This is a genomic window from Schleiferilactobacillus harbinensis DSM 16991 (assembly GCF_000425885.1).
In the GTDB taxonomy this organism is placed as follows: Bacteria; Bacillota; Bacilli; order Lactobacillales; family Lactobacillaceae; genus Schleiferilactobacillus; species Schleiferilactobacillus harbinensis.
Map to the genome: position 1 here is coordinate 1 of NZ_AUEH01000017.1, position 57,671 is coordinate 57,671.

Here is a 57,671-nt window from a genome sequence, read left to right on the forward strand (position 1 = left end):
CGCTCCCGCCGCTGAGCGTGCAGATAAGCTGCCGTATCAGCAAAGTAAATCAACGCTACCTTATGCCCGGGAATTCGCTGTAGAACGGAGCCACGAGTGATCTCACGCGAAATAGTACTACGAGAGCGGTTGAGTTCGCGGGCAATCCGTGCTTGGGAGAATCCCTGATTGAGCAGAGTTTCAATGCGAACGCGATCAAAATTTGATAGTTGTTGGTAAGCCTTAGAGATGGTACGCTTGATGTTAGTCATGATGTGCCTTTCTTATGTGCTTGGTTGCTTATAAGAATAGGTCATCATGGCCTTTTTGGTCTATTTAATTATGTGTTGCACTTAGATTGTAAACGCGGGAAAACCATCAGGGCCGCAAAGATCTGAATGTTCTGTTTGGTCAAATGCTGATATGCCCACCCAAGGCCGGCTTCCAGCAAAATCAGTCCGACCACGACGACAATCGTGGCATAGAGGATAGTCTGCTGTTCCGTAATGCGATAGACAACCATCCAGGCCAGCAGCGAAATGCCAGTGATAATCTCCAGCACATTTTCTAAAGACTGCTGCAGCTGGGCAAAAAACGCCCGCACGCCGCCGGAATAGCGGAAGGAGGACTCGCTCTTGTTCATCGTGCTGAAGTATTCCTTAGATTCCAGTGTCGCAAAGTCCACCTGCTCCCAGGCTTCATGGATCCGTATCTTTAATACTTCGTTGGCCCGGGCAGCACTGACCAGCATGGTCTGACGGATAAATAGGGCAGCTAACCCGACCACGATCACTAACAGATAGGTCACCACGGCGGTGCGGATCGCCGTATTAAAGCGGCGGGCCACCATCGCGTTCAACAGCTGCGTGTTGCCAATGATCAGCACGTATGGATTCATGGCGTTGAGCAAACTCGTGGCGAGCATCAAGTAGACGAGCTTCTTGTCCAGACTATTCATCAGGTGCAGCGTGCTGCCCAATTCGCGAACTGCTGCGTTAATTTTCTTCATTTTGATCACCCGCCGCGTACAGCGTCTTTTGAGCTTCCCACAATTGCCGATAATACGTACAGCTGGCCAGCAGCTCGGCATGGGAACCCAGACCGATGATCCGGCCATCCTTCATCACCATGATTTGACTTTGCACCGTCAAGGAACCCAGCCGGTGCGAAATGAAAATGACCATCTTGTCCTTGAGCTTCGCACTGGCCAAGGCGTAGAACTGCTTTTCAGCCAGCGGGTCCAGGGCTGCCGTGGGCTCATCCAGAATATTCAAGTCGGCGTCTTTGTACAATACCCGGGCAAAGAGCAGCTCTTCCTTCTGCCCGCCTGACAAAGAAATACCATCGGGATCTAGTTCATTGCCAATCATCGTGCGCACACCATGGGATAAATGCTGAACAAAATCGAGCATACCCACTTCCTGCAGCATGCGATCCACCCGGTCGCAATCAATTTTTTCAGGTACCACCAAGGCAATATTCTCAGCAATCGTAAAATGCAGCAGGATATCATCCTGAAATTCCACCGCGATCCGGTCCCGCAGCGATGCGGTCGACCAGGCGGTGCGCGGTTGGCCGTTAATGGTGATGGTCCCGGCAGTCGGCGGATACAGACCGCAGATCAGTTTGATCAGCGTCGTCTTGCCGGCACCATTCTCTCCCACAATGGCGAGGGACTGGCCAGCAGCCAGCGCCAACGATACATGATGCAGCAGAGTGGCCGAGCCCACCGCAAAGGAGACATCCTGCAAGCGCACGGACTGGATCTGGTCAATTGCCGGCAAGTTCGGAGTTGGTTCAAGGGGCTGGGCATACCCCAAGAAAGCCCGGAAACTCGCCGCGTACGACAGATTACGGCCCACTTCAGACAATGCCTGACGAATGGTCGTGAACCGGGCATTCAGCACCTGCATGGCAGTGATGAAGACGATGATGTTTTCAATACTGACCGTCTGGGATTGGATCAGAAACAACAGCGTGCCGAGAATACCCAGAGCATTCACCGCGACCTGCAAGCCGCCGACCAGCGTGGTGACCCGGGTATAGCGCTGCTGCCAGGCAACAATGCCGTCAGCCAATACTGTGAAGTGCTGGTGCAGCAGCGGAAATAGGTTGAACAGCCGAATATCTTTCCCACTGCTGCGTTTCATTAACATCCGGGTGAAATAGCTCTGGTAACTGGCGATCTGGTTTTCTTCCTGTTTATGCTTGGCAAACCAGGCATTAGCGATCCGCTGCAACGCGTATTCCACCAAGTTGATTGCCGCCACAATCAGGATCAGCCAGGGGTTAAAGTAGCCTAACACCAAAGCGACAATGATCACCTGAATACTTGTACGGACGGCCTGCAGGGTATTGTCCACAACGGCCCCGATTCCATCGTTGCCGCCGTTATAAATTGCTTCATAGGCTTGATCGATAACAGCTTTGCCTTGGACCGAATCAATATCCGCTTGGCGCCAATTAAAGATCAAACCCGAGAATACCGGAATATAGTCGAAGCGAAAATCAAACGTGAACTGGGTCAACCCGTCTTGCAGATGGGTATCGAGGATATTGAGCCCGTAGCCGACCAGCGCAATCGCCAGAATAACCAGTACCGTACTCAGCCCTGGCAGGATAGGCTGTTGAATCAAATGCACCACGAGGGCCGGGAAAGACACCACGAACCCGGCGTAGGCCGCTCCGACAATACAATCGATTAGAAATAATAGTATTTTAGCCGCCCGCCGCTGTTTGCCAAACAGCCGCATAATATAAGTCCAATCCCCATAACTGTGCATTGCCAACATCCCCACTCACTGGCCTTTGATTCAGCCGTGCCATTAGAACTTCCAAATTAATATATAATTTAACTGCATTATACCCCCCATTTTTCATCAGCAATGATTTTCACTCATTATTTGGGCCAAAAAAAACGCACCGCCATCAGCCAATTGCCTAACAGCAGTGCGTGGTCCGGACCTCACTCGCGACTATTTCACCAAGCGCGACCAGATAACGACTTTATCTTCCTTCAATGATGCCGGCACATCGATGATCCGCTGGTTGCTGGACCCGCGGAACTGCAGTGTTAAATCTTTCTCCGCTTCCAAGAAGCGGCCGTCCACCAGAATGTCCAGCATACTGAGCAATTTCAGTTTGTCATCAGATTCCTGCTGCAACTCATCCCACGTATACCCGGTCCAAGACCAAATATCCTTAGTGTGGCCGAACCGGGCCCGAATCGCCCGGCACAGCTTCAAGCAGACCTGGGTATTCAGGAACGGTTCGCCGCCCAGCAGGGTCAAGCCCTGCACGTAGGAATGGGACAAATCGTCGAGGATCTTGTCCTGAACGGCATCCGTATAGGGCTGACCGTAATGGAAGTTTTGCGCGACGGCATTGTAGCAGCCGGGACAGGCAAACTTGCAGCCGGATACATACAAGCTGCATCGGACACCTTCCCCGTCCACCATCACGAAGGGCTTGTAACTGGCGTAATAGCCCAAGGATAAGTCCTTGGCCAGCCATTCCTGCGGTTTGGGATTCTTCGGCAACCGCGCGATCCTGCGTTTGCTCTCTTGTGCCATGTGCTTTTGAATTTCTGTGCGATCCATCAAACACCCGGCTTTCTAATAACGCGCATTGGCGATTTGATCGTTGCTGAAGCTCATGTGCTTCACCCGGTGGATGATTTCTTCCTGCCGGCCGTGAACCATTGGCCGCTTGTTGGGATTGCCCAAGTAGCCGCAAAGCCGCTTGACCACATCGCAGGTTTCCGGATCATGGTTGCCGCATTCCGGGCATTCGTAACCCTTGGCGGTCGCCTTGAATTCACCCTTGAAACCGCACTTGAAGCATTGGTCAATGGGCGTGTTGGTCCCCAAATAACCGATCTTGTCATAGGCATAATCCCACACGGCTTCCAGCGCCTTGGGGTTCTGCTTCAAATTCGGGTATTCGCAGTAGTGGATGAAGCCGCCGGCACTGTACTGGGGATAGTCCTTTTCAAAATCCAGCTTCTCAAACGGCGTAACTTTCTTCCGCACATCGTAATGGAAGGAGTTGGTATAGTATTCCTTATCCGTGATGTCCTTGACGATGCCGAACTTCTTTCGGTCGTCCCGGCAGAACGTATCAGTCAGGGATTCACTGGGCGTGCCGTAAACGGAGAAGTGATAGCCGTATTCTTTTTCCCAAGCTTTGCAGTGGTCGGCCATGGACTTGACAATGCTGACCGAAAAGGCCTTGGCCTCAGGATCGTGTTCCCAATTGGGACCATAGAACACCGTGCCGACTTCATACAAGCCGATGTAGCCCAAAGAAACAGTAGCCCGGCTGTTGCGGAACAGGGAGTCGACAGTATCCGTGGACGCTAAGCGGTGCCCAAACGCGCCGTACTTGTACAGGATCGGGGCACTCTCCGGGGTCGCTTCTTTCGTCCGCTGGACCTTGTAGACCAAGCCTTGTTTGCAGATGTTCATCCGTTCTTCGAAGATCTCCCAAAACTTCTTTTGATTGCCCTTGGATTCCATGGCGATGCGGGGCAGGTTTACGGTGAGCACCCCCAGGTTCATCCGGCCGGCATTCACTTCTTCACCGGTCTTGGGATCTGTCCAGCCTTGCAGGAAGGAGCGGCAGCCCATGGGTGCCTTGAAGGAACCGGTCAGTTTCTTGATCATGTCGTAGGACAACACATCCGGGTACATCCGCTTGGTGGCACACTCAATGGCCAGCTGCTTGATGTCGTAGTTGGGATCGTCGGGGTGCAGATTCAAGCCCTTCTTTAGGGTGAAGACCAGCTTCGGGAAAATGGCCGTGCGTTTTTCTTTGCCCAGACCCAAGATCCGGATCTTCAAAATATCCTTCTGGATCTCCCGTTCGATCCAACTGGTGCCCAGGCCAAACCCAACCGTCACAAACGGCGTCTGGCCCTGGGTTGAATACAGGGTGTTGACCTGATATTCCAAGGTTTGCAAGGCATCATAGATGTCCTTGCGGGTCCGTTCCTTAGCGAAGGCCTCTACCTTGGCCGGATCGTCGGTGAGCTCGCGGGCTTCTTTCAAATGCTTCTGGTAGTTCTTCTCCGCAAACGGCGCCAGCACTTCGTCGGTCCGGTCGCTGGAACAGCCGCCGTATTGGGATGAAGCGACATTGGCGATGATCTGGGTCATTTGGGTGACCGCCACTCCGATACTGTGCGCCGGTTCCACTTCGGCGTTGCCGATGGCGAAGCCGTGGGTCAGCATATATTTGAAATCAATCAAACAGCAGTTGGTTTCAGCCATGTAGGGCGTGTAATCCAAATCGTGCCAGTGGATGTCACCGCGGACGTGGGCATTGGCCACCGCCTTGGGCAGCATCTTCAGACCGATCGCCTTGGCGACGGCCCCAGCGGTCAGATCCCGCTGGGTCGAAAAAACCCGGCTGTCCTTGTTGGCGTTCTCGTTAACGACGGTCTTGTCTTTGCTTAACAGCCGGTCGATCTGGAAATTGACGTCCCGCCGCTGCTTGCGCTTCAGGTCTTGTTGCAGGCGGTACTGGGTGTAGCTTTCTGCCCAATCGTACTTGCCGTCATTGATCAAGGATTGCTCCACGATGTTTTGAATCTCAGAGATTTCGACGTCAGCCGTATAGCGGTCCTGAATTTTTGCCGTCACATCATTGGTGATGTCATCGATGGCATTCGTATCCGCTGGGGACAACTTCCCCACGCTTTGGGCGGCCTTCGTAATCACCGTTTGAATTTTACTCGCGTCAAAATTGACGATGCGGCCGTCGCGCTTCTTAATTTTGGTCGTAACCGTGTGTACCTCTAACATCGTGGCTCACTCCTTCTTGCAATCCACCACATGTCTGGCCGACCGTACCAGCGATCCGTTCCCAGCCACATCATGTAGTGGTTATGAATTATGATACCACGATATATAGGGGGAATGCACTGAAAACACAAATGAAAATTACGTACTGAACAGGCTGAAAGCGGTCCAGTATAATCAGTGCAAGGTCTCGCGGGGCTTGATAAATTCTTCGGTATTCTTCTAGTTAAAACGAATTGTATACATCCAGATTGTGCAGTGCTGAATTGCTGCCAACACCATTGCATGTGGGTCGCTGCAAGCATATTGCTTGTTGCGCCGCGGATTTCCGGCTAAACTGACCCCAAAAAGGAGTGACCATTAATGAAAGCATTCGGTTTTACCCAAGGCGGCGGACCCACTGCCTTGCAGGAATTCGATATTGCCGCTCCGCACCCGGCCAATGATCAGGTTTTGATTGACGTTGCCGCCATCGGCCTAAATAATCGGGAGCGCCTTTCCCGGGAACAGGGCAGCTTAGGCGGTCCGACGATTCCCGGCCGGGACGCAGCCGGCATTGTGACCGCCGTCGGCAGCAATCATGCAACCTTTCAAATCGGCGACCGGGTCGTGGCCCATGTCCAGCAAAGCTATGCCGCCCAAGTCACCGCATCGGTACGCAGCACGGCCAAACTGCCCGCACAGCTCAGTTTCACCACCGCGGCTGCACTAGTGACGCCCGGAGTCACGGCCTTACCGCATTGTCTATACCTTTGGCCGCATTCGAGCCGGTGAAACAGTGATTGTCAAAGGGGCTTCCGGCGGCGTGGGGTCTCTAGTCGTCCAGCTGGCTAACCAGGTCGGGGCGACCGTCATCGGCGTAGCCAGTGCTCGGAATCAACTGCTGGTGGAAAAATTGGGCGTGGATCGCTTTGTCGCTTACGATCAAGCGGACATCAGCACCGCCCTTGCCGCCACCGCCGACATTGTCGTCAATGTGGCGATGAATGGCGCCGGCGGCGACCAGGACGTGGCCATGGTCAAACCCGGCGGCCGCATCATTTCAGTCAGCCATCGCTCCCCGCGGTTGCCCGCCGGCATGACCTTCCAGCATACTTATCCCGGGGATGACACCGACAGTGCGGCCCTGCCCCAGCTGGTCCAAGAAGCCGCGGCAGGTCAGCTGACGGTGCCGATTGATCACGTGTTTCCTTTCACTCTGGCGGGATTTGTGGCCGCCCATGAAGCATTAGACAGCCAGCACACCGGCCGGATCGTCGTCGCCAAAGAACTGCCCACGTTATAATAAGTTAAAAAGGGGGAATTGCTGTGGATCAAGTTTTTATTTTTATCTTGATGCTGGCTGCCGTGGTTGTGGCCAACGTCTTAGCGAAACACCTGCCCAAGATCCCGCTGCCCTTCTGGCTCATCGGCTTGGGCATGGGATTAGCCATTTTCCCTTTCTTCCGCAACTTTACTCTGGACCCTTCGGTGTTCTCCTTTGCCATCATCGCGCCGCTGCTGTTTAACGAAGGGCAGAATGCCTCCCGATTATGGATTGGCCGCACGCTGGGTAATATTTTCTCCCTGGCGGTGGGCCTGGTGCTGATCACCGTCTTGGTGCTCGGCTTCGGTCTGAGTACAGTCACCTTCATTCCCTTGGCGTTAGCCTTCGCGCTGATTGCCATCGTTACCCCCACCGACGCATCGGCAGTCAATGCCATCAGTCAGACCAACCCGTTGAGTGAGGGGCAGCTGCTGATTTTGGAAAACGAGTCGCTGTTCAATGACGCCGCCGGCATCGTGGCCTTTGACCTGGCTCTGGCGGCGTTTATCTCCGGTCAATTTTCGCCCCTGCAAGCCACCGGCCAATTCCTGTACGTGGCCATTGGCGGCATTCTCTTCGGGGCAATCGTCGGCACCTTGATCGTCAGCCTGCGCACCCAGCTGATCAAGTGGGGCGATGACGATCCGATCATCATGACCACCTTGCAATTACTCACCCCGCTGCTGATCTATTTCTTTGCCGAGGAATTGGGCTTCTCCGGTATCCTGGCCGTGGTCGCCGCCGGCATCGCCCATGGGGTGGAACGGGACCAGCTGCGCTTGACCAGCGCTCGGATGCAGATCGTCTCCACCAACGTCTGGGAAATGGTCAGCGGGATCCTGTCCGGCTTGGTTTTTGTTTTATTGGGCGTGACCTTGCCCACCGTGATCAGCGACGCCTGGTACGGAAATACCTTCCTGCTGTTGAACATCATTGGCCTGGGCATCTACCTGAGCAAACTGGTCCTGCGGATTCTGTGGAGCCGCTATCTCGTCCATGTGCCCCGCACCAAGCACCGCTGGCGCGATGCTTTGATCATCGGCTTTGGCGGCGCCAACGGGACCATCACGCTGTCCTTGGCCTTTTCCATGCCTCGCGGCGTCACCCTGCGCAATGAATTGATCTTCATGGCCGCCGTGGTGATCATCATCAGTCTGGTCGTCCCGCCGCTTGTCTTCCCCCTGCTCGTGAAAAAACAGCCCGTCGCCAACAAACAGCATGTGTGGGTTCGGCGGATGCTGGCCGAGGGTATCAAGGCCATGCGGGAAGAGACGGAACGCCCCGCTGAAGCCCAGATCGTGCTGGACAGTCTCGCCCAGGAACGGATCCTGGATGACGCGCCGAATCGCCGGGTCCAGCAGACAATTTTCCAGGACACCATTGATACGGAGAAAAAAACCATTGAGGCCCTGCGCCAGGCCAAGACGATTACGGACGATGAAGCTCATTACTACAACAACTTCATCGACTTGAACGACTTCACCGCCGACCAGCGGATCTGGAAGAATCTGCTCCTGCGCACCCGTTTCACGTTGCACATGGGCCATATTTATCGCGATCTGCGCTCGGTGCAGGATGCCTTTTTGACCAGCCCCATCAACCTGGAACCGATCTTCTGGAAGAAGCAGTTTACCGCCCACAATGAAGACATTCTGCCGATTGAAAAAGCCGGCTATGACGCCGTGATGAAACGATTGGGGACCCTGGAAGACAAAGACAACCGCGCGGAAGTAAACACCATCCGCCGCTTCTACCGGGACCGTCACCGCCGGGTTCAAGTCGACGCCGTGGACGGCGACATCATTTATCAAATGTTTTTGAAAGCATTCCACGCCGAGTACGAGTTGATCCAAGACGCGTTGGCGAAGAATGAAATCACTTCCGAACTGGCCGAACGCTTGCAGCAGCGGATCACCTTCGACGAAATTACTTACCTGCAAAACCGCAGCGCCTTCCAAATTTAAGTTGCAGCACCATGGTCAAGGTGGTACAACTGTTTTATGGATATCAAACAATCAGCAGCCACCAGCACAGAAGAATTTAAGCGCCGGATCTTCTTTGCCCTGTCTGAACCAGGACGCTACACGATCGTGCGCATGCTTTACCGCGTCGGCCACGAAATGGGCTGCGGCGAACTGAATCAGCATATCGAGATCGATAAGTCGACCATGTCCTACCACCTGCGCACCCTGCGGGAGATCGGCCTGGTCACGACCCGCACCCAGGGTCGGGAGAAGTTCGTCCAGCTCAATACGGACCGAATCGATGCGGTATTACCGGGCTTACTGGCGAGTCTATAACAGCGAAACGTGCCGCCTGCGGGCAGTGCACGTTTTTCTTTTGGTTGATTGTTTGAAACATTTCTAACTATAAAACAGTTAGGCGGCTTTGCTGATGCGACTGAAAAGACTTTCACTCCTCTTTTTCTTGATTACGTTTATTATCGGGACGGATACGTTCCTGGTTTCGCCCTTATTGCCGACGCTGACCCAGTATTACGGGATTCCTGAGCACCTGTCCGGTTTTATTGTCAGTGCCTACGCGCTGGGCTATACCCTTTCGGAAATTGTTGTCGGCCCCATTTCAGACCGGCATGACCGGCGTCGCATTCTGCTCATCGGCTTGCTGATCTTCGCCGGCGCCACCGCTCTGGGCGGCTTGGCCAATACATACCCCATGATGCTGGCCGTCCGTTTCTTAGCCGGTCTGGCCGCCGCCTGCGCCGGTCCGCAAATCTGGGCCGCCATCCCGCTGCTATTCCCCAAGGATCAGGTCGTCAAAATGATGGGCTATGTCTCTGCTGGGTTAGCTGTGGCGCAAATTGTCGGTGTGCCGCTGGGCAGCTTTTTGGCTGCTGTCTCTTGGCGGTTCCCGTTCTTCTTTGTCGGCACAATTGCCCTGCTGTTGACCCTGCTCAGCGCCCGCTATCTGCCCAGCTTGAGCAGTGCGGATGACCATGAGTCAACCGCGGTGTACCGCCAAGTCTGGCACAATCGGCCGGTGGTCAAGCTGCTCTTTGCCTATTTCCTGTTCCAGATGGCCAATTTCTGCGGCTTCGCGTTCATTGGCACCTGGTTTGCCAAAAGCTACGGCTTATCCGTTTCCCTGATCGGCAGTTTGATGCTGGTCATCGGGATCGGCCAATTCATCGGCAGCCTGTTAAGCAGCCGCTTCGTGCGCTGGCTGACGCTGCCCCGGGCATTCGCCCTGGAATTTCTGCTCTTCATCATTGGCTACATCATCTTGCCAGTGGCGCCCGCGGCCTGGGTGGCGGCATTGATTCTGGCGTTCATCTACTTGATCGGCGGGGCCATATTCCCGCTGTTCATGTCCACCTTGCAGGCCCAAGCCGGTGAAACCCGGGGCACGATCGCGGCCTTGGCGAATGCCGCGATGTACTTGGGCGAGGCCATCAGCGGCGGGATCGGCGGCTTTCTTATTGCCAACTTTACCGGTTTCTACGGCGTCGCCTGGTTCACCGCCGCCGGGGTCATCGTGGCCGCCCTGCTTTATGCGGCTCAAGGCTACTTTCGGCCAGCGCATGATATCAATCATTAATTGTGATGCTTTTCTCTACCAATCAGATTGAAAATGCGGTATGCTCTCCCTAAACAATACCCGCATAAATAAATTGAATACTTGGGTATGGAAAACGAGGAAACAATTTTGATCGAACCAAAACAACATCGTCTGCCCTGGCGCCAGCGTCTCTCTTTCCGCCGGGATTTGGGTAATCGATTAAACGTGCTGCGCGCTGGCGTGATGGGCGCCAATGACGGTATTATTTCCACCGCCGGCATCGTCATGGGGGTCGCTGGGGCGAATATGTCCGCCACCGCCTTGATGCTGGCCGGCGTTTCCGCCATGATCTCCGGCGCTCTCTCCATGGGCGGCGGCGAGTACATGTCCGTTTCTGCCCAGCGGGACCTCCAGGATTCGATTTGCCAGAAGGAACAGGACCAGTTGAAAAACGACAAAGACGCCAGTTTCCAAGGCATGTATCAGCATTATTTGGCTAAGGGATACGCCGCTGAAAACGCGGCGGCCATGGCCCACAGCATCGTGAATAACGAAGACATTGCTACCATTCTGGCTGAGAAATTCCAGATCAAACTGAATAAACTGCTCAATCCTTGGCTGGCCGCCGGGGCGGACTTCTTTGCCTTTATCCTGGGTGCCCTGCTGCCGCTATTATGTATCACGCTGATCCCCAATCCTTACAAAGTCAGCGTGACGATGGCCGCTGTGGTGGTCTGCCTCTTTGGGACAGGCTACACCAGCGCCCGCTTGAGCCGGGTGCCGGCGCGGAAGGGTGCCTTGCGGAACATGATCGTGGGATTGTTGACGATGGTGATCGGATTTGCGATTGGGTCGTTGATTGGGTAAACACTGCACTGCAAGACTGCGTGTACGTCAAAAATGGTCAAGCGGATGATGGGATTCTTTCATCTGCTTGACCATTTATATACGGCCTACTGTTTCTGGCGCTTTTTATTAGCAATAAATCCTGCTGCAATAGCGATGACAATACAAACAATCAGTACATACCGCATAGTCTCACACCCTTTTTATCAGTATACCTGAGTGTCTTGATCATTACTATACAGGCTGATAATAGTCCGGCCGAATAGACCGTGCTTGGCACCCTAACACCCTGCCAGCGTTTTCTGTTCCCGGGTCTGGGGGGTGGACTGTTTTTCTACCCGATCAATATGCTAAAGTAAGGAAAATAAGAAAAAGAAAGCAGGTGACTCCGTGGCGAATGTTTATATCCACCCCACTGCACCCGAAATTCAGCAGTTAGTAACCAGTCTTGGTGGGCCCGCCCAATCCGCCATGGATCTGATGGCCGCGGCGCTGGACTGGTTTGACACCGAGCAGATTCAGTACAGCCGGCTCAATGCGCCCTTTGCGCCACTCCAGCGCAGCGATCTCGATGTCGTGCACTGGCATAGTGGCACCTGCGGCGACTTCAGCAATCTGCTGGTCAGCCTGTTGGTGGCGGCCGGGCACCCGGCGGCCTATGCGACGGTGCAAAAGGACTGTTACGGCGATTGGCAGGATCACATTTGTGCAGCCACCCAGATGGCCGGCCGGTGGGTATTGATCGACCCCACTGATCCATACCGGAAATTTCACGGCCTCGATTGCCCGCATCAAACTTATAAATTGCTAACGCCAGCAGAAATGACGGCCAAGTTCCGTCAGGACGAAACCACCTGGACAGCTCAAGCCGCTGAGTGGGATGATCCGTGCATGGCGGGCGTGCTTTATGCCCCGTGGCTGCACAACCAAACAGTCATGGAAACCGAAGACAGCGTGGGGTCCATTTTTCTTCTGCTGTCTTTGCCCGCTGTGCATCACTGGCGGCTGGACGCCTACTATCAATGCTATACGGCGGTCCGCGGGTTCTCGCTGATCCGCCGGGTGATCACCCCGGCGAGCAGTGTGTATCAGTTTTCTGAACACAGTCCCGCCCATATCTGGGATGAAAAACAATGGTCGCTGCCTACTCCGGTCCGAAACTTGCCGAAGAAACTCGTCTTTGCCAGTGAACAGCTGGATGAAGTATTGATTGAAAACAAAAAAGATTTAGAAAGCGTTGTCCACCGTGCCGCTCAATAATTCGCCGGTGATTCATATGTGCTGTCACTAATGCGTCCGCGTTAGGAGCGCGCTATACTTGCCTTGGAACCGGGATCGAGGTGAATCCTTGTGAAGCGGAGACAGGAACAAGTGAAGCGCGCAACCTCTACCGAAGTTACGCCGGCACCAAAGCATGATGAGCTGGAAAAGGTCATCACGGCGATGTTCGTCAATGCAATCGACAACAATTGGGTCTAAGGTTCACTACGCGCGTCAGCCGTGAACAGAGCGTCAAGACATATTCGTAGTGACTCTGCGGGAGTCACGATCGTGATCATCTGCGTCTGGTCGGCGCGCGTGCAAAAAAGGCACAAGTTCTCTTGTTGAGAGGACTTGTGCCTTTTTCTCGGGAGTTACCTGTCGACCGGGAGATAGCCGGGAGATAGTGGCAGATAGCTCCGCTATTCTGCCGCATGGTCCAAAAACTCCTGCATCTGCCGCTGTTCCGCCGTGGTGGGTAAGGCCGTACCCTTGGTAAACGCCGCCAGGCGATCTGCGGCAATACCGCTGGCGGCTGCCAAATCGGCCGCTGATAATTGCCGAGCCTCTGCCAGCCGTTGGAACTGGGCATAGACAATCAGCGCATCCAGGTCATCATCCGTAATGATTGCACTGTCATAGTGCTTGTATTCCAAAAAATCACGCAAAGAATCCTTGGATAACAGCGCGCCTAACCCCGTGGCGAAGGCTCGCACCTGCCGCATCAGCCAATCTTTATCTTCAGTATTCATTTTTCTTTAAACTCCTTTGCATGCTGGTGGAAGAAATCATAATACGCCCGCACCTCAGGCAGTTCCGTCCACTTTTTTCTCCGCCACCGGCGTCGTATCCATGTCATAGATCTTCGCCTCCGGGAGCGCCAGCAGGAACGGCGAGTGGGTGGCGATGATGAACTGGCAGCCGAAGAACCGAGCTGAATCGGTGATGAATTTGACCAGCTCCAGCTGTTTCTCCGGGGACAGCGAATTCTCCGGTTCATCCAGCAAGTACAGCGCGTTCTCCTTGATCCGATCGGTGAAATAGGCCATGGCGCTCTCGCCGTTGGACCCCTCCTTCAAGTTGCGCATCAGGTGGTCGCGGATGTAGCGCGACTGGGTCTTGCTGCGGGTCTCCAGGATGGACTTCAATTGGTCGTAATCTTCGGGGCCGTTGAACTGGAAGCGGGCGTGTTTAGTCGCTAAATACTCATCCTCCAGGCGGTTCCGCTGGCGGTCGATCCCCTGATTGGCCTGGCGAATCGTGAGCATGTAATCAAACACATCATCACTGGTAATGATTGCACTCTTCTTCGGTACCGTGCCCACTGTGGTGGCGTCGGTTCGATCCAAATAATTTTCAAAGAAATTGGTCCGGTTGTAAGGAGCTTCCCGGTGCAGTCCCAGTTTTTCCGCAATAATATTCAGCACGGTCGTCTTCCCCGACCCATTGCCGCCATTCAGAATGGTGATCGGGGCACAATTGATTTGGGTCAAGCCCTTATCCGGCAAGACCTGGAAGGGATAATACGTGTTATAGGTTTTCTTTTTCAAATCAATAAAGAACCGCCACTCCGCGTCTTCATCGGGAAAGAAAAATTGGGCTAAGTAAATCATCGCCGCCACCGCCTTTCGCATTGGTCTCATTGTATCATTTCTGTTGATAAAAGCAGAAAGTACCGGTACACAGGTTTCTACCAATTGGGTATTTTCGTGGGCAATTGCGTGTGGTACAATTCTAACTGTGAATCGAATCACATGGCCTTTGAGAGGAGTATTGCTATTTTGAAAATTATCGTGATCGGTGCCACCCACGCAGGCACCTTCGCTACCCAACAAATTCTCACCGAACATCCCGACTACGCCGTGACCGTCTATGAACGCAACGACAATCTGTCTTTCCTTTCCTGCGGGATCGCCCTGTGGGTCGGCAACAATGTGTCTGACCCGAACAAAATGTTTTACTCCAGTCCAGACGCCTTGGCCCAGCTGGGCGCGACCATGCGCATGGAACATAACATCACCGCCATTGACCCCGACGCTAAAACGATTGCCGCCACGAACCTGGTGACCGGCGAGCAAGTAACCGACCACTACGACAAGTTGGTCTTTACTCCCGGTTCTGCCCCGGTGATTCCGCCGATTCCCGGCATTCAAAGCGAGCGCGTCTTCCTCTGCAAGAACTGGACGGACGCCAAGAAACTCCATGACAACGCCCAGTCGATCAATTCGGTCGTCGTCATCGGCGCCGGATATATCGGGGCGGAGCTGGCGGAGCAGTATGCTTTGAGCGGGAAAAAGGTCACCCTGGTAGATGCCTTCGATCGGGTCCTGGCGAAGAATTTCGACCGGGACATCACCAATCGGATCGAAGCCTTGTACACGAAACACGGCACAGCATTAGCCCTGGGGCAAAAGGTCACCAGTTTCACCACTGCTGCCGACCAGATCACGGTCACCACCGATCAGGCCGCCTACACCGCCGATATTGCCGTGCTGGCTGTCGGCTTCCGGCCCCGCACTGAACTGCTGCAAAACCAGGTCGACATGTTGGCCAACGGCGCGGTGATCACTGATGCCTACATGCAATCCAGCCGACCGGAAATCTTCGCGGCGGGCGACTCCGCCGCCGTGCACTACAACCCCACTGGGCAGGACGACTACATTCCGTTGGCGACGAATGCGGTGCGTCAAGGAATCCTCATCGGCAAGAACATTGCTGCACCCACTGAACGATACTTAGGGACTCAGGCGTCCAGTGCCGTGGCCCTCTTCGATATGACGCTCGCCGCCTCCGGCCTGACCGCCGCGGGTGCGGCTGCCCGAGGAATCACTGTGGACAGCGTCACGATCGAGCAGAACTATCGGCCTGAATTCATGCTGACGACCACCCCGGTGGCGGCTTCTTTGACTTGGGACCCGACCACCCACCAAGTCCTGGGCGGCGCCTTCTACAGTGCCCACGACGTCTCCATGTCGGCCAACATGATTTCCATGGCGATTCAAACCAAGATGACCATTGAGACCCTGGCCATGGTCGACACCTTCTTCCAGCCCAACTTTGATCAACCGATCAACTGGGTCAACGCTGTGGCCATGGCGGCGGTGGAAAAAGCCAAACAAGCCGAACCGGCGATTTAGCCTCCAAAAAACGAAAGTCCAACAATTGCGGACTTTCGTTTTTCTCTGGCATCGTTTGCTGTTCTTAATCGAAAAAACGCCAATATTTGCATTTGTCACGCGAAATTGATCAGCGTAAATGCAAATATTGGCGTTTTTGCGTTTAGTACCTGGGTATTTAATACTCAAAAAGGCAAAATGCCGATTTTAGACATTTTAACCCCGCACTTCTTAATCAGCCAACGGACCTTCTCCCAAATAAGCACTCAGCATCCAAATAATCTTATCCATGTCCGCCTTGTACCCATTCAACATATCCTGAGTCGGGAAGTCCTTCTCATCATCAGTAATCTCGATGCCTTTCTGGAACTGATCCCGCAAGTATTCGATCTGCTTGCGCAGGCGATCCATGAGGTCCGACAGGCTGTACTGATTCCAGCCGATCTTTTCATCCGGCAACCCGGTGTGGTCAATAAATTCGTGGGTCGTCGCATAGGGTGTCCCGCCCAAGGCAATCAGCCGTTCGGCAATCTCATCCAGCATGGTCGCCATCTGGTCCTTGTACTCGTCCATCAGCGGGTGCAGGCGGAAGAAATTCCGGCCGCGCATGTACCAGTGGATCTGCTGAATGTTCGTCTGCAGCTGCATCAAATCGGCCACCAACTGGTTCAGTTGGGCTTGGGTCTTGGGGAATTGTGTCTTGCTCATCAATCGCGCCTCCATAACTTATATTGATTACCAAGTACATCTCCAGCATAGCAAATCCAACTGGTTCAGGGAAAACAATATGCCCCGCTTTTTTAGCTACATTGTTTGACAAGGTACCGCCAGCTTTGTATACTTTGCTTTACAAGGTACTGGAAAGGCGGCGACGTGATGGCTGGTGAACGTATTCCCTCCCAAATGCTCAAAGGGATTCTCGAAGGCGCGATCCTATTGATCATCAGACAAGGCGAAATTTACGGCTACGCCCTCCACGAGAAATTAAGTACGCTGGGATTCGGTGACATACCTGAAGGGACCATTTATCCTTTGCTGCTGAAAATGCAGCGCAATAAACAAATCATTGGCGTCCGGCATCCTTCCACCACGGGACCGGATCGCAAATACTATCACCTGTCAGCCACCGGCGAGCGAGACGCAGCACTATTTGCCCAGCAATGGATGCAGCTTGCTGCTGCGATGGACCAACTGACCCAAGGAGGCGCACTATAATGAAGACAAAGATCGAAAAAGAGAACGACGCCCGTATGACCCGGCTTAAAGGCCTGAACCATCTTTACATCGAAGAGCTGGTTGGGTATCTGCGCAACCAGCCGCAAAAAGATTATCTGGCGTTAGAAGAGACGATTGCGGACGTGATTGATAATGCGGCTGACGCTCAGACCCATGGCCGCTCGGCACGTCAGTATTTCGGTGCGGACGCCCAGGCTGCCGCCAAGGCAATTGCAGAAACCATTCCAGCGGCCAGTCTTAGTGAAAAGCTGGTATTCTTTATTCCTTTGTTCAGTATGTTGATGAGCTACACGATTTATCCGGCGATATTACAACCGACCATCCAGTTTGATTGGGGCAGTCTGGTGGGAAGCTGGATGTTTATTATCATGGCTTTCTTGCCGTGGATCGTCTCATTTGACCAGCATCGAATCATCTTGTTTCTCCTGTTGTTCCTATCTTTACCGCTTGCTTCAGTAGGCTACGCCTTGGTTACGCACCAACCACCTTCCCATTTAGCTATTTTGTTGTCCACTTGGCCGGTGGCTGCCGCTCTGCTTGTGCTCATGCCGCTGTTATTCCTCTTGATGGCGTGGTTAATGCGTCCGCTTCGAATTGTGCCGCTTTCGTGGTGTGTCTTGAGCAGCGCCGCATCCATTTTTGGCTTTCTGCTGCACTACTGTCCCGTTTTTCGTGAACCCATCCTGTATTGGGGCATTAACAGCATTCTGATTATCGCAGTGCTGGCACTGTTTATCTGGCAGCTCAACCGCACCCCGTTGTACCGCCAGCAGATTTCGCAATTACAACCGCCGCAATAACCAATAAGCGTTGTATCGGCCAATTACTCGGCGGATGCAACGCTTATTTTGAATTCTTTTATTTGATGCTCTTTCGCGAATGATTCGCCGCCCAATTAGAACCAACGCCGTGGATAATCCAATAAAGTGCCAAGGCAATAATGGCGATACCATCGACACGATCATAGATCAATCCTGAAAGCATCATCCGACTGTACAAATCAGCCAGCCAAAGCAGAATCAGCACAGACATCATGATGTGGTCCACTAATGGCCACTGCCCATCATGACGCCACGCCGTCAGCCAGGTCCAAAGCAGTACAATCACGGTGAGCGGGACCATCATCGTAGCGAACCACGGCATGACTGTCTGCACCCACCCGTGTAAGAGCACCCCTAATATGATCAGCAACTCGATGAATGGCAGCACTACCTCTGCATTGGTTACTTTGCGTCCGACCATCATCAAAATCCCCGCCTTTCTGGCCAGCCTAATGAATTCGCTTTCCAACGGTGCAGTATACCAAAACTCTGATGCACTCCCCTTATACTTTGCTTAGCTAAGCTAAAATTCTTGTATCTTCCTCCCCCGATGCCGACAATAAACTCGAAGTCAACGAAAGAAGTGATCATCGATGGCAACATTTGCCGCATTTTCAAATACTGATATTCTGCAGGATCTGCGCAGTCGAGTCAGTGCTGGCGCCGTCGTCACGGATCCGGCCGAGCTGAAGAAGTATTCTTACAGTGAGAACATGACCGGTGAGGGCGCGGGATTAGCCTTGGCCATTGTCGAAGCCCAAAATACAGCGGATATCCAAGGCGCTTTGGCGACGGCGCGCAAGTACCATATTCCGATCGTACCGCAATCTGCCCATACCAGTACCGTCATCGGGGCGGATGGGATTCCCGGCAGTATTATCCTTTCTACAATCACGATGAACCACATTCTGGAAATTAGTAAGGCCGATTCTCTGGCTGTGGTCGAACCCGGCGTGATCAACGGCGACCTGGATCAGGCAGCGCGCAAACAAGGGATGTTCTACGCCCCGACCCTGGGTCAAAACTGATTTCAAGTATCGGCGGCAACGTTTCGACCAACGCTGGCGGTATGAGCACCGTACGCTATGGCGCCACTAAGGACAATATTCTTGGTCTCAAAGTTGTTTTGGCCGACGGGCGGGAAATCAAAGTCGGCGGGCGAACCTTAAAGCAGGCTTTTGGCTATGATCTCACGCAACTCTTTATCGGCTCTGAGGGTACGCTGGGGATTGTCGTGGAAATTACGGTGAAACTGTTGCCCATTCCGCTGGGAACGCCGCTGATGGGTATGGCGTTCTTCCCGACGATGACCCAACTGGCCGAAGCTGTCGCGGCGATTCGGATTTCCGGCATCGGTCCCACGATGTTAGAAGCCCTAGACGGCAACACGGTCGCGGCGCTGGATACGTATCGGCACACCCATTACGCCGACAACAACGAATCCATGCTGATTTTCCGCATCGACAGCAGTACGGCTGAAACCGAAGCACTGCTGGAGAAGATGCTGACGACGCACCAGGGCACGCACATCAGTGTAACGACGGATCCGCAGGCTCAGGCTGATCTGCAGCAAATGCGGCGGGATATGCTGCCGGCCGTTTTTGCCGGGCAGAACCACATCATGGAAGATATGGCCCTGCCGTTGTCGCAACTGGCGCCGATGATGGATTACATTGCTGAATTAGGTGCCCAGCTCGGGCTGAAGATCTATACCGCCGGCCACGCTGGTGACGGCAACGTACACCCCACGCTGGTTTGGCCAGCGGATGAAAAAGACGTGCCGCCAAAAATCGTCGAGGCACTGCAAGCCATGTTCCACAAGACGCTTGCGCTAGGCGGGACGATTTCCGGCGAACACGCCGTCGGAATGATCAAGAATCAATGGAACAATGCTGAATTGGGACCAGATGTGGACTATTTACAACATCAGATCAAGGCACTGTTCGACCCGATGAATATTTTGAATCCAAAACGCAAGATCAATTGAACTGCAGACCCCCAAGCACCGGCTGTTTCACGTGAAACGGCTGGTGCTTTTTTGTCCGTGACATTTGTCATGTGCAAGTCATGACAGTCCTTACTACTGGCCCCGCCGGTTTTCTTATATTCTAAGTACATCAAGAAGAGCAAAACAAACGGAGGTTATCGATCATGAAAAAGTACATTAACAACGAAGCGGCTGACAAGCAGCCAGCGAATCCGTGGCACAACTCGAATTTCCGGATGCTGCACGCAGCTGTCTGGGGTATTTTCATCCCAGTTCTGTTTATCCTCAAGTACACCCTGCATTTATTCTAAGGAGGTCTGTCATGCCAAACCCTATTATTAGCCTGAACCACGTGGCCTTTGCCTACAATAAACAACCTGTCCTGCGGGACATTAACTTGACCATTCAACCCGGTGAGATCATTGGCCTGGTCGGCCCCAACGGCGCGGGTAAAACCACCCTGCTGAACCTGATCCAGGGCATCCTGCCCTACGCCGCCGGGATCACCGTGTTCGGCGGGCAGCCGGGCAACCCGACCGCCAAAGCGGCCACCGGCTCCATGCTGCAGGGCAACCTGAAGCTGCCCCGGGTGCATGTTGCCGAGCTGATCAGTTTGATTGGCGACCAATACACCCACCCGCTGCCCACCAGCGAGGTCCTGGCCCTGACGAACCTCACCGCCCAAGCTAACCAAAACGTCGCTACCCTCTCTGGCGGTCAACTGCGCCGGGTGACCTTCGCCTGTGCCATTGTCCACCAGCCGCAGCTGCTCTTCCTGGATGAACCCACTGTGGGCATGGACGCCCAGGCCCGCCAGGAATTCTGGGACCTGATCAGCCGCATGCGGGCGCGGCACGTCACGATCATCATCACCAGCCATTATTTAGAAGAGATCCAGCACGTGGCCGACCGCATCGCCATCCTGCGTCAGGGCCGCTTCGCTTATGTCGGCCGCTGGGACCAGCTTCAAGCGGCCCACAACGGCGGCCAGATCAGCTTCACCACACCGCTGCCCCCGGCCACCTTTTCCCACCTGCCTGGTGTCACCCAGGTGGCCGCGACGGCCGATCACCTCACCTTGCCCAGTCAAGACACCGATCTCACGGTGCAGGCCCTGGTGCCTTTCTTCCCCGATCTGCACCACTTCACGGCCACCCGCCAATCTCTGGAAACCATCTACCTCGATTTAGTGAAAGAAGACGACAAAAATGAAGAAGTTTCTCAACCAACTGCAGTTTGATGCCAAGCGGCTGTTCCTGCGCAACCCGCAATACACGTTCTTTGCCATCGCCATGCCCATCGGTTTCTATATTCTCTTCACCAAAGTGATGAGTTTTGGTACCGCCAGTGAGATGACGGCCTTTGCCCGCAGCTACATGGGCAGCATGATCGTCTACAGTGTCGTCATCGGTGCCTTGTTCAGTTTGGCGGCGCTGATGCAGCATGATCGGCAGGTGGGCCTGGTGCAGACTCTGCAGCTAACTCCCAGCGGAACAACCTATTACTACGCCTCGCTAATCACCCTGATGGGCCTGCTCAACGCCCTGTCGGCGCTAGCGATTATGCTCGTGGCGGTCTTCGTGAACCAGGTGACCCTGTCCTTGACCACGGGGCTGGGCGTGCTGGTGATTGCAGTCCTGGGCAGCATCCCGCTGATGATCCTCGGTGTGCTGTACTCCCGCGTCCAATCCGTCGAACTGCTGAATGTCTTGAGCAACCTGACTTCATTCCCCCTGGCCATCATCAGTGGCCTCTGGTGGCCCCTGAACCTCCTGCCGACTTGGGCCCAGGCCATCGGCAAAGTGACCCCGACTTATCTCACGAATCACCTCTTGACCCGCTTTTTGGCCGGTCAAAGCCTGCCCGCTCATGATATGATGGGCATAGCCGGCTGGGCCGGGGGCATGATCATCCTGCTCTTTGTCCTGGCTACCTGGCAGAAAAAGGCAAAGGTCGTGATCCAGCATGGCAGCAAAGAAAGCCAGGCATCCGTACAATAGCCACATGGGCCGCGTGATCGGCTATGTATGGCTGCTCTATTTTCCCTATTCAATTCTTGATTATCTGCCCCCCAAGCAGCCCAGCGATTACCTTTGGCTGGCTGTGGCGGGGGTGTTCCTGGTCAATTATATTCTGGTCATGGAACGACCGAACACCTGGCGCGTCACGATTCCCCTGGAAGTCTTGGCCTGCTGTTTGTTTGCCATCTTTGCCCAGGGCTTCTATTTGCTGATCTTCCCCGGCTGGCAGGTGGCCTCGATTCTGAGCAATTATCCCAAGCGCCTCTTTGCCGCTTTTCTCGTCGCTTACTACGGCTCCTTGATCATTGGTATCGCTGTACTGTATTGGCAGCACACCACCATTAACTGGAGTAGCTGGAGTGGCGGCGCTATCTGGGCCTTCATCTTTCCCGCTGTCTCGCCTATCTTTTCCTATTCCTTCTCCAAATCCATCACCCGCTCGATCCGGCTGGCCCAGTCCAATAGCCGCCTGGAAGCGGTGGTGCGCCGGGGGGAACGGGAACGAATTGCCCGAGACCTGCACGACAACCTCGGCCAGTCCTTCTCCATGATCACGGTGAAAGCCCAATTGGCCCAAAAACTGTTGGCCAAGCAGCCGGACAAAGTGGCCGGCGAACTCCAGGACATTGCCGCGACCAGCCGCCAGAACCTGCAGCTGGTACGCAACATCGTCAACGACCTGCGTCAAGAGAGTCTGGCCGACGTGCTCCTTGCCCAGGAAAAGAACCTGCGGGAAACTCGCATTGCCCTGTACACCGAGGGGGAGCAAGCCGCCGATGCCTGGCCGACCAAATGTCAGGTCACCCTGGCTGCCGTTTTGCAGGAGGCGATCACCAACGTGATTCGCCACAGCCATGCCCGTCAAGTGACGGTAACGTTCACGGTCACCCCGGACCAATACCGGATGGCCGTGCAGGACAACGGGATTGGCAAAGATTACCACCGCACCAACTCCCATGGCGTCAGCGGCATGATCGAACGGGTGGAACAGGAACAGGGCAGCTTGACCATCGTCGCCAATCACATCGGCACCCTGGTCACGGCCACATTGCCAAGAAAGGAGTCGCACAGCGCATGATCAGTTTGTATTTAGCTGAAGACCAAAGCCTGCTGGCTTCTGCGCTGGCCCAACTATTAGATTTGGAAGATGACCTCCACGTACTGGGCACCGCCGCCGACGGCCAGCAGGCCTGGCTGGACATTTCCCGGGAAATACCGGACATTGCCATCCTGGATATTGAAATGCCCAAAGCCACTGGGCTGGACGTGGCCGATTGGATCCACCAGGCGGGTATCAAAACGAAGGTCATTATCCTCACGACTTTCGCCCAGCAAGCCTACTTCGAACGGGCGGTCAAGGCCCAGGTCAACGGCTACTTGCTGAAAGATTTGCCCAGTGATGATTTGGTCGCGGATATCCGCAAGATCCATGCCGGCGCCACGATTTATTCCCCTGAATTGGTGCAGAACATGGTCACCGCCAGCAAGAATCCCCTGACTGAGCGAGAAATGGATGTACTCCGCGCCGCGGCCGACGGTGCCAGCACTAAAGAAATCGCCGCGGTTCTCTTTTTGTCAGAAGGAACCGTCCGCAATTATCTTTCCGCTATTTTCAGCAAACTCGCCGTCCACAACCGGATGGAAGCGGTCCATTTGGCCCAACAAAATAAATGGCTCTAGACCAACCTTGACGACCCTGCCTATAATGGGAGTTATACACTCTGATTGAAAGCAGGATTTTTTTGTGAAAAGACTACGAGGATTACGCGATTTACAAGGGTGGCAGCGGAACTTGGCTGTCCTTTGGCTGGGGACGTTCATTGCCGGCATGGGCTTCAGCGAGATCTCCCCATTTCTGTCCCTCTATGTGTCAGAAATGGGCGACTTCACCAAGAGCGAGCTGTCCATGTATTCCGGGGTAACGTTCGCTGCCACCTTCCTGGTCGTGGCCCTCGTGTCGCCGCTGTGGGGCCGGCTGGCCGACCGGCGCGGGCGCAAGCTGATGCTGCTGCGCTCCAGTCTCGGCATGGCGTTCATCATTGGCGCCACCGGCTTTGTCCACAATATTTGGGCCTTGATCGGCCTGCGGGCGCTGCAGGGCCTCGTGTCCGGGTATATTCCCAACGCCAGTGCCCTGATTGCAACCGAAACGCCGAAGGAACACAGCGGGGCGGCCATCGGTATTTTGACCACCGGGATGGTGTCTGGGAACTTGATTGGGCCCGTTTTGGGCGGCTTTCTTGCCCAGGTCTTCTCCATCCGGCTGACCTTCGTCATCACCGGATTCCTGCTGCTCATCGTGTTCTTCTTAAGTCTGACTCTGGTCCACGAGCACTATCAGCCGAGTCCGGCATTATTGAACAAACAGAAGCGGCCATCCCTGTTGAGTCAGGTCAAAAACCCCAAAGCGATCATGACCCTGCTGATTTCGACCATGATCATTCAGGTCGGCAACATGTCGGTCTATCCGATCATCAGCCTGTACGTCAAAGAACTGATGCATAACGTCGGGCCCATCGCTCTGGTGGCGGGTCTGATCGCCGCGCTGCCTGGTATTTCCAACTTAATTGCCGCCCCCCGATTGGGCCGGCTGGGGGACCGGTACGGCAGTGGTAAGATTTTAATTTTCGGCTACATATTTGCCGTGCTCATGTATATTCCCCAGGGTATCGTCGGCAGTGTCTGGGCCTTAGCCTTCTTCCGGTTGATGATCGGTGTTTCCGATGGCGCCCTGTTTCCCACTGTCCAGACCTTGCTGTCCAAGGGCACACCCCAGGATTATACTGGGACAGTGTTCAGCTGGAACCAGTCTTTTCAGGCACTGGGCAGTGTCATTGGGTCACTGATGGGCGGCTTCGTCACCAGTTTGTTCGACTATAACGGGTGTTTTCTCTTCACTGCCGGCTGTCTCGCCTTGAACTTCATTCTGGTCATTCTTTTTATTCCCGAATTGCGCTTAAAGAACTTGCGCCGCGCCCAGTAATTAGCGTATTATCAAGCAATCATCTGGTATCGCGAAAGGAGCTTTATATTTATGGATCGTCCCTTGAAGACTGTCCCCAACCTCACTTCCCAACTGCGCCAAGACATTGTGGAATCACCGAAAGTCATTCGCAACGCGTCTGGCATTCGCTTGTTTGGCCAGCGCATCAAAAGTATCGTCTACACCACTGATGTGGCCGTGATTGCCAACTGTGACGCCGATGCCGTGTTAGCCGTCTATCCTTGGACGCCGAACACCCGCATCCTCGATGCCATCAGCCGGGTATCTAACGTGCCCATTCTCGCCGGTATCGGCGGCGGCCTGACGAAGGGCCTGCGTTCTGCGACCGTCGGCCGATTTGCGGAAGAAAACGGCGCCCAGGCTGTCGTCATGAACGCTCCGGCCACCATGACGACCATTGCCAGCGTGGAGCGGATCGTGGACGTCCCGATCATTTACACCGTGGTCAACCGCAATACCGATCTGATTTCCCGGGTCCATGCCGGCGTTGATGCCTTCAATGTCGCCGGCGGCAAAGACACCGCCGACTTGGTCCGCTGGGTACGGGAGACGCTGAAAGACACGGATCCCAACTTCCCGATCATTGCCTCCGGCGGCCGCACCGATGAACAGATCAGTGCCACGATCGCCGCTGGTGCCAACGCCATTACCTTCACGGCGTACGGCATCTCTGAGCAGACTTTCCATGAAAAAATGGAGCACTATCGCGACGAACATCAAGAAAATGAGTAATGAAAAGCGCTTGGCCGGGGAAATGGCCAAGCGCTTTTCTACTACCAAAAATTATTCAAACATTTTCTTTGATGCCCGCAACAAGGTCGGGATATCCTTGTCGTAGCGCGGGGTCTTCACTAAGTGGGACATTGGAATGCCCGCAAAGTGATAGGCCGCAATTTCGCCGGAACGGACAGCGCTTTGTTCCGTGAAGACCATCTGGAACGGCTGCTCCGCGAACTCGCCGGTGAAGGCCAGATTCGTGGAGTGGGCCGGAATCACCAGCGGCCGATCGCTCTTGGCCCGGTTATTAAACAACGCGGACGCATAGGGCATGTGTACTGGAATATTGTTGATGATGCTGGCCAGGATCTCGTCTTCCTTGTCCTTGATGTTCCCCGGACCCGGATCGACCTTGGCCAATTGGCCAATCAATTCCTGGGCCATTTCTTTACCGGTCATTTCGATATACGGCTTATCGATAAACTCGCCGTGCCGGCGGGGATACAGGAAGTAGCCCCAAATGACTGTTTCATTCGGCTTCTGCGTCGTGAAGTGGGGTTGATGGTGGACCACGATGGACATGTTCACGTCTTTTTGACCCAGATTGGTGATCGGCGTCGTGGACAAGAAGGAGTTCAGGGCATTCCCCGGCTGCTGAGTGGTGATCCGGGAGATTTCTTCCAGCAGCAGATGATTCTTTGTGGTCAAAGTGAAGCTGGTCCATTCACTGGCGTTGCGATCCGCAAAGAATTTGTCAGGATTGCCTACGTTGTAGAAACGTTCGGCAACTTTCTTCCACAGGGACGCGGCGGCACCGTAGTCCATGTTTTCACCCGCCGGGGTATCGTAATCCCCCATCGTCGTGGAATCGGTGATCGAGCCATTGGTGAACAGCACAGCAGTATCGTCGGGCACATCAACGTGTTCTTCGTCTCCGGTCTCGGTATTCGTCATGTGGATGCCAGTGACTGTGATCTCATCCTGCATCGGCGTGTCTTGGAAATCAAAGTCTGTGACCCGGCGGTTCAGCACAATATGACAACCCTGGTCCTGCAAATACTTGACCAGCGGCAGCATAATGCTTTCGTACTGGTTGTACCGGGTCCGATTGACACCAACCAAGTGCTCGATCTGAGTAAACTCATAGATCATCATGTGCATATAGCGGCGCAGTTCTTGGGCGGCGCTTTGGACGCGGAAGGCAAAAGTAGTTTCCCACATGTACCAGAAATTCGTCTGGAACATATGCGGATCATCGGCGAAGTAGTCGGCGATTGATACATTGTCCAGCTTTTCTTCCTCAGAATCCGGCATCATCACCAGCTTCGTCAGGAGCATCCGGTCCTTGTTATCCAAACCCAGGTGGCCACCGTTGATGATGCCTTTGCCGCCCTCCAGCAAGCGAGCCTTATCGAAAGTCCGGTGTTTGGCGTCAAAATCGCGGGTATCTTCTGCCGCCGTCATGCCCTCTTCGGTGACACTGGGAATGCGGTCCAGCAAGTCCATCAAATCAACATACGTCCGGTAGTTGAGCATCCGGCCGCCCCGGGCCACGTAACCCTTGGTATTTTCCAACGGATGGTTCTTGTTCCAATATTCATCCGCCTGGGTCGTGGCACTGGAGCCGTCGTTACTCCCGTGATCGTCCAGGGAATAGAACGTGATATTATCCCCAGACCAATGCGCCTCTTGAATTAAATAAACCGCTGCCGCCATGTTGGCCAAACCGGCACCGATCATGATTGCTTTTTGTTTGCGAGCCATTATGCTGCCTCCTTATTAATCTTGTTTCGGTTCAAACGGGGCATAAGCGGCCGCGTCATCCGTGAATAATTCTGATTTTCTCGCTAAATACGCCGTAGCCGCGATCAACGCCGATGCGACGAGCAATTTGCATACTGTACCTTTTTTCATGAGTAACGACTCCTTTCGCAGAGACCAATTCGTTTCAACAGTTATAGTCTATGCCGGCAGTTGCGCAAAAAAAATAGACAACCTTGGGCAGTTGCCCAAATTGTCTATTTCTTAACTATTGTGCCTGGCTATTCTTGATGGCGTTGGCCACGCTGCCGTCCAGCATGATCTCCGCCCGGCGAATCAGATCCGCCGGTGCTTCCTGCAAATCATTGCGCAGCCATTGCACCACTTGCATCACCAGCGCCCAGCCGTAGAAATTCACGATACTCTGTTCCAGCATCGCCGGCGCCTGGGGGTCCACATCCTCTACCACCCCGCGGACCATGCTGCTGGCCGCAGAGTACAGGAAGTTCTCCAATAGATCGCGGCCCACGGAACGGAAGGTCTGCAAACAGAACTGCTGATTCGCGGCAATATAATCCAGAATCATCCGATACGCCGTCTGCCAGCGATCTACTTTGAGGTACCCGGACAGCTGGGTGACCACTTCCTGCTCATAGATCCATTCCAATAGATCGTAAATGTCAGTGAAGTGGTAGTAAAACGTGTTCCGGGTAACTTTGGCCTGCTGGGTGAGCAGGCCAATCGTGATCCGGTCCACCGGCATGGTTTCCATGTCTTTTTTTAACGCTTCGGCTAAGCGCCATTGGGTATCATCCTTGGCGATGACGCACCATCTCATTTCTATTGAGTCTTTGGGTCTATCATACCAGGTTCTGCTGCCCCTGTTATGAGACCAGCCCGTCATCCGCAGCACTGGCCGGCTTTTTATGCAATTGACGATACTGGCCAGGGGTGACGCCCAATAGTTTCTTGAACTTCCGGGTGAAATTGGCCACATCGTAATAACCATTCGCCGTCACGATATCTTTAATGGGTATATCAGTCGTTTCCAAAGCGGTTTGAATCCGTTCCATCCGAATATCTTGAACGTAGGTCGTGAAGGTCATCCCGGTAATTTCCTTGATATGCCGGCTCGCATAAGGCACCGATAAGTTGAAATGATCGGCGACATCGACCAGTGACAAAGTAGGATCACTAGCGTGGGCGGCGATATACGTCTGCAACTCGGCGCCATTATCTTTAACCACCGGTGCAGGCGCAGCGGCGGTCAACGCATGCCCCGTTTGGCGCAATAGAGCGTAGAGCACGCTGAAGGATGGTGCAGCTAAGAGCTGCTGGACTAGTGCTGTATTGACTTGACGATTCTTATGATAATCTGCTTTCAGAATTTGACTGATCAGATTAGCCATGGGTAAATCGAAGCGGGCTGTAGGCGACCAGTTTTGGCTGGCTTGATTAAACAAAGCGACAAAGGCCTCCTGGGCCATCACGCTGTTTCCCTGGGCTAAAGCGTTGGTCAGTTTCAACTCATTGGCCGCATCAAATAACTGCAGTGCTCCTTGATCTTGATAGAAGCTCACAGTTTCCCCGGGCCGAGGCCGATTCGTCATCTGGGCCGTCACTGCCTCAATATAGGCGTCGTGCAGGGCAGTCGGCGTGGTGACCGAACGGCCCGCAAACATCGGAGCACTGCCTAACTGAGCTTGCACGGCCCCCAACACCGCGGCTGGCGGTGTTTGCCCATCGTCATTGACCAGTACAATGAGTTGCGCCTGATCGCTAGGGTGAATGAAATACACGGTCTGGGCGGCTGCCACCACTGGATCGCCCAACACCTTTTCTGCCAAAGCCGGTGTATCCGGCAGAATGCCAACTAGGAAGCGCGGGTGGAAGAAGTGTACCTGCGCCAAATTCAGCAGCCGCTGCACGGTCTGTTCGTCGGCCAACCGGCCGTTGACCAGCATCGCCAATACTTGATTGCGAACAAAGGGCAGCCGTACTTGTTCCTGGGCGGCCAAGGTCCGTTGGTCAGTGATTACCGCTCGCATAGCGGCCGCCAGCCGCGGCAAATCCACCGGCTGAGCAGCTGTTCCCGGAACAATCGCCGCCAACAAGCAGCGCAGCAAATAGCCAGGCATATTGAACCAGCAAAGACAATAATGGCGGCCACGGTGATGGTTTAGTGGTTACCGAAACCACGTTAAACAGCCGGCCTTGGCCGGCTTGCCGCGTAACCGTCAAGCGATTCTCCTTTGTCAGTGCCTGCCACACTGACCAACGCGTGCTTTGGGGCAGCGATTTCCCTGCCACTACCGGTTTAGCGGTAATTCGTCCCTGCCCGACAACCAAGGCCAAGGTTTGGTTCGCTGACGGTGCTGCTGCTTGCAGCTGCTCTCGTACCGCCGTGGTATTCAAAACATAGAACGCTGTTCCTCGGGAGTGGGCGCCCGGGGCCGCGGTGATTGGCACCGCCAACGTCAACTGTCCCCGCTCCGGATTTGCCGTGGGTGTATACAGCAATTGGGGCCGCAGCGTGTGCAGCAGATTCTGCTCGGCCTTCACCCCCGCCCGGCCGGCCAGTATTCCATATTTGTACATCGTTGGAGCGACATCGTACGTGCCATCAGCTGCAAAGAAAACATCTGGCTGACTCGTCAAGTACACAAAAATCTTGTTGATCAGCGGACTGCTCAAATCATACCGGGCCAACGCTGCGGTCACACTGCGCACCGCAGAATACTCCTGATTCGTGGGGGCCAGGGCGTGGTCCAGCGCCATTTGATTCGTGGTCACCAGCATATGGTTCACCGCATCATCGATTTCAGTGGTCATGGCCCTTAGTGTACGTTCCTGCTGGGCAGTCTGTTCTGTCCTCTGATCCTGCCACTCCCGATTCAACCAATTGGCGGTCAGCACAAAGACGGGCAGGATAAAAATCAGCAAAAACGACACTAGATACGTCCACAACAATCTTTGCGGCCGCCAGTGCGCCAGCGGACTAAGCCGCATAATGGAGCACCGCTTCCACATGCAGACACGACTGATACGAGAACCACACGGTAGGCGCCAGATACAGCGGCACCAGGGCAATCAGGCTCAGGGCGGGAAAAATCACCAGCAATACCGTGGCCAGCACTGAACCCACAATAATTGCTAAGGTATTCGTGAACCGGGCCACCGAGATAATCAGAGCTTGGCGGAAGTACTGCCAGAAGCGTAAATTGTAACGGCCATAAATGGTCAGCACATACAGCCAATAGGACAGCACTATGATCAGCAACACAATCAATCCATATTGCAGCGGGCCGAGCGCAAGAAAGCGGCATTAACCGCCAAATCAATCACCAACACGACAACGGCCAGCACACCCAGATAACCGATTCCATTCACTTCCCAGAAGGACTGGCGATAGAACTGGCGAAACTCCTGATATAATGCTGGCCATGTATCCCGGGGGTCCCCAAATAACGCCCCGACATCTGCTGGCTTGGCTGCCAGGCGGCGCAAGATCACCTTAGTACACGTTGCTAATGCTGGAAAGAGACCCAGCACTAAACCACCGCGCAGCGTAAACAGAATAAACAACACTTGCAGCTTTGTTCCGAGCAGCAGTGTTTGTCCCACCCTCACCGATAACCGGATAATACCCCGTGGTTCATTCATCATGGCCACTCCTTTCGGGAGGTAATGGTTCTGTTAAGTTGTCAAAAGATAGGTGGAAAAAGCATTAAACCCCGCTGATCTTGCTGACTGACGCTATCTCATTGTACAAGCCGTGGCCAATGCTGGCCGCCGTCACATCCCCGACAGGCAGTTGCGGTTCGGCCAATTCAGCCAACTCATCGATGCTGCCTTTAATCCATTACTGCAACCGCCATTGCACCGAATCCACCCGACTGAGCAGTCCACCATAGCGAATATCCAAGACCTCCCAGCCAAACGGACTGTATAGGGCAAACCAACACGTCCGATGGGCATCGCGCAGCGCCGTAAGGGCCGTCCGCAACTCGTTCAGGCCGGCGACAGCAACTCCCATTGCTGCTCGATCCTTAGCGTCATAGGCCTGACGAATAGCGGCAATACTTTGCAGTTTCCGCACCAAAGCAGTGGCTAAGAACGAGTAGAAAACAAAGATGTCCTGTCCAGCTTGATCCGGCTGGCCTTTGATTACGATCTTCTGCAATTGGGCAGCCAGCTGTTGGTAATGGCCTAGTAAATCTACATGGGCGGTGTTCGCCGCAAATACTGGACTGAGCAGATCCTCATAGAGCACGATCTTGCTGGGATTTGTCGCCGCCGGATTGTGCGGGGTCAATTCAGGCAATTGATCGAACTGATCCAGGACCAGATAGTCAGCGGCTTTCTTCCCTTGATATCGCGCAAACGCAGTGGCCAATATCCCAGGACGGACAACTTGGTGATAGACCTGCTCAGCAAAGTTTTGAATGCCCAGGGCAGCGGCAGTAAAAGGTGTTTCGCCGCCATCATCGCCCCACATCGTGGCATAAACTGTCTTCAGGCCCATAACCTTCGCTGCCACCATGCCAGCATCCATCGTCGCCATTGTCTTGCCGTAATTCGGGGCGATACCGTTCCACGTCCACACACCTGTCGCCAAGCTCACCGGGCGGCCGAGCTCTTGATGTTTCGCAATCAGCTGCTCGTAGAGTGTCTCATCATCGCGGTAATAGTCCCAATACATCAACTCCACGTCGGGAATAGCCGCTTTCAAAGCCTCCGGGAAACGCGTCTGCGGATTATCATAACCATACCCTGCAGCTTCAAACCACATGTCACTCCACATGATTGGATGCAGACCCAATTCGGCCGTAATTGCTGTGACTTGCTTGACATGCTTCAGCATAATCTCTGTCCGATCAACTAACCCGTGCCGATCTTGATAGACGCCCCGTCCCAATTCATGGGCTTCATCCATCCCGATATGGATCTTCTTTGTCCGAAACGGCGCACTCGCCGCCTGAATAATTGTCCGCAAAAACGCGTAGGTCTTCGGTTCATCCACCAGCAAGATTCCCGGCGTATCGCGAATATCATTCATGAATGGCCACTTCATCGGATTGAGCAAATGAGCTAACGTCTGGATACACGGAATAACTTCGATTCCCAGTGCATCACCAAAATCATCCACGGCTCGCAGTTCGTCCTGGGTCAGGCGGCCGCGCTGGTAGCCCCAATAGGGATACTCGGGTACAGCATAAACATCTTCCATATAAAGCAGGGCAGAGTTCAAACCCACTCGAGCACTTTCTGCCAGCATGTCCTCCAAACCGGCCACCGTCAGCGCTGCATTGCGGGACATATCCAGCATCAGCCCGGCGGTTTCAAAACGGGGCGTTTCGGTGATGGCCAATGGTTCATCCTGCTGCAGGGCGTGGACCAAGGCCGTCAACCCCCGGAAGAACGCTGCCCGCGTGGGATAACCGATGTGGGCGGTACCCTCTTCTACCGTCACTTGCAACGGGCCGTTCGGGGTACTGGCGATACTAACCGTGGTCCCTGTATCGCCAATGGTAAATCCCAGGCGAGGGGCCATAATCGCTACCCCAGCCCGTAAATCTGTGGGTAAATCTGTGAAATGCAATTGCATCATGTTTATCCTCCGCTCCATTTGTTATCCGCTTTCAATACTAGTGTACTAGACATTCGGCAGCAATACTTGTCATTCTGCCGTCATTTTAATGGGCCCGAACGGCATTGAAGACAACCAACTGGGCGATATACCAACGCCCTTGATGCCGTTCGAACGATACATTGGCTTCCAATACTTGGGCTTGGCCATTGCGCTGATCAGTTTGTAATTCATCGATTTTAGCCGCGATTCTACTACCAGCTTGTTTTTGGACCCGAAACTGCCGTAATTTCACTTTGGTCTGACGCTTTGTCAACGCTTTGGTCACCGCGGCCCGCGTCTTAGCCCGTTGGCTGGGGACGATCGTGGCTAAATAGCCGGCGACATCCCCTTGATTGACAGCCGTCAAGTTTTTCTTTAATACCGTTTGCACCGCCTGTCCTTCAGTCGTCACCGGGGTTCGATCCACGGCGTAAAACCAGTACCCGCCAACAGCCAAAACAATGAATAGACCAACGATGATAATCCCCGCAAAGCGGCGCATGGCATTTTCTTCCCTTCGTAATCATTATATCTGTGATCGCTTACAACCGCAGTATAACGGAATGCCCGGCCAAATGACAAGCAAAGGTTAAGAACCACATAGTGACAAGAAGTACATATTATAAGCGCTTCATGCCAGCCCGTATGATGAGCTTGCAATCGAGGAGGTGAAAAAATGACGAACACTCACCGCGGCGATATCGAAACCGTCGCAACGGGTGCGTGGACCCCGGCCGATTTCGCTGCACTGCCCCTGAACGACTATACAGCGTTGCAAAAACGCTGGTCCTGGTTCCAGGATCAAAAAATCGGGGTGCTGTTGCACTGGGGGCTGTATAGTCAGGCCGGCATTGTCGAGTCCTGGCAACTATCCGACGCTGATGGTTGGGCCCGCCGGCCCAAAGCTTGGCGGCCGAACATGACCCAATTGAAGCATGACTATTGGCAATTGGCAGATCATTTTGCGCCTACCCGTTACGACCCGACTCACTGGGCGCGCTTGTTTCGCCAAGCCGGTCTACGCTACGCCATCTTCACCACGAAACACCACGACGGTTATACCCTCTACACCACCAACGCGAGCGACTACCATACCACAACCGATCTATTTGCGCCCTTTGCCCAAGCAATGCGTGCCGCCGGCATCGGTGTTGGCGCCTACTATTCAAAGGCCGACTGGCACCAGCCGGATTATTGGCGGCCAAACGGTCAGCCTAAACACCGGGGAGCGGATTATGCGCCGTCGAACAATCCGGCTCGGTGGCAGCGCTACGTTGATTTCGTCCACCAGCAGCTGACAGAAATTGCCACCCAGTACGGACCGTTGCGCATGCTGTGGCTGGACGCTGGTTGGGTCGGCAACGCCCGCGAGCCGCTGAACTTTGATCGCCTGCTGCCGGCGCTGCAACATCAACAGCCGGAAATGCTCCTGGTAAACCGTACCATGGGCGGGCGCTGCGAAGAATACGTGACACCGGAACGGCAGGTACCGACTCTCACGCAGCGGCCAACCTTGCCCTGGGAAAGCAATTTACCATTGGCCAACAACTGGGGGTACGCGCCTTACGATCACTACAAGCCCTTCGGCCAACTGTTGAGTGATGTCTTGCAGGTCATTACACTGGGCGGCAATATCGTACTCGGCGTGGGGCCCAAAGCAGACGGCACCCTGCCGGCCCCCGCGGTCCAGCGGCTTAAACAATTAGGCGGCTGGCTAGCGCTGAATGGTGCTGGCATCTATGGTACCCGGCCGGTCTGCCCGGTTGTCATGCAAGCGGCACAGCAGCGGCACCTGGCTATCACCCAAGACGACCACGCCTACTATATTTTCTTCAAGCGGCGCGTACCCGATCGTCAGCTCGATTTGAAATCGCTCCATCTGCCGCTGTCAATCACACAGGTCACCCGCCTGGGCCTCACCGCTGCGCCATTACCGCTCGCCAACCAGATCATTCAACTGCCTGGGACACTGCGCCAAAGCCGCTGTCCTGGGTTGCGGCTCACCAAATTAGAAAGGAGTTGACAGTCATGGCGGCTTCCGCCCAAAGCATTGTCAAACCCAGTAACACCAAGAAACGGCGCCACGCATTGTTCGACCTGAAACGGATCAAGAAGAACTGGCGGCTGTATGTCCTCATTCTGCCCACCTTCCTCTGTTTCCTGATCTTCAGTTATATCCCAATGTATGGGGTGCTTATCGCCTTCAAAGATTACGTTCCAGTCTTAGGCATCTGGAACTCCCCTTGGGTCGGCTTCAAGTACTTTAACCAATTCTTCCAGTCTTACTACTTTTGGGATTTGATTCGCAATACGCTGGGTATCCAGATTTACGGGTTGATTGTTGGTTTCCCGCTGCCCATCATTTTGGCCCTAGCCTTGAACGAAATGAAAGATGGCTTCTGGAAGAAATTCAGCCAAACCATCACCTATGCACCAAACTTCATTTCCGTCGTGGTCATGGGCGGGATGATCATCGCCTTCTTGGACCCGTCCACCGGGATTATCAACCACGCGATTCAAGCCCTTGGGTTTCAACCCTTGGCCTTCATGAGCGATCCCAAGTGGTTCAAAACCGTTTATGTCTTATCCGGTGTTTGGCAAGGGACTGGGTGTGGGTCCGTCATTTACCTGGCTGCCTTGGCCGGGGTAGACCCTGCGCTGCATGAAGCGGCCATCGTCGATGGGGCCAGCCGAGTTCAGCGAATCTGGCACATCAACCTGCCCGCCATCGTTCCCACCATGGTCATTCTGCTTATCTTGAACGTCGGCAGTCTGTTCTCCATGGGCTACGAGAAGATTCTGCTGTTGCAGAATCCGCTGAACCTATCCTCTTCCAACGTCATCGCCACCTTTGTCTACAAGCAAGGGCTGTTGGACGGCCAATACAGTTATGCAGCCGCGGTGGGCTTGTTCAACTCCGCCATCAACGCCATTCTTTTGATCGTCGTGAACAAGATTTCCCGGCGCGTGTCGGACAATAGTCTGTGGTAGAAAGGAGCACTCTCGATGCATGCCAATCACTTGATTAAAGACACCCGGGGCGACAAAGTCTTCAAGTTTTTCCTCTTCATCTTCATTGTCCTGGCTGTCCTGCTCGTACTTTATCCCCTCATCTATATCGTCAGCGCCTCCGTCTCCGACCTGCAGTCAGTCAATTCTGGCGCCATGTGGCTGCTGCCCCATGGATTCACGCTGGAGGGGTACAAAGTCATCTTGAACTACGGCGACATCTGGCGCGGTTACGGCATGACCATTTTCTATACGGTCTCCGGTACACTCGTCAGTCTGGCCCTGACTATCCCCTGTGCGTACGCCATTTCCCGCCCAGACTTCTCTGGCAAGAAATGGTTCACCAACTTCATGCTCGTCACCATGTTTGTCGGCGGCGGCCTGATCCCGTCCTACTTGCTCATCCGCGCCCTTGGCTGGGTGAATACCGTGTGGGCAATCATTATCCCCGGTGCCGCCAGCATCTACAACATCATCGTAACCCGCAGCTTCTTCCAAAGTTCCATTCCCTGGGAGATGCAGGAAGCGGCCATCGTTGATGGCGCTACTGACTTCCAGCTGTTCTTCAAGATCGTTCTGCCGCTATCCGCCCCGATCATCGCCGTGATGGCCCTATTCTATGGGGTCGGCCAATGGAACAGTTACTTCAGTGCTCTGGTTTACCTGCAAAACAAGAACCTCTACCCTTTACAGATGGTCCTACGCCAAATCTTAGTCCTGCAAGACTTGCAGCAAGGAGCAGCCACCGGTGCCACCGTCACCCAATCTGCTGCTCAGGCCGCGTTCAGTAAAGAACAGCTTGTGGCCGTCATCAAGTACGGTGTCATGATCGTTTCGTCCCTGCCCGTCATCCTCGTCTACCCCTTCCTTCAGCGCTTCTTCGTAAAAGGCGTCCTGATTGGTTCCCTGAAGGGTTAATTCAGAAAGGAGTTCCACCATGCAAATTCGCCGCTTCCTCGCCACTGTCGGCCTCAGTGCTTTAGCAGTGCTCGCTCTCGCCGGCTGTAACAGTTCAACGAATTCCAACTCCGCTCAAAAAAGTGATGTCAAAGTCAACACCACTGGTTTTCCCATCGTTGACAAACCGCTGACCATGACCTTGATGGCTCCCAGCACAGGCGTTGTCAACTGGAACGACATGGTCGTGCTGAACGACTACGCGAAGAAAACCAATATCAAATTTAAATACACTACCCCGCCCAGTTCCGATTTCGCTACAAAGTTGAACCTGGCCTTCGCCTCCCAAGATTTACCGGACATTATTTACGGCGCCGGCAGTGCCCTCACGCCGGCCAACGAAGTGTCCTATGGCGAACACGGGCAGCTGCTGCCGCTGGAGAAATTGATTCCCAAATACGCGCCGAATCTGGACAAATTAATGAAAAAGGATCCTAGTATCCGCCAATCCATCACCACTCCAGATGGCCACATCTATGCGCTGCCGCTGATTTCCCGGGGGGCTACGTCATCCTGGTATATCGGACAATTGTGGTATAACGGCGCCTGGTTGAAGAAACTCGGCGTCAAGACCCTGCCGAAGACTGCCGATGAATTCTACGACTTGTTGAAACGGTTCAAGAATGAAGATCCCAAAGGCAACGGCAAAGCTGACGAGATCCCTTTGAGCGACGTCAAGCTGACTAGTTCCCGCTACTGGCTGATGTCCATCTTCGGCCTTCTCAGTAACACGGTCCAAAATAACGGCGACAAGGTCGTTTACACGCCGACAACTAAGAACTACAAGGAATACCTGACCTTCATGCATAAGTTATTTGCTGAAGGTCTGCTGGACAAAGACACCTTCGCCCAATCCGACGACCAAAAGAAATCTAAGGGCCAATCCAACCGGCTCGGTGTCTTCAGCGATTACTTCTCCTACTTCACTACCGGCCGGACCCCAGAACAAGCAATTGCTGATCCCATGTGGCAGCCGCTGACCAGCGACGTTTCGCCCAAGGCCGTCGTGCCGGGTAATCCCCGCTTAAATCGGGGCGACTTCGCCATTACGAAGAATAATCCTTCACCGGCGGCCTCCTTGCGCTGGGTGGACTACTTCTACAGCGACAAGGGTGCTGTCTATCTGAATCAAGGGCCGGAAGGCTACATCTGGAAGAGCGCCAAGAATGATAAGGGTCAAGACGTCCGCGTTTTTGCCAAGGGTGTGACCCCGGAAAACATTGAAGATAAACGGAGCAAGCTCACCCCCGATTATGGTTTGACCATCCCGGCGCTGGCCTCTGACCGCGATCAATACAGCATTCGCAAAGATCCCAACGCTCCGGCCATTGACGATTTCACCAAGTTCATTCGGACCGAAACAAAAGAAAAGATCGATCCCTATGCCCGTGTACCCTATCCGCTGGTTTACCTGACTAAGCAGGAACAAGATTCCATCAGTTCCATCAGCACGGACTTGCAGACCCTTGTGGAAGAATCCGAAGCCAAATTCATCACCGGTGTGACGCCATTGTCCGATTGGGATAAATACGTGAAAACAATCAAGGGCATGAACGTGGACCAATACGTGAAAGTCTACCAAGCGGCTTACGATCGCTGGAAGAAATAGTTTACACTGCAGCATATTAATCGCAACGGGCCAGACCTTCACCGGTTTGACCCGTTGTTAACATGAAAAAGGAGTAAATAAAACACCATGACACCCAACACCCCCTTCCCCGCCAATTTCCTCTGGGGCAACTCCGTCTCCACCATGCAAACCGAAGGCGCCTGGGACGCCGACGGCAAAGGCCGCTCGGTCTACGATATTCGCCCCGCCACCGACCACAGCAGCGACTGGCAAGTGGCAATCGATGACTATCACCGGTACCCCGAAGATATCGCCCTGATGAAAGACTTGGGCATGACCTGCTACCGGTTTTCCATCTCCTGGAGCCGCGTTCAGCCGAACGGTACCGGGGCTTTCAACGAAGCCGGTATCGCCTTCTATGAACGGCTGATCGATGACTTGCTTGCTGCCGGCATCACGCCTATGATCTGTCTTTACCATTTCGATATGCCCTTGGCTTTGGCGGAAAAGTACAATGGCTTCATCAGCCGGGAAGTCGTCGTTTACGCCCGGGAAATGCTGCGCCGCTTTGCCGATCGGGTGCCCTACTGGCTGACTTTCAACGAACAGAATCTGTATGGCCTGACCGACAGCTTCATTATTTCCGGTTACCTGCACGGCGACAAGACGCTTCATGATCTTTACCAGATCCAGCACAACGTCGCTCTGGCCCATGCGCTGGTGACCCAAATTGTCCACGCTGATTTTCCCCAAGCCAAAATTGGGGCGATGATCGCCCACCAGCAGATCTACCCGGCCACCCCCCATCCCCAGGATGTCTGGATCACCCAGCAATATCACACGTTCGTGAACGACAACGTCATTCGACTGGACACCCAAGGGACCTATATCCCCCAGGTTGCCCACTACATGCGCACCCATGGCATGGGCGATATTCTCAAAGAGTGTGAGCTGGCGGAATTAGCCGGTGCCCGCAGCGATTTTGCGGCCATGAGTTATTACTGGAGCAGCACCTTTGACCACACCAAACTGCCAGCCAACACCGCACCCAACTGGTACAACCAGTATGCCGTGAAGAAAAATCCGTACCTGGATGCCAACACCTGGGGCTGGCAGATCGATCCCACCGGATTCCGCAGCGCCCTCAACGCCCTGTACCAGCAAACCGGCCTGCCCATCTTCCCCATCGAAAACGGCATCGCCGCGAAGGAAAGCTGGAACGGCACCGACGCCATTGACGACGGCTACCGCATTCTCTACCATCGCGCCCATCTCCATGCCCTGCAAGTCGCGATCACGGAAGACGGGGTGCCGGTGATCGGCTATCTCGGCTGGGGCTGGATCGACATTCCCAGTTCCCAAGGGGATATGGAAAAGCGTTACGGCGTCGTCTACGTCAACCGCGGCAATCACGACCTGCGCGATATGGCCCGGGTGCCCAAACGCAGTTACGCCTGGCTGAAGCAGGTGATTCAAAGCAACGGCCGCCAGCTTTAACCGGAATGCTGGTATACTGAAAGTTAATTTCGGTTAGGAGGACTGGTTGGTTTGAATTATACGATTTCTCAAGACACGGCATTCCCCACTGTCACCCTGCATCTGAGTAAGGGCGAACAAGTACAGATCGAACGGGGCAGCATGATTGCCCACAACGGTCAGGTGCAATTGGAAGGCCATATGAACAGCAATGGGAAGAAAGGTCTGGGCGGTATGCTCAGTGCCTTGGGCCGCAGTGTCACCAGCGGTGAAAGCTTCTTCATTACCACAGCGACCGGCACTACCGACAACGGCGAGTTGCTGATTGCCCCAGCGAACCCCGGCGCTATTCGGGAACTGAAGACCGACGGCAGCCAGCAATGGCGCCTGAATACCAGCGCGTATCTGGCCAGCGACGCCGGGACCGGTTACCAAATGGTGCGGCAAAAGCTGGGCACCGCTGTCTTCGGCGGTACCGGCGGCTTTTTCGTCATGGAAACCCAAGGTGCCGGCACGTTCCTCGTCTCCGGCTACGCGGACATCATTGAAGTCAATCTCGATAATAATGAGTACGTTGTCGATAACAGCAACGTCGTTGCCTGGAGCCAAAGTCTGAACTACAACATCGAAGTCGCCAGCGGCACCTTCGGCTTCAAGACCGGCGAAGGCCTGGTCAACCACTTCCAAGGCACCGGCAAGATCTTGATCCAGACTCGCAGCATTGAAGGTCTGGCCAACCTGCTCATGCCCTATCTACCCGATAACAGCAGCAATAACTAATTCGTATCCCCATAGCGCCGCCCTGAATTTCAGAGCGGCGCTCTTTTTCTCCGTCAAATTTAGGCAAGGCTAACAAAAGACTTGTATCCCCCTTAATTGTCCTGTAGAATGCAGTTAGGGAGTGTTAGTCTGCCCTAAAAACGGAGGAAGTTTCTATGCTCGAAATCAAAAACCTCACCGTTGCGTATAACGACATACCAGTGTTTGCTGATGTTGCCGTTTCATTTAACAGGGGCAAAATCACTGGCATTATTGGACCCAATGGTGCGGGTAAATCAACCCTGATCAAGGCCATCCTTGGCCTGGTCAAAAGTCAAAGCGGCACCGCCGACTATAATGGCGAACCGCTCAAACATTTTCAGAAACAGATTGCTTACGTGGAACAGCGTAAAGATTTAGATTTGACCTTCCCCGTGGACGTCTTCACCCTCGTGCAAACCGGCACGTATGGCCATCTCGGCCTATTCCGAAATCCCGGGAAGAAGGAAAAACAGGCCAGCCAGGCGGCGCTGGTGCAAGTCGGGTTAGAGGACTTCGCCACCCGCCAAATCGGCAACTTGTCCGGCGGTCAATTGCAGCGGGTGTTTGTCGCCCGGGCAATTGTCCAACAGGCCGATATCATTATTTTGGACGAACCTTTTGTTGGTATTGATCTGCAAAGCGAAACAGCGATCATGAAAATCTTGAAGCAGTGGCGGGACGCGGGTAAAACCATTATCGTCGTCCATCACGACCTGAATAAGGTATCCCGCTATTTCGATGATTTGGTCGTGATGAATCACGGCATTATCGATTACGGCCCCGTGCAGCAGGTATATAATGCCCGCAACATTGAACGGGCCTTCAGTGCTGATCTTTCCTCCGTATTATTTACAGAAAAGGAAGTGGCGCGATAATGTCTTCAATTATTGATTTCTTCACAGCGCTCAGCCGCTATGATTTCTTACAAAGCGCACTGATCACGGCCATTATGGTCGGGATGATGTCCGGCATTATCGGCAGTTTCATCATCCTGCGCGGCATGTCCTTGATGGGTGATGCCATTTCCCACGCGGTGCTGCCCGGGGTAGCCGTGGCCTACATGCTGGGTATCAACATCCTGCTGGGGGCCTCAGTATTCGGCATCCTGGCCGCCCTGCTGATCGGTTTTGTGGCTTCCCACAGTAAAATCAAAACCGACACCTCCATCGGGGTGGTGTTCAGTGCTTTCTACGCGCTGGGCTTCATCCTGATCTCCATGGCCGAAAGTTCGACGAACCTGCACCACATCTTGTTTGGTAACATCCTCGCCGTCAGCGACTCCGATATTATGACCACCGCGGTGGTGCTCGGCATCGTCCTGCTGTTCGTCGTTTCTTTCTACAAGGAACTGCTGATCACGTCGTTTGATGCGACCTATGCCCAGACTTACGGTCTGAACGTCCAGGCGCTGCACTACGGCCTGATGCTCGTACTGACCCTGGTGACGGTCTCCGCCTTGCAAACCGTGGGAATCATTCTGGTCGTCGCCATGCTCATCACGCCCGCGGCCACGGCGTACCTATGGACAGATAAATTGTCCACCATGCTCGTACTCTCCGCCGCGGTGGGTGTCGTATCGTCCATTGCGGGGCTGTACTTCAGCTACACGCTGAATTGGGCTTCGGGTCCGGCCATCGTGCTCGTTGCCGCAGTGCTGTTCAGCATCTCGTTTGTCTTCTCGCCAAAGCAGGGCTTCATCAAGTTCCCCGCCCAAGCGCGCAATAAGCCGAACGCCCGCGGCCAGCAATTGCTGAAAGTGCACACAACGGCTAAAGCAAAGGAGTTGCAATAATGAAAAGAATTATTGCGACATTCATTGCCGTAGTCATGATGATCGGCGGTGTCTTCCTCTTTTTGAATAATCGCGGTGCAAGCCAAGCGGACGCGCAAAGTCCCTCGGGCAAGCTGCGGATCGTGACCACGAACTCCATTCTGGAAGACATGGTGCACAATATCGGCCAAGACCACATTGAGCTCTACAGCATTGTCCAGCGCGGTACCGATCCCCATGAGTATGAACCCCGCCCCACCGATGTCTCCCAAGCAACCGAAGCCGACATTATTTTCCATAATGGCTTGAATTTAGAAACCGGGGGCAGCGGCTGGTTCTCGAAGTTAGTCAGTACCGCCCATAAGGAATTTGATCAGGAGGTCTTTGCGGCCAGTGCCGGCGTCACTCCCCAACATTTGACGACCAACGTTAATGAAGAAGACCCCCACGCCTGGCTGGATCTGGCCAACGGCATCAAGTACGTCCAGACCATGACCAAGGTAATGAAGGAAAAAGATCCGAAAAACGCCACCTACTATCAGTTGAATGCTGATAAATATATTACCCAGTTGCAAAAGCTGCACAACACAGCCCAATCACAGTTCCTGGATATTCCAGAAAAACAGCGGCTGCTCGTTACCTCCGAGGGGGCCTTCAAATATTTTGCCAAGGCCTACCACGTTACCCCGGCCTATATCTGGGAAATCAACACCGAAGCCCAGGGGACTCCGGAACAAATGAAATCGGTGCTCGCCAAGATCGACAATTCTGACGTGCAAAGTCTGTTCGTGGAAACTTCCGTCTCCCCCAAATCCATGAATAAAGTCGCCAAGGAAACCGGTTTGAAAATCTATTCCAAAATTTTCACCGACTCCCTAGCGAAAGAAGGCACTACCGGGGACACGTATTACAGCATGATGAAATGGAACTTGGATAAGATCCATGCGGGCTTAACAAGCCAAACCGACTAAATTGGGCAAAATAAAATCCTTGCTGGCCGACTACGGTAGTCGCCAACAAGGATTTTTTGGTTGTGCACTTTACTTTTTTACCGGTTAATTGACCGCGCCATGCGCTGAATCGCATGCCGTTCGCCGCGAATTGCCCGGCTTAAGGCATAAATGTTCTCGAACGGCGATTGAATGCCCCAAGCGGCATCGCCCATATGCTGAATATCGACGCCGTTGATCTTATTCCGGACAGCGACTTCTTCGATATAGTGGGCACCGGACCCTTCTTGGCTGGTCCCGATCGTGCTCATTACCAGCGCATCCTGGGCATGGGCCAGTTTCACCACGGCCCGCACTTCTTCGTCAGTTAGGCCCGGGACAGTCCCAACGGCCGGCACCAGGATCACATCCGCGCCAGCGTCCAGGAAGTCTTTGACCGCGTCCAGACTGACGACAGGCTCATTGACCCCTGCGCCATGCATCTTACCGGCAATGATCAGGCCAGAGAAGACTTCCTTGGCCACTTTCACATTGGCCGCGATCTGGGCATTGGTCACGCCCGTACCGGGATTGCCGGTCAAGCAAACGAAATTGAAGCCTAGTTTTTCGACTTCCGTCAGCGTTTTACGACTGGACATCCGGCCCTCCGGAATCTCCAACCGGGTCTCGGACATGTCGGCGTTGACATCCACGGGTTCCAGATTGACCCCGATGGGTCGGCCGACCAGGTGCTGCAGGCGCTTGATGCTTTGACCGTCGTGGTGAACCTTGGCCCCTTCGTTGGGATACAGGCCGAAGATAACAGGATTCAGCACATCCAAGCCGTTCAGCAGGATCAGATCGGCGCCAAAGGCCGCGGCTACTTCGGAGGTGGTGATACCATCACCGACTTCATGACCGACGACATTCTCGCTGAGCACGACCCGGCCTTCACTGGCCTTGATGCTTTGCTTCAGCTCGGCGGCTTTCATTCCTAAGATTTCACTGGTATCGGCACTAATTAATCGGGTAACCATTAATTTCTCGCTCCTTTAATTGTTGGCGGCCGCCTTTTTGGCGTCGTCGCCCTTTTCTTCAACGATCTGCTGCTTGTTTAAGTTCAGCAGGAACGGCAGGTAAATCAAGACATCAATGACGATATTGACCGCCTGCAGTACACTGCCCATGACGGAACTGGTAACCAGGAAGCCGGAGATGATCGGCGGCATGGTCCAAGTGGCCAAAGAACCAGTCGTCAGCGGTACCCAGCCGGCTTTCATCGCACCCCAAGTCGTTAAGGCATTCACCATCGGGGCCAAGATAAAGGGAATGATCAATGTGGTATTCAAAACCACTGGCAGACCGAACATGGTCGGCTCATTGATATTGAAAATGCCTGGCGTGATCGTCAGCGGCGCCAGCACTTCCATCTGGCGGCTGGACCGCTTCATGAAGACTAAGATCCCAATGGCGAGTACCAAGCCTAAGGTGGCACCGCCGCCGCCCATGTAAACGAAGTTATCCATGAACGGTTGGGTAATAATGTGCGCCCCGTGGGCCAGATCCAAATGGTGCGCTTCAGTCAGCTTGCTGTTGGCCCCTGCATTGATCAGCCAAATCGGGGAGAAGATGGTATTGATGACGTTGCCGCCATGGATCCCCACGAACCAGAAGATACTGTTTAAGGCGATGGCCACCAGCGTCCCGCCGATCGTATCACCCAACAGGCTCAGCGGCTTGGAGAAGATGTGCAGGAACACATCATGGATGCTGCCCCAGCCGGCGAAGGCAAAGATCGCGTAAATCACACCCCAGAAGGTGACGATCACAGCGCCTGGGATCAGGGCACTGAAACTATCAGAAATTGCCGGCGGCACGGCATCAGGCATCTTGATCCGAATGCCTTTATTAATAAACCACTGGAAGACCCAACCACTGACCAGGCCAATGATGATGGCGATGAACAGGCCTTTGCTGCCTAAATAGTCATAGGGCATTCCTTCTGCCGGGGCTTTGCCGCCGGTGAAGATGCTGGGCGTTACGACGAAGAACGACGCCACGGCGATGATCCCGGCGGACTTGCCGTCGGTGTGATACTGCTTGGCGTAACTATCGGCAATCCCGAAGGCCCCAATGACCCCTAACAGACCAAAAGACCCATTGGTGATCTTGGCAAAGACCTGAGCGATGGAGACGCTGTTGATCTTCGTGTTAGCCAACCAGTCCGTGAACTGATGAACTGGGAAACTATTCAGAATCATGAAGAAGGAACCAACAATGATCAGCGGCATCGCGACGGCAATCCCGTCCCGAATGGCGACTAACCATTTATACCCGCCCAATTTAATGGCGATGGGCATCAAATGCTTCTCGATAAAGCCGTTCAGGCCACGGCTTGAGCTATCCTTATCATCCATAAAACAACCAGCTTTCTTTCCATTTTGGCATCTCGCCCCAAATAAAGAAGCGCAAATAATATCAGCAGGTACACGAGATACCTTTATTCAATAAATTTTACACGTGCCTGTACAATAAGTATAGCTCACTTCCACAGCAATGTAAGCGTTTGATAGTTTAATATAATTGGTTCTATGACAACAAAGGTACCGCTTCCTAACAGGGCGGCTTCTGCCAGAAAATATTTTTATTGGTCTAGTCCAATAATCAGTTCACCATTCAAATCTTTCCTTCCATTTCACCCTCATTATCCAGTAACGTTATCTTTCACACTTTCATTGGACTCCGGTATGTTCTATTTTCAGCAACCAAAATAGGCGTAATTGAAAAACAGCTTAGGCCGGCCTAAAATAATACTTCCCTAATCCAAATTTCGATGTATAATGTAAACGAAACTGAAAATAGAGAGGTGTGATTGTTCTTGAATGAAAACAATCCGAACCATCGGCATAAGCTGATCGAGTATGCCAACGGTCCTTCGTTGGAAGAAATCAACGGAACCGTCAAAGTCCCGAAGGGCAAAGGCTTCTGGCGTACCTTGTTCGCCTATTCCGGCCCTGGCGCGCTAGTGGCCGTTGGCTATATGGACCCCGGGAACTGGTCAACGTCGATCACTGGTGGTCAGAATTTCCAATATCTATTGATGTCGGTCATTCTGATGTCGAGTTTAATTGCGATGCTGCTCCAATACATGGCCGCTAAACTCGGCATAGTCACCCGGATGGACTTGGCCCAGGCAATTCGGGCCCGCACGAGTAAAACCTTGGGCATTATTCTTTGGATCATGACCGAATTAGCCATCATGGCCACTGATATCGCGGAAGTCATCGGGGCGGCGATTGCCCTGTATCTGTTGTTCCATATTCCGCTAGTCATCGCCGTATTCATCACCGTATTCGATGTCTTGCTTTTATTGCTTTTGACCAGAATCGGCTTCCGGAAAATCGAAGCCATCGTTGTCTGTTTGATTCTTGTCATCCTATTTATCTTTGTTTACCAAGTGGCATTATCCGATCCGAACTGGGGCGCTGTGATCCAAGGGTTTGTCCCGAACGCTAAGACCTTTGCCACCTCCCCGCAGATTGGCGGCGAAACCCCCTTGTCCGGTGCCTTAGGGATCATCGGGGCGACAGTTATGCCGCATAACTTATACTTACACAGTGCCATTTCTCAGACCCGGAAAATTGATCACAACGATCCGGATGATGTGGCCGCCGCTGTTCGTTTCACCGCTTGGGATTCCAACATCCAATTAACCGCCGCGTTCTTCGTTAACGCCTTGCTGTTGATTATGGGGGTTGCCGTCTTCAAGACTGGGGCCGTCAAGGATCCGTCCTTCTTCGGTTTGTTCCATGCCCTGTCTGATACCTCCAAGCTGAGCAATCCGCTGCTGATCAGCGTTGCCAAGTCTGGGGTACTCTCCATCCTATTCGCCGTTGCCCTGTTGGCCTCCGGCCAGAACTCCACGATCACCGGGACCTTAACTGGGCAGGTCATCATGGAAGGCTTCATCCACATGCGGATGCCGTTATGGGCTCGTCGGCTGGTCACCCGGTTGATCTCCGTTGTCCCGGTATTGATCACCGTCGGCATGACGACTGGCGAAACCGAAATACAACAGCACGTCGCGCTGAATAACCTAATGAACAATTCGCAGGTATTTCTAGCCTTCGCTCTGCCCTTCTCCATGCTGCCGCTGTTAATGATGACCGGCAGTCGGGTCGAAATGGGCAAGCGTTTCAAGAACAGCGTCATCCTGCAAATCCTCGGTTGGATCTCAGTTATTGGTCTGACCTTCTTGAACATGTACGGCTTGCCTGATTCCATCACTGATTTCTTCGGCGACAATCCGGCAGCGGCTCAAGTGCAAACAGCACATCTGATTGCCTACATATTGATTGCAATTGTACTGGCCTTGCTGGTCTGGACAATTATCGATCTGTATCGGGGCAATCAACGGTATGCCGCCGCCTTGGCAGAAAAGGCCGCAGAAGCTAAAGCCAAGGAAGACGCATCAGCGAAGGGAGTGTCCGCTAATGGATCAGCAAACTAAAATCATCAAGCACATCTTGGTCGGCGTGGACGATTCACCGGATGCCCTCACTGCCTTTCAATATGCCCTGCACCGTGCTAAGCAGGAAGACACGGAGCTGACCATTGTATCGATTCTGGAAAGCCACGAAATGAATGTGTTCCAGGCCCTGGATAAAGATTATGTCCACGGCCAACGGGCAGAACTGGAAGAGCATATCAAGAAGTACCAGCAGCTGGCCAAAGAAGCGGGGATCAAAACCGTTAACGCGGTCATTGCCGAGGGTGATCCCGGCGACACCATCGTTAACCAGGTGATTCCCGCCGTGAAGCCGGACCTGCTGATCGTGGGTGCCCGCTCCAAGCAAGGCATTGCCAAACACTTTGGCAGTCAGGCCGCCTATATGGCGAAATACGCACCGATCTCGGTACTGGTCGTGCGCTAAATAAGCAGTACCAACCTCCTTTAAGATTATTTATCTTGTGAAAACGCCGCTGGCCCAAGGGTCAACGGCGTTTTTGCTGTCCTCAAATGACTATTATATCTATGGTCAAAATAGATTGTTTACAATCTTTTATCAGAAACCCCGTCATGTCTTTAAACACCCTTGCTATCCTGAAGTTACTGACAGTGTGTCAGAAAATAGGAAAGTTGGTGCAATCAGTGAAATTCGGGAAGAAGTTGGCCTTCGCCGCCAGTGCGGCGGGGATCGCGTTAGCGTTAGCCGCCTGCAGCAATCCGGTCACCGGCGCAAATGGAACCACGAACGGCAGTGACAAAACCATTTCTGTTGTTTTTTTGCCCAGCGATTCAGCAAAAGAAGCCGACGCCGCGCGCCAGGCGTTGACCAAGGAGATCCGCCAGGCCACCGGCAAGAAGGTCGTTGTGCAAACCACTACAGATTACAACGTCGCGATCCAGGCCATCGCCTCCGGCAAGAGCCAAATTGCCCTGCTCGGCCCTGTCGGTTATATCCAAGCCCATCAGCAAAACAAGAACGTCGTCCCCATGGTCACATACTCCGGCAAGTCCGGCACATTAAAGGATGCCTTTTATCATAGCTATCTGATGGTGCCCAAGGACAAAGCGGCGGGGTATCAAGACAGCGGCACCTATTCCTTAAAAAACATTAAAGGGCAACGGATCTCTTATGTGTCTAACACCTCCACCTCTGGCTTTGCGATTCCCGCCGGCGCGATCCAAAAAGAGTTCAAGCTCAAGAGCACCGATGCCCTCGCCCAAAGCGGCCAATTCTTCCAAAAAGTCCTTTACGGCGGTTCCCATCAAGGTTCCGCGGTCAATCTGTTCAAAGGAGACGCCGACGTGGCAGCCTTTGACGACATGGACCTGCTGAGTTACGGCAAGTTCACCAACAACTCCGCCGCTGGTGCCACCTTCACAGTCAATACCGACGCGCCGGCCCCCTTTGACGCTGTGCGCGGCAAGGAATCCGTGGCTATTGCCGCGTATCAAGTGCAAAACGAACCGCTGGCCGTGAACAAGAGCGGCATTTCTGCCAGTGATATTAAAAAGATCACCACGGCCTTGACCAGCAGTCGGGTGGCCAACGATCCGCTGTTCTTTGCCCCGGCAGAGGCCAAGACCCACAGTCTGCTGCCCAAGGACGGCGACACCAAGTTCATCAAGATCAGCGACGATTGGTACAAACCGACCCACGACATTCTCTGCGAATAGAGGAGGCGCCAACATGCTGCAAGTACGGCACCTATCGAAAATCTACACAGGCAAACAGCCCTCTTTAGACGATGTTTCCTTCACCGCTCAGCCCGGTGCCGTGACGGCCATCATCGGTCCTTCCGGTGCCGGCAAGACCACCCTGCTGCGCAGTCTGAACCAGCTGATCACCGACGATGCCGGTGAAATTCTGCTGGAGAATATTGATCTGCGCCAGCTCAAGCGCCGGGACCTGATGAAACAGCGGACCAAGATCGGTATGATTTTTCAAAACTATAATTTGATCGAACCGCTCACCGCCCTGGAGAATGTGCTCCACGGCAGTCTGGCCCGCAAATCCACCCTGGCTGGGGTGCTTTCCCTTTATTCCCGCCAAGAAAAGGGGGAAGCGATGGCCCTGCTGGCCGATGTGGGCTTGCAAGAATTCGCCTACCATTATGCCGGCGACCTGAGCGGCGGCCAAAAACAGCGGGTGGGTATCGCCCGGGCGTTGATGCAGCATCCGACCATGATGCTGTGCGACGAGCCGATTGCCTCCCTGGATCCCCGCTCCACGGTCATCGTCATGGATATTCTGCGCCGCCTCGCCGATGCCCAGGACATGACAATCCTGATCAATCTGCACCAAGTGGATATTGCCAAGGACTACGCCGACCACATTATCGGCTTGAATAGCGGCCGCGTCGTCTTTGACGGCCCCGTGGCTGAGGCGACTGCGGCCGCGATGGCGGCGATTTATGCCGCTCCGGCCCAGGCTGCTGCCGCAGCGGGGTGAGCCGATGACGATGACCAGTTTTTTCCGTAAAAAGCGGCTGCATCTGACGCTGCTCATCAGCTTGCTCCTAGCGGCTTACGCCGCGGCCGCGCTGATCCTCAATTTCAATTCCCTGTCATTTTTGTATCTGCACTTAGGGATCGACTGGCTGGCGGTCAATTTCATCCCCAATAGCCAATCGCTGCAGTATTGGGGCAATATCCTGGAAGCCCTGGTCCGCACGCTGCTCGTCGCGGTGGCGTCCACCAGTGTCGCCGGGGTCTTCGCTCTGGGCCTCGCGCTGCTCGGGGCGCAACCCACCGGCCCGAATGCCGCTCTGCGCTGGCTGATCCGCGGCTTCGCCTCCGTACTGCGCAATATTCCCATCGTCGGCTGGGCGCTGTTGCTGTTGTTTTCGTTCAAACAAAATGACTTCACCGGCTTCCTTGCCCTGTTCTTCCTCAGTCTGGGCTTCCTCACCCGGGCGTTCATGGAAACCATCGAAGCCATCGATGTGGAGAAAATCCAGGCGCTGCAGGTCACCGGGGCCAATTACTGGCAGGTCGTCGCCCAGGCTGTACTGCCGGAGATCCTGACGCCGGTATTGTCGTGGCTGCTGTATATGATTGAAAACAACATCCGCGACGCGACCCTGGTCGGTCTGCTCACGGGGACGGGCATCGGCTTCGTCTTTGATCTGTACTACAAGAGCCTGCGGTACGGTCCCGCCGGACTGGTCGTCTTGGCGATCATTATGCTGGTAATTGCCGTGGAAACAGTCTCCAGCCTGATTGAAAGGAGGATCGGAATGATTGCTGATTAACGGATCAAATGTAAGCATCGATAATCAAGGGCCATCAAGATCCTGAGCGTTTTTATCACATAGTACAGCTTTTCTGGATGAATCTTGATTCAACTTAGCTGAGCACGGAAAGAGACAAACGTACATTCGATTCGGTATCCTTGAAATATAAGGAGGTGAATCGAATGCCAATCAAAACACACAAGATACGGATCTATCCCAACGACGAAATGGTTACTGTTATTACTGAGCTGATGGATTACAACCGCTTTTGCTGGAACAAAGGCTTGGCCGCATGGAATGACATGTATGACGCGTCGTTAGCCGTGGCGGACAAGAAACTGCGGCCTAGCGAGTACAAAGTCCGCGACGAGCTGGTGAAAAACAAAACCGACTGGCAGCATCAGTTTTCAGCACGGGTGCTCCAAACTGCTGTCCATCGGCTGCATCAAGCCTGGCAGAATTTCTTCAATCCCGCTATGCCGGACGCTCACAAGCCTAAATTCCATCATAAGCGGGATCCTAAACAAAGCTTTACGACGGACCGGGCGGTCATTACCGGCAAGTACCTGACCTTGGACCGGCCGCATGCGGCCAGCCATCGTTTCAGCGCCATCAAAATGGCGGAAACTTTACGTTTTACTGGCGAGATCAAAACCGTGACGATAACCAAGCGCGGAAAAAAGTTCTACGCCAGTGTCAACGCATTGATTGAAGACACTCCACGACCGGCTTTTTATGACTGCTGGGACATCGTCGGCATTGATGTGAACGTGGGCCATATCCGCTGGAACGGCGGGGACGTCAACACCTTCACACCACGCATGGCAGCGTTGCATCAACGGATCAAGTATTACCAAAAATGCCTGAACCGGAAACGGCGGAGAAATCCGGGCGACTACCGGTCCAAGACCTATCAGCGGATTAAAGCGAAGATGAACCGCACTTACGAGCAGGTGCACGCGTTGCAGGATGATCTGATCCACAAGTTCAGCCACAAAATCATCAAGAATTATCCCGTTCCTTGTTTAGAGGATCTGGATGTCCACGCGATGATGATGGACGGGAAGAAAGTCAAAGGTCTTCAGCGCGGGCTCTTTCGCCGTTTACGCACGGCAATCGAGTACAAGGCGGCTTGGCATCATCGCGATTTGGTGATTGCCAATCGTTTCTTCCCGTCAACGCAGCGCTGTTCAAACTGCGGCTATATCAAGAAAGAAGAAAGCTATGGCGGCAAGATGACGCTTCAAGGTGACAGCATTTACCACCAGCATGACGTGTATCGCTGTTACGAGTGCGGTCTTGTCATTGACCGAGACGATAACGCTGTTCAAAATTTGATTCAATATGCGGCGGGGCTTACGCCGGAATGGGAAACCGTTCAGAGATGATTTCTAGTCGGCACTGTTATGCGCCATACTCGTCTGATCCCAATCAGACGGGGGTGCCGGCAATTACGGAATTGACTAAACACACTGTACTCTTAATGGTCTAAATCTAAAGTGCCACCATAGATCAGATGTGTATACATTTGAGTACGTTTTAGAAAGCAGGATTACTGCATGATTTCAAATTCCGAGAAACCCGTCATTCTGGCCGCGGCCCCGCCGCCACGGCCGGTGAGTCTACACCGCTGGCGCGACAAACGCCGGCGCTGGGTCTATGGCACCCTGTTGGGTCTGACCGCGATCACCGCTTACGCCCTGCCGGCCATCATGCCCCAGGGCTTGAACCTGGCCCGGGCCAGCAGTGACTTGGTGCGCAACATCCAGATTATGTTTTTCCAGCCCGCCGCCAATAACGCCAGTGCCGCCAGTCTCTTATTTGCCTTAGTGCAAAGTATTGCCTTGGCCTTCTTGACGACTTTGATCGGCGCCATCTTTGCCTTTCTGCTCGCCTTAATGGCCGCCCGCAACTTGGCGCCTCGCTGGCTGATCCGCACCGTGCAAAGCGCGATGGCCTTGATCCGGGCGATCCCCACGATCCTCTGGGTCCTGATCTACAGTACCGTGCTCGGTTTGGGCGCTAACGCCGCCGTGATCGGGCTGACCTTCCACAGTGTCGCTTATCTGGTCAAAGTTTACGCCGACAGTATTGACGAATTACCCGCCGATACTCTGGGTGCGCTGCGGGCCATGGGCGTCCGCTTCTGGCCCTTAGTGACCCAAGCCATCCTGCCCACGATTCGGCCCAGTCTGCTCAGCTGGACGTTTATCCGTTTTGAGATCAACTTCGCCAACGCCGTCGCGGTGGGCGCCGCCGCCGGAGCTGGCGGGATCGGCTACCAGCTCTTCATGGCCAGCGGCTTCTACTTCGATTTTCATGAGGTCGGCCTGATCGTGTATCTGATCCTCGCCTTCACGATTCCCTTGGAAAGCGTGTCCTACCGCCTCCGCACCGCCTATCTCAACCGCACTGCCCATTAATCATTATTTAGAAAAGGGGAATTGCACCATGATTCAAGCCATTGTATTGGATTGGGCCGGGACGACTGTCGATTACGGCAGCCTGGCCCCGATCATTGCCTTTCAAAAGGCCTTCAGTCACTTCGGTATCACCATCACCACGGACGAGATTCGGCAGGATCTGGGGCTGGATAAACGCACTCATGTGGAGAAAATGTTCGCCGACCCGGCGATTCAAGCCCAGTGGCAGGCCAACAATCCCGGTGAGTCATTAGCTGCCGGGATCGACCAGGTCTACGCCCGCTTCCAAGTCAAAATTGATGACGTGCTGGTGGAATATGCCGCGCTGAAGCCGGGAGTCAAAGACCTCGCTAACTTCATGCAGGCCCAGCACATTAAGCTGGCGACCACCACCGGTTACACCCAAGCGATGCTGGACCGCATTCTGCCAGTGGCCGCCGCCCAGGGGTACGCGCCTAAGGTCAACTTGACCGCAGAACAGACCAACGGCATCGGCCGGCCCGCTCCGGACATGCTGCTGGCGGCCTTGGCTCAGCTCCAAGTGACTGACCCGCGCGCTGTGCTCAAAGTCGGCGACACGATCACCGATATCCTCGAAGGCAAAGCCGCCCACGCCATCAGCGTCGGCGTAGTGATTGGCGGCAATCTCATCGGCTTGCCGGAAATCGCCTTTGATGCCCTGCCAACGGGTGAAAAAGACCGCCGCGTCAGTCACGCCCGCCAGGCCCTGTACGCGGCCGGGGCCGACTACGTCATTGATACCCTGGCCGATTTGCCGGCACTGATCACCGCCCTCAACACCCTAGTCCCCTATCAGGCCCAGCCGGCGCCGCTGCTGCTCACACCCGGCCCGCTGACGACCAGCCCGGCCGTAAAGCGGACCATGCTCATCGATCACGGTACGTGGGATGACGAGTACAAAGCGCTAACCGAAACCGTCCGCCAGGAACTGCTGAGCGTCGCTCAGGCCCCCGCTGCAGACTACACCACCATCCTAATGCAGGGCAGCGGTACGTTCGCCGTGGAAGCCGCGCTCGGCACCGCCGTACCCCACAAGACGGGGTGCTGCTGATCGCGATGAACGGCGCTTACGGCCGGAGAATGGGCCAAATTGCTGACTACTACAATATCGTCCACGTGGACCTGGAATTTGCCGAAGATGAACCGGTCACGCTCGAAAAAGTCCTGACTGTTCTGGATGACCATCCCGAAGTGACCCACTTCGCCACTGTCCACTGCGAAACCACCACCGGTATCCTCAATCCCATCGATGCCATTATTCCGGCAGTCCATGCCCGGGGTGTTGTGACCATTGTGGACGCCATGTCCAGCTTCGGCGGCGTGCCCATCGACACCGCCGCCCTCGGCCTGGATTATCTGATCAGCAGCAGCAACAAGTGCATCCAAGGCGTGCCCGGCTTCGGCTTCATTATTGCCAACCGTACCGCTCTGGCTAGGACTGAAGGCAATGCCCGCTCGCTGTCTTTGGATCTTTATGATCAAAACCAAAGCTTCAACCAGCAGCACGGCAAATGGCGCTTCACCTCGCCCACCCACGTACTCTATGCTTTCCATCAAGCCCTGCAAGAACTCGCCGCAGAAGGCGGCGTACCGGCCCGGTTTGCCCGCTACACCCGCAGCGAACACCAGCTGCGCCAAGGTATGCTCGCCCTCGGCTACGCCCCCGTTATCGCGGAAGCCGACCAATCCCCGATCATCACATCGTTCAAATACCCCAGCGCCGCCTTCGACTTCCACGCGTTCTACGCGTACTTAAAAGACCGCGGCTTCATCATCTACCCCGGAAAAGTCTCGACCATCGACAGCTTCCGCATCGGAAATATCGGCGAAGTCTACACCGGCGACATCCAGCAACTGTTGCGCTGGATCAAAACGTACAGCACGGTGCGGGTGCAGTCTGGCAGAAAAATAGACTGAGCCAATCGCTCAGTCTAGTGTCCTTAGTGCCAAATGCGGAGCACTTGGCACGGCAATCAAAGACAGTTTCTTACTTCGTCGTCTTCACCTTCGGAAACGGCCGGTACCGCCGCAACAGCCAGCCCATCAGGCCTGAATACAGGAACGTAAACGCCAAGCCCCACACCAGCGCTGCCCAGCCGAACACCACCGTGCTCCCCAGCAGCACCACCACATTGATCACCCGCAGCATGAGCGTCACATTCAGCTGCGGGTTTTTGTGTGCCGCAATCAGCGCAAACACGTCCAACCCAGCCGTCGACGCATTACTCGCAATACAGCAATAATATCCCGCGCCAATGAACAAGCTTGCCAACAGAACATCCAGCCAGGGCCAGTGGGCCAAATTCAGCGGCAACCAGGTCCACAGGGCAAAGAAGCCCATGTAGGCAAAACTGCTGACAATAGACCGAATGAAGTTCGTGCGGCCTAAGAAAATCAACGCAAAGACGAGACAGCCGACCGTGATCATGTTCGTCCAAGTCACGACACTCAAGGGTGTCAGCCGCGCCAGCACCATACTCAGGGAAGTCACTCCGCCGCTGATAATATTGCTGGGCACCATGAATTTGGCATAGCCAAAGGCAATCAGCAAGTTGCCCAGCAAGATCAGCAGCAGCGGCGCCCCCTCCCGTTTGATCGTCGCCCCGCTCATCGGGCCATCACCGTAACCGTCACAGGGAAGTGGTCCGAGGCATACTGGCCTGTGGGCGCCAGCGTGGTATCCACGGCATACGACTGCACCTGGACCCGGTCATTGACGAAGAAATAGTCCAGCCGGGTCGCCGTTTGTCCCGGTAAAAATGTGGGCGGTTCACTGTCCTGCCACGTCCCCGGAGTTGGTTCCGGCCGCTGAGCAGCCGTCAAGGCCGCATCCTGCAAAGTCGCCGTCATCGTCCGGTAAGCCTCATCCGTGGGGTCATATTGAAATCCCCGGTCACGATAAACGGATAATCGGCCCGTTCCTGGGCGAACGCGGCCAGGATCTGCTGCACACCAAAGTTTCGGGCTGCCACGGACACATGGTCCAGGTGGACCGTCACCAGATAAAAAATCGTATCATCCGTTTTATCCCGCAGCTTAGCCCACTGGAACATGCGATACGTCCAAGCCCCAGGATAAATGGACGGTTTGTCCGGCGTTTTGGATACCCAGGCATGACCCTCCGCCAACGCGTCGAACTTGGTTTTCTTAATAAAAATCGCCGCCGCTTCGCCTTGATCCACTGTGTTCTCCCGCGGCACACCAAAACCGCGGTACGCCGTCAGCGTCCGCAGATCTGCTAACTGGTGGGGTTCCGCCTCTTCCACGGTAAAAATGTCCGGGTCCAGCCGCTGCAAATTGGCCAATACATACGGCTTGCGTGCCGCCCACTGCCAGGGGTGATCGTCGTCTGTATCCAACCGAATATTATACGTTGTAATTGAAACCATGACCTCTGCACCCTCTCTCTATCTCTCTCAACCATTGTACCTGAAGAAGATATTTTCCGGGAGGGGCCGATACACTAATTTCCAATAAAGAAAATGGGTTTCTTGAATACCGGACCCTAGACACGGTACAATAGGGTAACAAAAGTTTCCATATAAGAAAGCGAGCCAATCGATATGCCTGAAACCACTGAAAAACTCTACGGCACCGTCCTGATTAAAGCAAAAGAAATCATGGACTTCACGCTGGCCGCAGACGAAGCACCCACCCTAATGACCATCAGCCGCGGCACCGGACTGACCAAACCGACGGCCTTGAAGATCCTCACTACCCTCTGCGCCCTGGGTTTCATGCACCGGGATGACGAAAGCCGCCGCTACTACCTGGGCACCCAGTTCATCCCCTACGCCACCAAAGCAATGAGCAGCTTCAATATCCGCGATGTCGCCTTCCCCGCTCTGGAAGCCTTGCGCCAAACCACCGGCGAAACGATCAATCTGGGCGTCTTGGAAAGCAACCAGGTGATGCTGATCGAGAAGTTGGAAAGCCCCAACTCCATTAAATTGAAATCCACCATC

The 57,671-nt window shown here is 54.2% G+C and carries 57 protein-coding genes and 3 pseudogenes (1 of these 60 running past the window's edge); 37 read left to right on the forward strand and 23 right to left on the reverse strand.

What is annotated here, in order from left to right; all coding sequences use genetic code 11:
• The 5 genes from H627_RS17315 to nrdD form a co-directional block, all read right to left on the reverse strand.
• On the reverse strand, positions 1-251 hold a 251-nt coding region (locus H627_RS17315; protein ID WP_035440147.1), incomplete at its 3' end, for a helix-turn-helix domain-containing protein.
• Between the two features lie 68 nt (positions 252-319).
• Entirely contained in the window at positions 320-988 is a 669-nt protein-coding gene (locus H627_RS0106575; protein WP_027828301.1) for a hypothetical protein, read from the reverse strand.
• A complete protein-coding gene (locus H627_RS0106580; RefSeq protein ID WP_027828302.1) occupies positions 975-2,762 on the reverse strand; it encodes an ABC transporter ATP-binding protein in 1,788 nt (595 codons plus the stop codon). The genes H627_RS0106575 and H627_RS0106580 overlap by 14 nt, the downstream gene beginning before the upstream one ends.
• A 192-nt stretch (positions 2,763-2,954) precedes the next feature.
• The gene (gene nrdG / locus H627_RS0106585) at positions 2,955-3,551 is read right to left on the reverse strand and encodes an anaerobic ribonucleoside-triphosphate reductase activating protein (protein ID WP_027828303.1); all 597 of its coding nucleotides are present in this window, start codon (positions 3,549-3,551) and stop codon (positions 2,955-2,957) included.
• A 42-nt stretch (positions 3,552-3,593) separates the two neighbouring features.
• Positions 3,594-5,783, reverse strand: coding sequence for an anaerobic ribonucleoside-triphosphate reductase (gene nrdD, locus H627_RS0106590; protein ID WP_027828304.1), 2,190 nt, complete (start codon positions 5,781-5,783; stop codon positions 3,594-3,596).
• 360 nt (positions 5,784-6,143) lie between these two features.
• Between nrdD and H627_RS20005 the strand changes: the two genes are divergently transcribed.
• From H627_RS20005 to H627_RS0106620, 7 genes are all read left to right on the forward strand, one after another.
• Complete coding sequence (locus H627_RS20005; RefSeq protein WP_051225240.1) at positions 6,144-6,554, forward strand: alcohol dehydrogenase catalytic domain-containing protein; 411 nt, start codon at positions 6,144-6,146, stop codon at positions 6,552-6,554.
• Between the two features lie 4 nt (positions 6,555-6,558).
• Entirely contained in the window at positions 6,559-7,065 is a 507-nt protein-coding gene (locus H627_RS20010) for a zinc-binding dehydrogenase (protein ID WP_051225241.1), read from the forward strand.
• A gap of 23 nt (positions 7,066-7,088) precedes the next feature.
• Complete coding sequence (locus H627_RS0106600) at positions 7,089-9,050, forward strand: cation:proton antiporter (protein ID WP_027828305.1); 1,962 nt, start codon at positions 7,089-7,091, stop codon at positions 9,048-9,050.
• A 36-nt stretch (positions 9,051-9,086) separates the two neighbouring features.
• Positions 9,087-9,386 carry an ArsR/SmtB family transcription factor gene (locus tag H627_RS0106605; RefSeq protein WP_027828306.1) on the forward strand — a complete coding sequence of 100 codons (300 nt, stop codon included), beginning with the start codon at positions 9,087-9,089 and terminating at the stop codon, positions 9,384-9,386.
• 94 nt (positions 9,387-9,480) lie between these two features.
• A complete protein-coding gene (locus tag H627_RS0106610) occupies positions 9,481-10,644 on the forward strand; it encodes an MFS transporter (RefSeq protein WP_027828307.1) in 1,164 nt (387 codons plus the stop codon).
• Between the two features lie 108 nt (positions 10,645-10,752).
• On the forward strand, positions 10,753-11,472 hold the full coding sequence (locus H627_RS0106615; RefSeq protein ID WP_226999223.1) for a VIT1/CCC1 transporter family protein: 720 nt from the start codon (positions 10,753-10,755) through the stop codon (positions 11,470-11,472).
• 369 nt (positions 11,473-11,841) lie between these two features.
• The gene (locus H627_RS0106620; RefSeq protein WP_027828309.1) at positions 11,842-12,711 is read left to right on the forward strand and encodes a transglutaminase domain-containing protein; all 870 of its coding nucleotides are present in this window, start codon (positions 11,842-11,844) and stop codon (positions 12,709-12,711) included.
• A 422-nt stretch (positions 12,712-13,133) separates the two neighbouring features.
• Here the strand turns inward: H627_RS0106620 and H627_RS0106630 are convergent, their stop codons facing one another.
• Positions 13,134-13,463, reverse strand: coding sequence for a hypothetical protein (locus tag H627_RS0106630; protein ID WP_027828310.1), 330 nt, complete (start codon positions 13,461-13,463; stop codon positions 13,134-13,136).
• A gap of 54 nt (positions 13,464-13,517) precedes the next feature.
• The gene (locus H627_RS17325; RefSeq protein ID WP_226999222.1) at positions 13,518-14,354 is read right to left on the reverse strand and encodes an AAA family ATPase; all 837 of its coding nucleotides are present in this window, start codon (positions 14,352-14,354) and stop codon (positions 13,518-13,520) included.
• Positions 14,355-14,492: 138 nt separating this feature from the next.
• Here H627_RS17325 and H627_RS0106640 point away from each other — a divergent pair, with 138 nt between their 5' ends.
• Positions 14,493-15,848, forward strand: a complete 1,356-nt coding sequence (locus H627_RS0106640; RefSeq protein WP_027828311.1) for an FAD-dependent oxidoreductase — start codon at positions 14,493-14,495, stop codon at positions 15,846-15,848.
• A gap of 210 nt (positions 15,849-16,058) precedes the next feature.
• Here the strand turns inward: H627_RS0106640 and H627_RS0106645 are convergent, their stop codons facing one another.
• Positions 16,059-16,535 carry a Dps family protein gene (locus H627_RS0106645; protein WP_027828312.1) on the reverse strand — a complete coding sequence of 159 codons (477 nt, stop codon included), beginning with the start codon at positions 16,533-16,535 and terminating at the stop codon, positions 16,059-16,061.
• A gap of 168 nt (positions 16,536-16,703) precedes the next feature.
• Between H627_RS0106645 and H627_RS0106650 the strand changes: the two genes are divergently transcribed.
• Positions 16,704-17,042: a PadR family transcriptional regulator gene (locus H627_RS0106650; RefSeq protein WP_027828313.1), complete on the forward strand. Its 339-nt coding sequence runs from the start codon at positions 16,704-16,706 to the stop codon at positions 17,040-17,042.
• Entirely contained in the window at positions 17,042-17,863 is an 822-nt protein-coding gene (locus H627_RS0106655) for a hypothetical protein (RefSeq protein ID WP_027828314.1), read from the forward strand. Before H627_RS0106650 ends, H627_RS0106655 begins: the two co-directional genes overlap by 1 nt.
• A gap of 58 nt (positions 17,864-17,921) precedes the next feature.
• Here the strand turns inward: H627_RS0106655 and H627_RS0106660 are convergent, their stop codons facing one another.
• Positions 17,922-18,308, reverse strand: a complete 387-nt coding sequence (locus H627_RS0106660) for a hypothetical protein (RefSeq protein WP_027828315.1) — start codon at positions 18,306-18,308, stop codon at positions 17,922-17,924.
• A 169-nt stretch (positions 18,309-18,477) separates the two neighbouring features.
• Here H627_RS0106660 and H627_RS17330 point away from each other — a divergent pair.
• The 8 genes and pseudogenes from H627_RS17330 (at position 18,478) to H627_RS0106695 (ending at position 25,628) form a co-directional block, all read left to right on the forward strand.
• Positions 18,478-19,871, forward strand: a pseudogene (locus H627_RS17330) (FAD-binding oxidoreductase).
• Positions 19,872-20,035: 164 nt separating this feature from the next.
• A complete protein-coding gene (locus H627_RS20015) occupies positions 20,036-20,182 on the forward strand; it encodes a hypothetical protein (RefSeq protein WP_155827899.1) in 147 nt (48 codons plus the stop codon).
• A gap of 11 nt (positions 20,183-20,193) precedes the next feature.
• Positions 20,194-21,111, forward strand: coding sequence for an ABC transporter ATP-binding protein (locus tag H627_RS0106670; protein WP_035440149.1), 918 nt, complete (start codon positions 20,194-20,196; stop codon positions 21,109-21,111).
• A complete protein-coding gene (locus tag H627_RS0106675; protein ID WP_027828317.1) occupies positions 21,080-21,871 on the forward strand; it encodes an ABC transporter permease in 792 nt (263 codons plus the stop codon). The genes H627_RS0106670 and H627_RS0106675 overlap by 32 nt, the downstream gene beginning before the upstream one ends.
• Complete coding sequence (locus H627_RS0106680) at positions 21,837-22,970, forward strand: sensor histidine kinase (RefSeq protein ID WP_226999221.1); 1,134 nt, start codon at positions 21,837-21,839, stop codon at positions 22,968-22,970. Before H627_RS0106675 ends, H627_RS0106680 begins: the two co-directional genes overlap by 35 nt.
• Complete coding sequence (locus tag H627_RS0106685; protein WP_027828319.1) at positions 22,967-23,572, forward strand: response regulator transcription factor; 606 nt, start codon at positions 22,967-22,969, stop codon at positions 23,570-23,572. Before H627_RS0106680 ends, H627_RS0106685 begins: the two co-directional genes overlap by 4 nt.
• 64 nt (positions 23,573-23,636) lie before the next feature.
• Positions 23,637-24,875, forward strand: a complete 1,239-nt coding sequence (locus H627_RS0106690; protein ID WP_027828320.1) for an MFS transporter — start codon at positions 23,637-23,639, stop codon at positions 24,873-24,875.
• A 51-nt stretch (positions 24,876-24,926) separates the two neighbouring features.
• Positions 24,927-25,628 carry a beta/alpha barrel domain-containing protein gene (locus H627_RS0106695; RefSeq protein ID WP_027828321.1) on the forward strand — a complete coding sequence of 234 codons (702 nt, stop codon included), beginning with the start codon at positions 24,927-24,929 and terminating at the stop codon, positions 25,626-25,628.
• 51 nt (positions 25,629-25,679) lie between these two features.
• On the opposite strand, the gene H627_RS0106700 is transcribed toward H627_RS0106695, so the two are convergent.
• From H627_RS0106700 to H627_RS0106740, 9 genes are all read right to left on the reverse strand, one after another.
• Positions 25,680-27,377, reverse strand: coding sequence for an oleate hydratase (locus tag H627_RS0106700; RefSeq protein ID WP_027828322.1), 1,698 nt, complete (start codon positions 27,375-27,377; stop codon positions 25,680-25,682).
• A 15-nt stretch (positions 27,378-27,392) separates the two neighbouring features.
• Positions 27,393-27,527 carry a methanol dehydrogenase gene (locus H627_RS20020; protein ID WP_121499945.1) on the reverse strand — a complete coding sequence of 45 codons (135 nt, stop codon included), beginning with the start codon at positions 27,525-27,527 and terminating at the stop codon, positions 27,393-27,395.
• Between the two features lie 115 nt (positions 27,528-27,642).
• Entirely contained in the window at positions 27,643-28,212 is a 570-nt protein-coding gene (locus H627_RS0106710) for a TetR/AcrR family transcriptional regulator (protein ID WP_063515850.1), read from the reverse strand.
• Positions 28,213-28,258: 46 nt separating this feature from the next.
• On the reverse strand, positions 28,259-29,512 hold the full coding sequence (locus H627_RS0106715) for an AraC family transcriptional regulator (RefSeq protein WP_081674740.1): 1,254 nt from the start codon (positions 29,510-29,512) through the stop codon (positions 28,259-28,261).
• Positions 29,403-30,383 carry a hypothetical protein gene (locus H627_RS0106720; RefSeq protein ID WP_027828325.1) on the reverse strand — a complete coding sequence of 327 codons (981 nt, stop codon included), beginning with the start codon at positions 30,381-30,383 and terminating at the stop codon, positions 29,403-29,405. Before H627_RS0106720 ends, H627_RS0106715 begins: the two co-directional genes overlap by 110 nt.
• On the reverse strand, positions 30,373-30,654 hold the full coding sequence (locus H627_RS0106725; RefSeq protein WP_152319421.1) for a YesL family protein: 282 nt from the start codon (positions 30,652-30,654) through the stop codon (positions 30,373-30,375). The genes H627_RS0106720 and H627_RS0106725 overlap by 11 nt, the downstream gene beginning before the upstream one ends.
• Positions 30,655-30,659: 5 nt before the next feature.
• Positions 30,660-31,037 carry a DUF624 domain-containing protein gene (locus tag H627_RS0106730; protein WP_027828327.1) on the reverse strand — a complete coding sequence of 126 codons (378 nt, stop codon included), beginning with the start codon at positions 31,035-31,037 and terminating at the stop codon, positions 30,660-30,662.
• 199 nt (positions 31,038-31,236) lie between these two features.
• Positions 31,237-32,985 (reverse strand): beta-N-acetylhexosaminidase, encoded by a 1,749-nt coding sequence (locus H627_RS17335; protein ID WP_162143229.1) that lies wholly within the window; start codon positions 32,983-32,985, stop codon positions 31,237-31,239.
• 85 nt (positions 32,986-33,070) lie between these two features.
• Positions 33,071-33,508 carry a hypothetical protein gene (locus H627_RS0106740; protein WP_027828328.1) on the reverse strand — a complete coding sequence of 146 codons (438 nt, stop codon included), beginning with the start codon at positions 33,506-33,508 and terminating at the stop codon, positions 33,071-33,073.
• A 174-nt stretch (positions 33,509-33,682) separates the two neighbouring features.
• On the opposite strand from H627_RS0106740, the gene H627_RS17340 reads away from it, so the two are divergent.
• The 9 genes from H627_RS17340 to H627_RS0106785 all read left to right on the forward strand — a co-directional run bounded on the left by H627_RS17340 (position 33,683) and on the right by H627_RS0106785 (position 43,561).
• Complete coding sequence (locus H627_RS17340) at positions 33,683-35,029, forward strand: alpha-L-fucosidase (protein ID WP_051225243.1); 1,347 nt, start codon at positions 33,683-33,685, stop codon at positions 35,027-35,029.
• Between the two features lie 5 nt (positions 35,030-35,034).
• Positions 35,035-35,997, forward strand: coding sequence for an ABC transporter permease (locus H627_RS0106750; RefSeq protein ID WP_035440154.1), 963 nt, complete (start codon positions 35,035-35,037; stop codon positions 35,995-35,997).
• Between the two features lie 15 nt (positions 35,998-36,012).
• Positions 36,013-36,933 carry a carbohydrate ABC transporter permease gene (locus H627_RS0106755; protein ID WP_027828330.1) on the forward strand — a complete coding sequence of 307 codons (921 nt, stop codon included), beginning with the start codon at positions 36,013-36,015 and terminating at the stop codon, positions 36,931-36,933.
• A 19-nt stretch (positions 36,934-36,952) separates the two neighbouring features.
• The gene (locus H627_RS0106760) at positions 36,953-38,581 is read left to right on the forward strand and encodes an extracellular solute-binding protein (protein ID WP_027828331.1); all 1,629 of its coding nucleotides are present in this window, start codon (positions 36,953-36,955) and stop codon (positions 38,579-38,581) included.
• Positions 38,582-38,668: 87 nt separating this feature from the next.
• The gene (locus tag H627_RS0106765) at positions 38,669-40,039 is read left to right on the forward strand and encodes a glycoside hydrolase family 1 protein (protein WP_027828332.1); all 1,371 of its coding nucleotides are present in this window, start codon (positions 38,669-38,671) and stop codon (positions 40,037-40,039) included.
• 51 nt (positions 40,040-40,090) lie between these two features.
• Complete coding sequence (locus H627_RS0106770) at positions 40,091-40,798, forward strand: TIGR00266 family protein (protein ID WP_027828333.1); 708 nt, start codon at positions 40,091-40,093, stop codon at positions 40,796-40,798.
• A 155-nt stretch (positions 40,799-40,953) separates the two neighbouring features.
• Positions 40,954-41,694 carry a metal ABC transporter ATP-binding protein gene (locus tag H627_RS0106775; protein WP_027828334.1) on the forward strand — a complete coding sequence of 247 codons (741 nt, stop codon included), beginning with the start codon at positions 40,954-40,956 and terminating at the stop codon, positions 41,692-41,694.
• Positions 41,694-42,611, forward strand: coding sequence for a metal ABC transporter permease (locus tag H627_RS17345; RefSeq protein WP_081674741.1), 918 nt, complete (start codon positions 41,694-41,696; stop codon positions 42,609-42,611). Before H627_RS0106775 ends, H627_RS17345 begins: the two co-directional genes overlap by 1 nt.
• Positions 42,611-43,561: a metal ABC transporter solute-binding protein, Zn/Mn family gene (locus H627_RS0106785; protein WP_027828335.1), complete on the forward strand. Its 951-nt coding sequence runs from the start codon at positions 42,611-42,613 to the stop codon at positions 43,559-43,561. The genes H627_RS17345 and H627_RS0106785 overlap by 1 nt, the downstream gene beginning before the upstream one ends.
• A gap of 77 nt (positions 43,562-43,638) precedes the next feature.
• On the opposite strand, the gene H627_RS0106790 is transcribed toward H627_RS0106785, so the two are convergent.
• Positions 43,639-44,556, reverse strand: a complete 918-nt coding sequence (locus tag H627_RS0106790) for a DUF7916 family protein (protein ID WP_027828336.1) — start codon at positions 44,554-44,556, stop codon at positions 43,639-43,641.
• A gap of 15 nt (positions 44,557-44,571) precedes the next feature.
• On the reverse strand, positions 44,572-45,936 hold the full coding sequence (locus tag H627_RS0106795; RefSeq protein ID WP_027828337.1) for a PTS sugar transporter subunit IIC: 1,365 nt from the start codon (positions 45,934-45,936) through the stop codon (positions 44,572-44,574).
• Positions 45,937-46,397: 461 nt separating this feature from the next.
• Between H627_RS0106795 and H627_RS17350 the strand changes: the two genes are divergently transcribed.
• The 9 genes and pseudogenes from H627_RS17350 (at position 46,398) to phnW (ending at position 55,623) form a co-directional block, all read left to right on the forward strand.
• Positions 46,398-48,029, forward strand: a complete 1,632-nt coding sequence (locus H627_RS17350; protein ID WP_051225246.1) for an Nramp family divalent metal transporter — start codon at positions 46,398-46,400, stop codon at positions 48,027-48,029.
• Positions 48,013-48,453, forward strand: a complete 441-nt coding sequence (locus tag H627_RS0106805; RefSeq protein WP_027828338.1) for a universal stress protein — start codon at positions 48,013-48,015, stop codon at positions 48,451-48,453. The genes H627_RS17350 and H627_RS0106805 overlap by 17 nt, the downstream gene beginning before the upstream one ends.
• A 209-nt stretch (positions 48,454-48,662) precedes the next feature.
• Entirely contained in the window at positions 48,663-49,703 is a 1,041-nt protein-coding gene (locus H627_RS0106810) for a phosphate/phosphite/phosphonate ABC transporter substrate-binding protein (protein ID WP_226999220.1), read from the forward strand.
• Between the two features lie 13 nt (positions 49,704-49,716).
• Positions 49,717-50,478, forward strand: coding sequence for a phosphonate ABC transporter ATP-binding protein (gene phnC, locus H627_RS0106815; RefSeq protein WP_027828340.1), 762 nt, complete (start codon positions 49,717-49,719; stop codon positions 50,476-50,478).
• 4 nt (positions 50,479-50,482) lie between these two features.
• Positions 50,483-51,280: an ABC transporter permease subunit gene (locus H627_RS0106820; RefSeq protein WP_027828341.1), complete on the forward strand. Its 798-nt coding sequence runs from the start codon at positions 50,483-50,485 to the stop codon at positions 51,278-51,280.
• Positions 51,281-51,444: 164 nt separating this feature from the next.
• On the forward strand, positions 51,445-52,650 hold the full coding sequence (locus H627_RS17355) for an RNA-guided endonuclease InsQ/TnpB family protein (RefSeq protein ID WP_051225244.1): 1,206 nt from the start codon (positions 51,445-51,447) through the stop codon (positions 52,648-52,650).
• A gap of 171 nt (positions 52,651-52,821) precedes the next feature.
• The gene (locus H627_RS0106830; protein ID WP_027828342.1) at positions 52,822-53,685 is read left to right on the forward strand and encodes a PhnE/PtxC family ABC transporter permease; all 864 of its coding nucleotides are present in this window, start codon (positions 52,822-52,824) and stop codon (positions 53,683-53,685) included.
• Positions 53,686-53,713: 28 nt separating this feature from the next.
• Positions 53,714-54,412: pseudogene (gene phnX / locus H627_RS20620) on the forward strand (phosphonoacetaldehyde hydrolase); the annotation flags it as partial.
• A 156-nt stretch (positions 54,413-54,568) separates the two neighbouring features.
• Positions 54,569-55,623: pseudogene (gene phnW / locus H627_RS20625) on the forward strand (2-aminoethylphosphonate--pyruvate transaminase).
• A 70-nt stretch (positions 55,624-55,693) separates the two neighbouring features.
• Here the strand turns inward: phnW and H627_RS17370 are convergent.
• From H627_RS17370 to H627_RS0106850, 3 genes are read right to left on the reverse strand one after another with little or no spacing between them, the layout of a single operon-like run.
• A complete protein-coding gene (locus H627_RS17370) occupies positions 55,694-56,317 on the reverse strand; it encodes a DUF6198 family protein (RefSeq protein ID WP_051225245.1) in 624 nt (207 codons plus the stop codon).
• Positions 56,314-56,556: an exonuclease/endonuclease/phosphatase family protein gene (locus H627_RS0106845; protein WP_027828343.1), complete on the reverse strand. Its 243-nt coding sequence runs from the start codon at positions 56,554-56,556 to the stop codon at positions 56,314-56,316. Before H627_RS0106845 ends, H627_RS17370 begins: the two co-directional genes overlap by 4 nt.
• Positions 56,553-57,095 carry an endonuclease/exonuclease/phosphatase family protein gene (locus H627_RS0106850; RefSeq protein WP_027828344.1) on the reverse strand — a complete coding sequence of 181 codons (543 nt, stop codon included), beginning with the start codon at positions 57,093-57,095 and terminating at the stop codon, positions 56,553-56,555. Before H627_RS0106850 ends, H627_RS0106845 begins: the two co-directional genes overlap by 4 nt.
• A gap of 174 nt (positions 57,096-57,269) precedes the next feature.
• Between H627_RS0106850 and H627_RS0106855 the strand changes: the two genes are divergently transcribed.
• Positions 57,270-57,671, forward strand: partial view of an IclR family transcriptional regulator gene (locus tag H627_RS0106855; protein WP_027828345.1) — the 5' portion only. The gene runs 360 nt beyond the window's last position; only the first 402 of its 762 coding nucleotides appear in the window; its start codon is at positions 57,270-57,272; the stop codon falls past the right edge of the window.

Excerpts from the sequence above, each read along its gene's own strand:
- H627_RS0106575 (WP_027828301.1), bottom strand. The coding sequence starts at position 988 with ATGAAGAAAATTAACGCAGCAGTTCGCGAATTGGGCAGCACGCTGCAC.
- H627_RS0106580 (WP_027828302.1), bottom strand. The coding sequence starts at position 2,762 with ATGCACAGTTATGGGGATTGGACTTATATTATGCGGCTGTTTGGCAAA.
- nrdG (WP_027828303.1), bottom strand. The coding sequence starts at position 3,551 with ATGGCACAAGAGAGCAAACGCAGGATCGCGCGGTTGCCGAAGAATCCC.
- nrdD (WP_027828304.1), bottom strand. The coding sequence starts at position 5,783 with ATGTTAGAGGTACACACGGTTACGACCAAAATTAAGAAGCGCGACGGC.
- H627_RS20005 (WP_051225240.1), top strand. The coding sequence starts at position 6,144 with ATGAAAGCATTCGGTTTTACCCAAGGCGGCGGACCCACTGCCTTGCAG.
- H627_RS0106605 (WP_027828306.1), top strand. The coding sequence starts at position 9,087 with ATGGATATCAAACAATCAGCAGCCACCAGCACAGAAGAATTTAAGCGC.
- H627_RS0106610 (WP_027828307.1), top strand. The coding sequence starts at position 9,481 with ATGCGACTGAAAAGACTTTCACTCCTCTTTTTCTTGATTACGTTTATT.
- H627_RS0106630 (WP_027828310.1), bottom strand. The coding sequence starts at position 13,463 with ATGAATACTGAAGATAAAGATTGGCTGATGCGGCAGGTGCGAGCCTTC.
- H627_RS17325 (WP_226999222.1), bottom strand. The coding sequence starts at position 14,354 with ATGAGACCAATGCGAAAGGCGGTGGCGGCGATGATTTACTTAGCCCAA.
- H627_RS0106645 (WP_027828312.1), bottom strand. The coding sequence starts at position 16,535 with ATGAGCAAGACACAATTCCCCAAGACCCAAGCCCAACTGAACCAGTTG.
- H627_RS0106650 (WP_027828313.1), top strand. The coding sequence starts at position 16,704 with ATGGCTGGTGAACGTATTCCCTCCCAAATGCTCAAAGGGATTCTCGAA.
- H627_RS0106655 (WP_027828314.1), top strand. The coding sequence starts at position 17,042 with ATGAAGACAAAGATCGAAAAAGAGAACGACGCCCGTATGACCCGGCTT.
- H627_RS0106660 (WP_027828315.1), bottom strand. The coding sequence starts at position 18,308 with ATGATGGTCGGACGCAAAGTAACCAATGCAGAGGTAGTGCTGCCATTC.
- H627_RS20015 (WP_155827899.1), top strand. The coding sequence starts at position 20,036 with ATGAAAAAGTACATTAACAACGAAGCGGCTGACAAGCAGCCAGCGAAT.
- H627_RS0106670 (WP_035440149.1), top strand. The coding sequence starts at position 20,194 with ATGCCAAACCCTATTATTAGCCTGAACCACGTGGCCTTTGCCTACAAT.
- H627_RS0106675 (WP_027828317.1), top strand. The coding sequence starts at position 21,080 with ATGAAGAAGTTTCTCAACCAACTGCAGTTTGATGCCAAGCGGCTGTTC.
- H627_RS0106680 (WP_226999221.1), top strand. The coding sequence starts at position 21,837 with ATGGCAGCAAAGAAAGCCAGGCATCCGTACAATAGCCACATGGGCCGC.
- H627_RS0106685 (WP_027828319.1), top strand. The coding sequence starts at position 22,967 with ATGATCAGTTTGTATTTAGCTGAAGACCAAAGCCTGCTGGCTTCTGCG.
- H627_RS0106695 (WP_027828321.1), top strand. The coding sequence starts at position 24,927 with ATGGATCGTCCCTTGAAGACTGTCCCCAACCTCACTTCCCAACTGCGC.
- H627_RS0106700 (WP_027828322.1), bottom strand. The coding sequence starts at position 27,377 with ATGGCTCGCAAACAAAAAGCAATCATGATCGGTGCCGGTTTGGCCAAC.
- H627_RS20020 (WP_121499945.1), bottom strand. The coding sequence starts at position 27,527 with ATGAAAAAAGGTACAGTATGCAAATTGCTCGTCGCATCGGCGTTGATC.
- H627_RS0106710 (WP_063515850.1), bottom strand. The coding sequence starts at position 28,212 with ATGAGATGGTGCGTCATCGCCAAGGATGATACCCAATGGCGCTTAGCC.
- H627_RS0106715 (WP_081674740.1), bottom strand. The coding sequence starts at position 29,512 with ATGCCTGGCTATTTGCTGCGCTGCTTGTTGGCGGCGATTGTTCCGGGA.
- H627_RS0106720 (WP_027828325.1), bottom strand. The coding sequence starts at position 30,383 with ATGCGGCTTAGTCCGCTGGCGCACTGGCGGCCGCAAAGATTGTTGTGG.
- H627_RS0106730 (WP_027828327.1), bottom strand. The coding sequence starts at position 31,037 with ATGAATGAACCACGGGGTATTATCCGGTTATCGGTGAGGGTGGGACAA.
- H627_RS17335 (WP_162143229.1), bottom strand. The coding sequence starts at position 32,985 with ATGATGCAATTGCATTTCACAGATTTACCCACAGATTTACGGGCTGGG.
- H627_RS0106740 (WP_027828328.1), bottom strand. The coding sequence starts at position 33,508 with ATGCGCCGCTTTGCGGGGATTATCATCGTTGGTCTATTCATTGTTTTG.
- H627_RS17340 (WP_051225243.1), top strand. The coding sequence starts at position 33,683 with ATGACGAACACTCACCGCGGCGATATCGAAACCGTCGCAACGGGTGCG.
- H627_RS0106750 (WP_035440154.1), top strand. The coding sequence starts at position 35,035 with ATGGCGGCTTCCGCCCAAAGCATTGTCAAACCCAGTAACACCAAGAAA.
- H627_RS0106755 (WP_027828330.1), top strand. The coding sequence starts at position 36,013 with ATGCATGCCAATCACTTGATTAAAGACACCCGGGGCGACAAAGTCTTC.
- H627_RS0106760 (WP_027828331.1), top strand. The coding sequence starts at position 36,953 with ATGCAAATTCGCCGCTTCCTCGCCACTGTCGGCCTCAGTGCTTTAGCA.
- H627_RS0106765 (WP_027828332.1), top strand. The coding sequence starts at position 38,669 with ATGACACCCAACACCCCCTTCCCCGCCAATTTCCTCTGGGGCAACTCC.
- H627_RS0106775 (WP_027828334.1), top strand. The coding sequence starts at position 40,954 with ATGCTCGAAATCAAAAACCTCACCGTTGCGTATAACGACATACCAGTG.
- H627_RS17345 (WP_081674741.1), top strand. The coding sequence starts at position 41,694 with ATGTCTTCAATTATTGATTTCTTCACAGCGCTCAGCCGCTATGATTTC.
- H627_RS0106785 (WP_027828335.1), top strand. The coding sequence starts at position 42,611 with ATGAAAAGAATTATTGCGACATTCATTGCCGTAGTCATGATGATCGGC.
- H627_RS0106790 (WP_027828336.1), bottom strand. The coding sequence starts at position 44,556 with ATGGTTACCCGATTAATTAGTGCCGATACCAGTGAAATCTTAGGAATG.
- H627_RS0106795 (WP_027828337.1), bottom strand. The coding sequence starts at position 45,936 with ATGGATGATAAGGATAGCTCAAGCCGTGGCCTGAACGGCTTTATCGAG.
- H627_RS0106805 (WP_027828338.1), top strand. The coding sequence starts at position 48,013 with ATGGATCAGCAAACTAAAATCATCAAGCACATCTTGGTCGGCGTGGAC.
- phnC (WP_027828340.1), top strand. The coding sequence starts at position 49,717 with ATGCTGCAAGTACGGCACCTATCGAAAATCTACACAGGCAAACAGCCC.
- H627_RS0106820 (WP_027828341.1), top strand. The coding sequence starts at position 50,483 with ATGACGATGACCAGTTTTTTCCGTAAAAAGCGGCTGCATCTGACGCTG.
- H627_RS17355 (WP_051225244.1), top strand. The coding sequence starts at position 51,445 with ATGCCAATCAAAACACACAAGATACGGATCTATCCCAACGACGAAATG.
- H627_RS0106830 (WP_027828342.1), top strand. The coding sequence starts at position 52,822 with ATGATTTCAAATTCCGAGAAACCCGTCATTCTGGCCGCGGCCCCGCCG.
- H627_RS17370 (WP_051225245.1), bottom strand. The coding sequence starts at position 56,317 with ATGAGCGGGGCGACGATCAAACGGGAGGGGGCGCCGCTGCTGCTGATC.
- H627_RS0106845 (WP_027828343.1), bottom strand. The coding sequence starts at position 56,556 with ATGACGGCGACTTTGCAGGATGCGGCCTTGACGGCTGCTCAGCGGCCG.
- H627_RS0106850 (WP_027828344.1), bottom strand. The coding sequence starts at position 57,095 with ATGGTTTCAATTACAACGTATAATATTCGGTTGGATACAGACGACGAT.